Raw genomic sequence first — 57,671 nt, 5'->3', positions numbered from 1 at the left:
ACAAGGCTCCTGACCGAGCATAAAAATACTGAAATCTTTGAACAGACTTTGGCAACAAAGGCGTTGAATGTTCCTGATACCTATGCAGAGCCATGGGAACAATACAAGGAGCTTAAAAAGAGGATCGACGCATTGGTTGATCATGTTGATGGAGTAAAGAAAAAACTTCTTAAAGATTCTGAATTTAATGAATCTGCTGTTGACATGAACGAGAATTTTGCAGCTTTGAATAACAACGAGGCGGTTACTGATTATTTCTTCAGCGGTGGTGATGAAAATAAACCTTCACCACAGGCAAATGAACTGAAAGCTAAAATTGATGATGTTAGAAATTATATTAGCCAGACTTTTAGAAATAATGCCCAGCTTGCGGAACTTGTTGCAAGATCCGACAAAGCCTTGAAGACAGAATTTCCTGGCGGAAAAAAAGAAAACAATAAGAACTGGCTTCAGTATAAATTTTATCACCAGCCACTTATTGCAGCAAAATCTAATCTTGAAATTCTGCAGAATGACGCGAGAAATGTGCAGTCAGATGCTTTGGCAATGATGCTTCAGGAAAAAGTGGACGCGAGCATTAAGTTCAATATGTACGATGCAATTGTAAAAGCACCTACCGATGTAGTTATGGGTACTGATGCAGAAGCAACTGTATATTTGGCTTCTTATTCGAACAGTAATAAAATCAACATTCAGGGAGTTCAGAGACAGGAAAACGGTAAAGGTTTCATCAATCTGAATACCGGAAGTTTAGGACCTAAAACGTTTAGCGGTAATATTACCGTGTTAATGGCTGACGGAAAAAACCAAACAATTCCTTATACCCATACGTACAACGTAATTGCGGGTCCTCAGGAAGTGAAATGGGAAACGGGAGCCTTACTTTCTCCTGATAAAATGAATGTGGTCTACAGAGGTTTAGATAATCCTATTTCAGGGTCAATTCTAGGTGTTGATAATTCAAGACTTTCTCTTTCTGCTCCAGGAGCTAGTGTTAGTGGAAGCTCAGGGAAATGGATTGTAAAACCAACAACGGGGAATACCATTAAATTAACGATTTCGGGAACCGGTCCTAGAGGTGCAACCTCCAAGACGTTTGAATTCAGAATTAAAAATGTTCCGCCACCACAGGGGCAGATCAGAGGAAAAGCTGTCAATTCGATGCCGGCAACTTCAATCGCAAATCAAAATGTTTCGGCTGCCTTACCTGATTTTGATTTCCCAGTATCGTTTACCGTAAACAGTTTTATGTTTAAGGCACCGGGAAGAGCAGCAATGCTTGTTCAGGGAAGTTCTTTAAGCAGTGTTGAAGGGTTAACTAAAAATCTGAGATCCGGTGATGTTGTTTATATCTTTGATATTAAAACTACACCAATCGGTTTAGGAACTCAGCAAGTAAAGAATGTTTCGCCGGTTGTTATTAATGTTCAATAAGAAAAATAGATAAATTATAATATTTTCAATATGAAAAAATATATAAGCAGTTTGATCGTGTTGGTTTCAGGGATGGTATTTTCCCAGACCATTCTTAATGCCTCTTCTCCGGAAGAATTCAGACAGATGCGTGCAGAGAACAAACAGAAAATTGGTGATTCAATAGTAGATAATACAATTACGCCTTTGGAATACGGTTTTATTGAAGAGAAGGATATTCTTAAAAGTATGTTTGTATGGGAAGTGATTGATATGAACGATAAAATCAATCAGCCTTTTTATTATAACGATACAAGCGGATTGTCTTCTTCAGAAAACAAATCACTGTACCAACTGCTTTTGGATGCTGCCCTGAATGGTGAAATCGAAGAGGTGTATGATGATGAAAATTTTCAAACCAAAATCTCTCCTGCAGGAATCAAGGCAAGACTGGAAAGCACGAGACTTGATGATTCAGCGATTGATATTCTTAATTCGGGAAGACAGCTTACAGAGCAGGAGAAAATTGAGCTTACGGACATAATCAGAACCACTTCAGACAAAGTGAAAGTTCTCAAAATTATGGGAATGTGGTATGTAGACAAAAGAGACGGGATGATGAAGTACAGACCTTTAGGTATTGCTGCAATGGGTCCTGATCCGGCAGTACAAGGTAGAATTGTTGATGGTCAGTTAATGGCTGGAGCTGATGAACTGATTGATCTCTTCTGGGTGTATTATCCAAGTGCAAGAAAAATTTTGGCAAACAGTGCAGTGTTCAACAGAAAAAACACTTCATCAGATTTATCTTTTGATGACCTGATCAACGCCAGAAGATTCACTTCAATTATCTACAAATCTTCAGCAGGTTTAGGAGATGGTACCATTAAAGACTATATCCCGAGAAATGCAGATGAGCAGATTGAAGAAAGCGAAAAAATTAAAGGAGAAATCCTTCAAATGGAAAATGAAATGTGGAATTATTAAGATTTGCATTGTTTAGATAAAAAAACCTGAGTACATTTACTCAGGTTTTTTTATGATGAAAAATGTAGATTATATTATAGTTGGAGGCGGTTATGCGGCTCTTTTTTTCGCCCATCAGCTGGTGATGAACGGCAATTCTTTTCTTCTGTTTTCGGATGGCTGCAAAGGAGCTTCCCGGGTTTCTGCAGGAATTGTCAACCCTCTTGTACTCAAAAAATTTACAACATTCTGGCTGGCTCAGGAACAGATAGAGTTTTTCAGGAAGACCTTGACCGAAATTCAGACGTATACCGGAAATGATTATTTGATTGATGAGCAGATTCACCGCCTTTTTCATGACAAAAGCGAAAGAAACCTTTGGCTCAGCAAATCTGAGACTGAAGAACTCGGAAATTTCCTCGACCCGGAAATTAAATTTTTGGAAACCATTAAAAACCCTTTCGGTACAGGCCGGGTCAATTTATCTGCACGGCTGAATGTAGAAGCTTTTTTTACGGATTTTTTCGATTATTTTAAAAAGAATGATTCCTTGTCCGAAGAAAAATTTGAATATGAGCGTATTTCCGGCAGTAGTTACGGAGACATTAACTTCAGACACATTGTTTTCTGCGAAGGAATGGGTGTCAGGCAGAATCCTTTTTTCTCCCATATTCCTGTTATTCCCAATAAAGGCCATCACTTAAAAGTAAAACTTTCGGTAAAGCTTAATCACAAGCTTACTTTAAAAAAGAAGCATTTCCTTTTTCCTCTCGATGATGAATTATATTACTACGGTGGCACCTATGATCCAAATGAAAGACCGGATGCAATAGATGACTTTGCGGAAGTTCAACTCCGGAATGGGCTTTCTGAGTTTTATCCTCATGAATTTGAAGTTGCAGAAGTGAAATATGGCTTTCGACCGACCGTTAAAGACCGCCGGCCCATCTTAGGGAATCATCCTGGCCATGAAAATTTCTATGTTTTTAACGGACTTGGCGCACGTGGAGTTTTGAGCGGTTGCTATTTTTCAAAAGAACTTTTTGATCATATTGAAAATGGGAAACCCCTCATGCCTGAAGTTGATGTGAAGCGATTTTGAATGTAATTGTAGAAATCTCATAAATATCCTTGTTTCGGGCGATATCTTAAAATAATGTAAATATTTCAATTTCTTGTGTAATTGTGGATCTGAATATTTTTAATATTTGGCATTATCCTTAATGATATTTTTTTATATTTAAGATTTTTCTATTAATAATTTAATATAATATTGTTTATTCGATTTAAAGATTACCTTTGTTATGCTGAAATAATAAAATTTTAGCTTTAATCACCAAATCATGAATAAATTTTTACTTTTATTGGCTACGTTTGCCATTATCTGTTTTTCCCCGCTGACCTATGGTCAGATAAGTTTGGGAACAGCTGCTAACTTTGCACTTTTTACTACAACTGGGGCTGTTACCAATGTAGGAACTTCCCAAATTACAGGAGATGTAGGCTCAAACAATGGAGCGGTTACAAACTTCGGTAATGTGGATGGTGTTATGCATAATGCTGACGGAGCAACTGCGAGTGCTGCAGCCGATCTTACGATTGCTGCTAACCTTATCAACGCAACACCTAATACCGGGGCTCTTGCACCGCTTTTAGGAAACGGACAAACTATTACTCCCGGTGTTTATTCTATCGGGTCAGCTGCAACAATGACCGGAATATTGACTCTTGACGGTGCGGGAAATACAAACCCCCTTTTTATTATCAAAGTTCAGGGAGGTTTATCCGCGGCTGCGAACACACAAGTAAACCTGACTAATGGGGCGGTTGCCTGTAATATATTCTGGAAAGTTGAAGGTCTGGTTGACCTTGCAGCAAACACTATTATGAGAGGAAATGTAATTGCAAATAACGCGGCAATTGTTCTCCAAACAGGTGTTACCATTGAAGGTCGTGCTCTTTCTACTACAGGCGCAATTACGGTAACAAATGGTTCGGTTCGCAAACCTTTAGGTTGTGGAGTTCCACAGCTTACAGGTCCGGCTGCACCAACATTAAACACTGTTGCCTGTTATACCATATTTTCCGGAAATGGTGCGGTTACCAATACCGGTACTACTTTCGTTACAGGTGATGTTGGAACCAATGTTGGTCTTACTACAGGTTTCCAAGCAAGTAATGTTACAGGAACCATTCACCCGAGTCCTGATACTTCCACCGCTCAGGCGGCAGTAGATCTGGCAGGTGTTTATACCTATCTTAATGGGCTTCCTCATGATATCCAATTGCTTTTCCCTGCAACGTTTGGTAATGGACTTATCCTTACACCGCATACCTATCTTTTGAATGCTGCTACTGTACATACAGGAACCGTATTTTTGGATGCGCAGAATAATGCTAATGCAGTATTTGTAATCAAAATCGTAGGTGCATTGTCCACAGGTACTGCTGCTAATGTAGTTTTACTGAATAGCGCACAGGCTAAAAACGTTTTCTGGTTAGTTGATGGTGCTACCAACCTGGGTACCAATGCAATTCTAAAAGGAACCCTGATTGGAAATAATGGAGCTATCATTGTGAATACAGGAGCGTCAATTGAAGGTCGTGTTTTAAGTACAAGTGGTGGAATCTCTACTTTTGCAATTAATGCACAAATGACCCCCGGTTGTACAAATTTAGGGACAGAGTCAAGTGTTTTGATAACGAAATCAGCTCAACTTTATCCAAATCCTTTCTCCTCTGTATTAAATGTAAATATTGAAGGACTGGGAAGCGGTGCGAATCTTACGATTTACAGTGCTATCGGAACTAAAGTATTATCAAAAGTTCTTTCTACAAAAACAACTGAATTGCAGATGAACCTTCCTGTAGGTGTTTATTATTACCAGCTTACCGGTAAAAACGGCGTACAGCAGGGTGGCAAACTTATTTCTAAATAAGAATCTTCTTTATTATATTAAACCCCGTCTAATGGCGGGGTTTTTTGTTTGAAATTTTTTAGATTAATTCTCCTTTATTCTTAACTTTACTAAACACAATAACTGACATTGCCGCTATAAACTTCCCGAACTTATTTAAAAAAAACTGGAATGATCACAATCGATAATTACTTAGACAGTCATTACATCCACAGGAGTAATTGGCTAAGAGCTGCTGTTTTAGGGGCGAACGACGGAATTATATCCATTTCCAGTCTAGCTATAGGAGTAGCTGCGGCGAGTACAGCCCGCGAACCTATAATTTTGGCTACAGTTGCCGGACTTGTTGCCGGAGCATTGTCAATGGCTGCAGGTGAATATGTTTCAGTAAGTTCACAAACCGACACGGAAAAAGCCGACATCGAAAGGGAAACCCGGGAACTGAAAGAAATGCCCGAAGATGAACTGAAAATACTCGCGCAAATCTATGAACGGAGAGGATTGCAAAAGGAAACTGCAATGAAGGTTGCGGTGGAACTCACTGCAAAAGACGCTTTGGCTGCACATGTCAGAGATGAATTGGGAATCAACGAGATCAGTCAGGCAAAACCGATTCAGGCAGCACTGGCTTCAGGAACATCATTTACGATTGGTGGAGTTTTACCACTTCTGGCGATACTTTTTGCACCTTTAAAAGGCATAGAGTACTGGCTGTACGGTTTCACCATCATTTTTCTCATTGCTTTAGGAATCGTCGCAGCTAAAACCGGAGGCTCGAGTATTAAAAAAGCCATTATCCGAATAACAGTTTGGGGAACGCTGGCAATGGGCATATCGGCAGGGGTAGGATATATTTTCGGCATTAAACTGTAGCAATTGATGCTACTAATTTTTAACAAATCCTAATAAGAAAAAGGAACCATTAATATTTCAAACATACCTATAATGATGTATCGAATATCTTTATTTGTGATATCTACGTTTATTTTTTTATCCTGTAAGTCTTTTATTTTTTCAAAAAATAAGGAGGGTTATTCTGATGTTAAAATACTGAAACTAGATTCCATAGAAAATGTATATATCTATTACAGTTCAATATCTAATAATAAAAATATATATAGGATACTTATAAACAAGGAAAAAAGAAATTCTTGTAAAAATAATCTACGAATAAATGAACTATATAAATTGAGACTTATTGATTTATCTTCTCCCATTAATAGTCCTCATATTGGAGGGTTCTGGTTTAATAATGCCCGTATTCCTATAAAAAATATTCAAGGTGCTTCAAGTACAATGTACACTACAAAAGATATTAAAGGACTATGCTTAAATAACTAAAAACACCCGCCAATTGGCAGGAGTTTTTAGTTTTAGTGGTACATTTTGTTTGACAAAATCTTTTAATTTTTTCTGGTTGATAAAGATGTAAATCATTTTATAGACCATAGATTTTTCTTCGGATTCCAGTTCCTGAATAGGGCCAACTTATTCCAAGATGCATTTATCCTGTACAATTACTCCTTCAGGCGGAAGTTTTTTATCTTCAAAATTTACAATCTCATCAATGGAATACCGTAAAATTTGGTGAGTTTTTCCATCGTAGAAAGTGAAGGTTCTACCTTGCCGCTGTCGAATGTGGAACAAAGTTCAAAGCAACAAACCGAACAAAGCTAAGTGTCAGAAATCGAATTTGAAAAAAGTTCCCAAATAATGAGATTGTGCAAAGTGTGCGGACACAAACTCTAATTTGGATGAAACAAAGTCTTATATCGATGCTAAAGAATGACTTTTACGAAACTCAATCCAAAGTCGAGGTTTTAGAAAAAAATAGGCAGATCGGGGTCTATGTATTAATGTTACCCACCTCTATCAAAAAAGGAAAACTAATTAAATAAGGTAGGAGGCTATCTGAAATTTTGGTTTCATAATTATTTTTTCAAGAATATGTCTTTCTTAGGGAAAATAAGTTACCTTAAAAACTAATATAGACAGTATCAGACAATTAAATAAAAATTTTAAAGACGTGGGTAAACGTAAGTTGGGAAATAAAAAAAAACTCGCTGAAATACAGCGAGTTGTAGGTTGATGAAGTAGAGAGGATGGGATTCGAACCCACGATACAGTTGCCCGTATACTAGCTTTCCAGGCTAGCTCCTTCAACCACTCGGACACCTCTCTGATTTGAAGACTGCAAAAGTATAGTTTTTTGTCTAAAGTTCAAAGGGTTTTCTTTGGCATTTGAAACATTAAGGGTCGCTCACGTTTTGAGTAGGCTCTAATTTCAATTTTCAAGGTCAAAAGTCACCTCGCCACAGAGATTTTTATTGAAATTTTCCGCAAAGCTCCCTTCGTAATTAGGATTTTCAAGAAGATGCATTGCTTTAGAGATGGCACTTTCAGCCGTCATGTCATGTCCGCTGATCGCACCGATTTTTGTAAAGATATTGGAATTTGAATATTTCCCGAAACTGATGCCCCCCGAAACACATTGAGAGACCACCACTATTTCAGTTCCGCGTTCTCGGAGCAACTGAAGAGTTTGTTGTGTTTTCTCGGTGTTGAAAATAGTTCCGGAACCGAAAACCTGTAAAATAAGGACTTTCATATTTGGAATTTCTGAAAAATGTTCGAGATGCATACCCGGGAAAATCCGCCAGAACAGTACATCCTGAGAAATATGGCTGTCGACCGTAAATTTCTCATCAGTCTTTGGTCTCCATAGAAAATCTTTTTCCACGTTCAAATGCACTCCGGACTGGCCCAACAGGTGATAATTCGGAGTTTGGTAAGCATCAAAATATTCTGCAGAGTATTTCAGGGTACGGTTTCCTCGCAACAGTTTGTATTCAAAATAAACCGCTACTTCCTGTATCACCGCTTCATCATTCTCGTATAAACTCGTATAGTAAAGACTGGTCAGTAAATTTTCCTTTGCATCGGTGCGCAAATCTCCGATTGGAAGCTGGGATCCTGTTAAAATTACGGGTTTTCGAAGGTTTTTCAGCATGAAACTTAATGCAGATGCCGTGTACGACATGGTGTCGGTTCCGTGCAGAATCAGGAAACCGTCGTATTTTTCATAGTTTTTACCGATATAATTGGCGATGATTTTCCATTCCTTCGGTCCTACATCCGACGAATCCAACGGTTCAGAAAAAGGATGTACCGATACTTCGCATTCCAACAGATTCATCTCGGGGATTTTCCTGAAAATATTCCCAAAATCAAAGGCTTTCAGACTTCCCGTTTCATAGTCTTTTTCCATACCAATGGTTCCGCCGGTGTAAATAAGAAGTACTTTTCGTTTCATGGATTCAAAATTACATTTTTTTAGCACAAATTCAGAATACTTTTGGCGCCTTTTCCGTCTTCCACCTCCGCTTTTTTGATTTGGAAAAAGCGTTTCGTTCGAGCCGGGGCGCGGTTTTAATCTTTGAAAATAAGATCTGACAAAAAATCTATTTTCTGCACTAAACAAAACCTTTTAACACTTTTCGGCGCGAGCGAAGCGAGCGCCCCGCCTTCCCAAAATAATCATTATTTTTGAAAAATGAAAGACGAGCAGGCCTTTGAATACCTTAAACAGTTCCTGAGTGACGAAAGACTCCGGAAAATTGAGCACTATGCGCAGGAAAGTTCAGATTTTGTGCTGCCGGTGATGGAAGATATCTTTCAGTTCCGGAATGCTGCAGCGATCGTTCGTTCGGTGGAGGCGTGCGGATTTCATAAAATCGTGGCAATGGAAAGCGAAAATATCTTCAATCCGAACCTTCGCGTGACAAAAGGCGCAGAAACCTGGGTAGAAGTTGAAAAAATGCCACACACTCTGGATTCCCTACAGGAAATTAAAAACCGCGGATATAAAATTCTCGCTGTTTCACCTGAAAAAAATGCCGTAATGCTTCCGGATTACGACCTGAGAGAACCTGTCGCTTTGGTTTTTGGAACCGAAAAAGAAGGCGTTACCAAAGAAATTCTTGATTTTGCTGATGAAACTCTGGCCATTCCGATGTACGGTTTTACCAAAAGTTTCAATGTTTCGGTGGCGGCGGCAATCTGTTTTTATGACCTGAAACAGAAACTCATTAAATCTGGTCTTGATTATAAACTTTCAGAAGAAAAATTATGGCAGATGAAAGTTCGCTGGACGGTAAATTCCATACAAAGTGGGGAGCAGATTTTTAGAAAATATTTAGCAGATACCAAAAAATAATGCGGTAATGAGTAAACTTTTTGAAAATCCTTTGTTTGATATTACTTTTTTTACAGGCTTCCTGTTTTTTATAGCAGGAATTGTCATGTTTAAATTTCCGCCAAAGAAAATTAATTCCATTTATGGTTATAGAACGTTGAACTCGATGAAAAGCCAGGAAAGATGGGATTTTGCTCAGAAATATTCCGCAAAAGAACTGATGAAACTGGGCATTTTATTGCTCGCCCTTTGTTTATTGGCAGTATTTACCAAATTTAATTATTCAGTCAATTTGATTACCGGATTATTATTACTGATTTTAACGGTAGTCATATTATTAATACGGGTTGAGAGAGCGATTAATGCCAGATTCGGAAACTAACTGAAAATATAGTTAAATCATCTTGAAATAATTCCAGGCTGCTATAAAAATGCCTGCAGTTTCTGTTCTGAGTCTCTGGTTTCCGAGAGAAACAGCTTTAATGCCTTTTTCCGCTAAAATCAGAATCTCTTTATCTGAAAAATCACCTTCAGGGCCGATCAGAAAAGTGATGTTTTGCTGCGGTGCCAAGTCTTTAAGATCAATTCTTCCCAGATTTTCGTTACAGTGTGCGACAAAAGTGGTTTCCGGATCCAAAGTTTTTATAAATTCTGAAAATCTCGTAATGTCATTCACCTTCGGGAAATGAAACCGCAGACTCTGTTTGGACGCTGCCACACTCTGTTTCCTGAGTTTTTCGATATTGAGATTTTTTCTTTCGGTTTTTTCGGTCTGAAGCAAAGTGACTTCAGAGACGGCCATTTCTGTAGCTTTTTCAAGAAAAAATTCGATCCTGTCGATGTTTTTTGTCGGTGCAATGGCAATATGAAGGTGGGTGGGAAAATCCGGAAGGTTTTCTTTGATTTCCTGATTATTAAGCGACACTTTTTTTCCTTCAAAAATTAAATTTCCGGTTGCGAGGTTGCCTTTACCGTCTGTCACCGAAATTTCATCGCCTTCGCGCATCCGCAATACTTTTACGATGTGCTGCTGCTCCTCTTCATTGATTTCTGCCGTGCCGTTTTCGATTGTGCCGTAAAATAATTTCATGGTTTTTTAAAGCTTTCTTCGATGTCATATCTCGCGGTTGCAGAGACGGAAAGGTCCGAAAACTCTCCCCGTTGAAATTTAAGCTGCGCCACCATTGCAATCATCGCGGCATTGTCGGTGGTGTATTCAAATTTCGGAATGTAGATGTTCCACCCTAAGTTTTCTGCATTTTTCTGCATGGCTGCTCTCAATGCAGAATTGGCGGAAACGCCGCCGGCAATCGCCACTTCATTAATATTGAGGTTCTTGGAAGCTTTTTCTAATTTTTCCATCAGGATTTCAACAATGGAGCGCTGGACAGAGGCACATAAATCATCAATATTTTCTCTGATGAAATCCGGATTCTTCTTGATTTCCTTCTGAATGAAATACAGTACCGAAGTTTTGATCCCACTGAATGAATAATCGTAGTTTTCTAAACGTGGTTTGTTGAACTGAAATGAATTCTCGTTGCCGTTTTTTGACAGTTTATCAATGATGGGTCCTGCAGGATAATCAAGGCCGAATATTTTTCCGATTTTGTCGAAGGCTTCGCCGGCAGCATCGTCGGTCGTTCTTCCGATGATTTCCATATCAAAATAGTCTTTAACCAACACAATCATCGTGTGGCCGCCTGAAACGGTGAGGCACAAAAAAGGAAATTTCGGGGGCATTATATTTGCATCCTCGATGAAGTGTGCTAAAATGTGCGCCTGCAGATGATTGACTTCAATTAAAGGAACTCCAAGACTCATGGCCAAAGATTTCGCAAATGAAGTCCCAACCAGAAGTGAACCCAAAAGACCGGGTCCGCGAGTGAAACCCACAGCCGAAATGTCTTTTTGTTGTATATTTGCTTGACTGACGGATTTTTCAACAACGGGGATAATGTTTTGCTGATGTGCACGTGAAGCCAGTTCCGGAACCACACCGCCGTATTCGTTGTGGATCTCCTGATTGGCAGCAATATTGGAAAGGATTTTATTTCCCCGGATAACAGCAGCAGAAGTATCGTCACACGAAGATTCAATCCCTAAAATTATTGAGTTATTCATTACAATGGCAAATTTAAATAATAATAACGATAACGAAAATAAAAAATCTGTTGCTGAAAACATAGGCGAGCAGATACAGAATACCGCAGAAAATGTAGGCGATAAAGTTAAAGACGCGACACAGATGGCTGCAGATGCCATTACCCATCCTGTAGAAACTGCCAAAGAATTCGGACAACAGGCTGCTAAAGATGTTACAGATTATCATTGGTGGGCGAAGCTTCTTTTAATTCTATTCTGGAGCGTACTCGGTTTGGTGGCAGTGGTTCTTATTGCGGTAAATCTTAATGTAACAAAGAAATGGGCGGCACAGCAGGCTCTGCAGGTGCTGAACCAGGACTTTAAAGCTGAAATGTCTACTGAAAGCATTAGTGTCGATTATTTCGGTGATGTATTGATCAAGGGGCTGAAAATAAAGGATTATAAAGGCATGGAATTCATCAAAGCACGCGAATTCCGCGCAAATTCCGACTGGATTTCTCTCGCTTCAAACGCCATTTCCGGAAACAGCAATTCTTTAAGTTTCAATGCGCTGTCGTTAACGAATGCCGATATTAAGGTGGTGACCTATAAAGGCGACAGTATTTCAAATTTCATCCGTTACACGCAGCTTTTCAGCAGCGGTAAAAAAGCAGATCCCAACAAACCCCCGTTCCAGCTGGATTCAAGGGTGGACATTATCGACTCACGTGTTACGATCATCAATCAAAACAGTGAAGGTGATGCCGGAAAATGGCTGAACGCGACAAGATTCAATCTGCGCGCTCCTAAATTGAAGGTGAACGGTGGTAATGTTTTTGCCCAAATCAATAACATGAGTTTTTACACCGAAAGATGGGGAAAACAGCATTATGTTGATACATTTTCCACAGACCTTTCCATGACTGCCGATTATCTTTCTTTGAAAGATCTGACTTTTAACACCGATAATTCCCTGCTTCAGGGGGATATCAGATTTGCTTTAAACAACGGTTCATGGGCTGATTTTGCAGACCGCGTGCGTTGGGATATGAAAATGAAACAGGGAAGCCAGATCAGTGGCTATGACATCAGTTATTTTGTAACGAACTGGGATAATTACAAGCCCATCAATATTTCCGGAACAATGACCGGACCTCTGAACCGGTTTTATCTGGAAAATTTCCTGGTAAGAAATCCGCAGGTGAATATCAAAACCACGACGATGAAGGTTTCAAATCTCATGAAAGGCAACTTCCAGATTGAAACCAATTCGTTTTCCACCGACTTTACCTACAAAGACCTTAAGGCGATGATGCCTACTTTCATCTCTTCAAAAATGAAAAATTTTGCGGATGATTTTGGCAGGCTGAAATTCAACGGGGCAGTGCGTGTAAATCCAAAACAGGTATTTGTGCCGAATGCAAGGCTTATAACAGGAATCGGACAGGCAAAACTCTCTAATTTTTATCTGGATGACTACAGTTCTGCGATGCCGAAATACCGCGGTTATGCAGAACTAAATGATCTGAATACTTCGGTAATTGCCAAAAACAAACAGGTAGGGTTGATTTCCGGGAAATTCAATGTGGAAGGACAAAGTTTCGACGTGAACACGATGCGGCTTAAAACCGTTTCGCGGATTTCTAAAATTGAGATTTTGGATAAGGAAATCAACAATCTTTATCTGAACGGAATCCTTGATCACAAAACGTATAACGGAATCGTGACGGTAAATGATGAGCAGGCTAAGGCCGACATCAAAGGTCTTATTGATTTCCGCACTTCCCGAATTATAGCGGATATTGCAGCTGACGTCAGATACCTTAACATCAATTATTTTACCGGAGGAAAAGGAAACCAAATCGTAAGTGGGTTCGTAGATGGAGAAATTGCGATGACGAACCTCAATGACCTCAATCTGGACGCCGATTTAAGAAATGTGAATTTTGCCACCGCAACGCAGAAATTTGTGATTCCCAATGCTAAAGTAAAAGCGTTCTTTGAAAACGGAAACCGGGTAGTCTCTGTGGATGCGCCGGGAGCCGTAAACGGCAAAATTGCGGGCAAATTTAATCTGGGCGACCTCGCAGGAATGTTCCAGAACGGAATAGGCAAAGTTCTGGTAGGACCACCGCCCCGAAAACTGTATCGCGGGCAGCATTTCGATATGGAATTCGATGTGAAACAGGGACTTCTTAGTTATTTTGTGCCGAATCTTCAGATTCCGGCGGGAGCCAGCGTGAATGGTTCATATGATGGAGATTCCAATAACCTGGTGTTGAATGCAGATGTTGCGTCGATGAAATACATCATGACCAAAAAGCAGGAGATTACAGATGCCGATATGGCACTTGCAAAAGCAAATCCCGCTTATCAAATCAACGAAAGAGAAAAAATTACACGCGACAGCGCAATGGTGGATAATCTTGTCCTAAGGATCAATACCGCCAACCTGGATGAACAGATTTACGCAAAAATCGACCGGGCCGTTTACAATAAAAATGTAATCAGAGATTTTACCCTGAGCGGTAAAAACGAAAATAACGAACTTCTGCACATTGCCACTACCTTCAGACACGGATCTCCGGAAGATGAAATGGCGGACGAACTGAAAGAATATGCCATTAATATTAACCAGTCCACAGATGCGGCAGGAGATTATGTCTTCAGGTTTGAGCCTACAGAACTGAAATTAAACAATGTTGCATGGAGTATCGACACGTCGCCAACGCTGAATCATTCCATCACCTACCGTAAAAAAACCGCCGATTTCTTCATTCAGAATTTAAGGGTTTTCTCGGATGAAAGTGAAATTCTGGTCAACAGTGCGGTATTTAAATCTGCCGAGGATTTTGAAGCAGATGCTGAAGTTAAAAACCTCCAAATTGCCAAGCTGCTGATGATGCAGGGTGGCGGAAACGATATGGATATTCAGGGTGTTGCCAATGGTTCAATTAAAATAAAAATGAACAAGAACAACCTGGAACCGATTATTGATCTGTCCATCAACAATATTCTGATGAATAAGCAGGATTTGGGAAATATCGTGATTACCGCAAAAAACAGTTCTGTACCGAATGTATTCGATGTGGATGCCAAAGTAGTTTCAGCAGGAATAATCGGGAATAATAACCTGCATGTGAGCGGAACCATCAACAACAACACCAGTTCGCCGACGCTTGACATCAAAGCAGATATGAACGATTTCAACCTCGCTTTTGCGAACCAGTTCGTGAAAGGCGTTTTCAGCAATCTGCGTGGTAAAGCAACCGGAATTCTGAGCATTTCCGGAACCTTAAAAGATATTGATTACAGTGGAGACATTGCGCTTAAAGATCTCGGGCTTAAACTCAATTTCACCGGTGTCGACTATTCCTTTGAAGATACCGTTATTCCGCTCAGTAAAGGTTTGGCGGTTCTCAATAACATTGGGGTTACGGATGGAAGAGCCAACTCAAAAGGGACGATTTCCGGAGCGATTCAGTTCGAAACACTGGCTTCGATGGGAGTCAATCTCATTATGAGAGCCGATAATCTGCTTTTGCTGAATACCCAGCAGAAAGATTACGATCTTTTCTGGGGCAGAGTTTACGGTCAGGGAGATTTATTTGTTTCAGGTCCGGTTTCGAGTCTGGACATTTCTACTCCTAATATGAAGGCTCTTAACAATTCCGTGTTTACTTTCAATTCAAATTCCACATCAAACGTTGACGAATTTAAAATGCTGCGTTTTCTTAAAGAAGACAAAGCAGGCGTCATCAGTTTGGAGGAAAAGAAAAAAACAGGTGCAAACATGAACATCGATTTCAACCTTGATATTGATAAAGGAACTACCGTTAATGTTCTGGTAGGAGATGATGTCGGAGATATTTCAGTGCGTGGAAGTGTTGATGATCTAAGATTCAGAATGACGCGAAGCGGAAGTATTTCCATGAACGGAAGTTATTTTGTGGAAACCGGTACCTTTATTTCCAAAGCCATTCTGAACAGGACTTTTCAGATAGCCAAAGGAAGCAATATTCAGTGGGATGGCGATGCGATGTCTCCGGCGCTGAACATTTCCGCAAATTATGTTAGAGCAGTTTCCAACGCAGGCGAGTATCTGAATATGGGATCCATTCGGCCCATCAATGTAATGCTTCAGGCTAAAATTACTCAAACGTTGAATAATCCGAAAATCGAACTGGGCGTTTACGCCATGGATGCATCTTCTCAGTTAAAAGAAACCCTTACGGCCAAAATGAGTCAGGAAGATGAAAAAGTTATACAGTTTGGGTCTATTTTATTGTTGAACAGGTTTAATGTAACCAATTCCGGCGGTTTCAATCTTGATAATCTTGCAACCAATTCAGGATATAATTTATTGTTTAAACAATTAGGTTCAGTTCTGAATACCATCAGCAGTGAATTTCAGGTGGATTTGAATTATGTTGGCGGTGATGCAGGCTCCAATTCCGGAGACCGGGCAAACGCCGGCGTTACGGTTGCCCTTTCGCCCCGGATTAATGTGAAAACCGGACTGGGAATTCCGCTTTCCAAAACTGCGAATGCAGAATCCAATTATCTTTCAGGTGAAGGAACGGTGGAATATGATGTTTCCAAAAAGAATGACGGAACACTGGTTTTACGGGCCTATTCGAAACCGATGAATATCGGAATGTCAACCACTTCTTCCAATGGAGCTGCCAATCAAACATATGGAGCAGGTATTGCGTGGAGCAAAAGTTTCAACACAATCTTTAAAAGAAAGAAAAAAGATAGTAAAACCACAACGAAAAAACCCGTAGTAAAGAGTGATACCATTAAAAATTAAGGTTATAAAATATGAATTTCAGTATTAAAGGACGTTTCTAAGTTAAAATTCGTTAATATTTACGCAAATTTTTTACTTATAATATTTTGTTGTAAATTTGCACTTAATACAAACGATTTATAATAAAATAATGAATTATCAACTTGATGATATCGACAAGAAGATTCTGGACTTCCTAGTGGAAAACACCAGAATGCCTTTTACAGAAATAGCAAAACAAATGGATGTTTCCGCCGGAACGATTCACGTAAGAGTGAAGAAAATGGAAGACGCTGGAATTATCTTAGGTTCTTCCCTGAATATAGATTACGGTAAACTTGATTATCATTTTACCGCTTTTATCGGTATCCTGCTTACAAAATCCAACAGAACGCACGAAGTACTGAAAGAACTTTCAACCATTCCAAATGTGGTGGAAGCCAGTGTGATTTCCGGAAAGTACAATATCTTCTGTAAAGTGAGAGCGAAGAATACGGAGGATGCCAAAAGAATCATTTATCAGATCGACGACATTCAGGATGTAATGAGAACTGAAAGTATGATCTCTATGGAAGAATATCTTTCCGATAAGAACAGACTGATTGATGCGGTTTCAATCTAACCAGACCCATCCAATTTTAAATACAGAAACTTTTGAATTATCTTCAAAAGTTTCTTTAATTTTACACCATGAATAAAGACTTTGCCAACGAATCGCCGAAAAAAGATATACTCTTTTATCTTGCGCTCATTTTCCTGCTACTTTTTTCCCTAATGGGATTTGGGATCGATTGCGATGAGTTTATGCAGAAAACGGACATTAAAATTCCGGGAGGATATTTTTACATGGTTTTTTTGGTGGATTTTTTGATGGTTGTGGGTTTAACGCTGATCTATTTTTATAAAAAAGCCGGAATTTTTCTTTTTCCGCTGGCAGTCCTTACCCATTTTTTCATGCACAACTTTTTCTTATCGACTTTTCTGTACACTGATGTGACAAACCTTTTTGTTTTTACCACATTGGGTTTGCTGGCCTTTATTCCGAAGTGGCAGTTTTTTAAGTAAAATAAAAATCCGTTTCAAATCAATTGAAACGGATTTTTATTATGTGATTCAAAAAATTATCTTGTCATAATTCTTTTCACCGCTTCTTTTACTGCAGCAGCGTCGATTTTGTATTTTTTCATCAATTCAGCAGGGGTTGCGGACTCACCGAAAGTATCGTTTACCGCAACGTATTCCTGAACGGTCGGTCTTTTTCTGGAAAGCATTCCGGCAACAGATTCTCCCAAACCTCCGATATAATTGTGTTCTTCAGCGGTTACAATTCTTCCGGTTTTTTCCACGGATTTCAGAATAATTTCTTCATCCAAAGGTTTGATCGTGTGAATGTTGATGACTTCACAGGAAATTCCTTCTTTTTCCAGTTCATCGGCAGCCAGCAAAGATTCCCAGACCAAATGTCCCGTCGCAACGATGGTTACGTCTTTCCCTTCCTGCAGGAGAATTCCTTTTCCGATTTCGAAAGGCATATCTTCCGGAATGAAAACCGGAACGACTGGTCGGCCGAATCTTAAATAAACAGGTCCTTTGAAATCAGCGATCGCCAAAGTAGCGGCTTTTGTCTGGTTGTAATCACACGTGTTGATGACGGTCATTCCCGGAAGCATTTTCATCATTCCGATGTCTTCCAAAACCTGATGCGTTGCGCCGTCTTCACCTAAAGTCAAGCCTGCGTGGGAAGCACATATTTTTACATTTTTATTCGAATAAGCAATCGACTGACGGATCTGGTCATACACCCTTGAAGTCGAAAAGTTCGCAAAAGTTCCGGTGAAAGGGATTTTTCCGTTAATCGTTAAACCGGCAGCGATTCCCATCATATTGGCTTCTGCAATCCCGATCTGGAAAAAACGTTCCGGTGCCTTTTCAATGAATTTTTCCATTTTTAAAGAACCGATGAGGTCGGCGCAAAGTGCCACAACATTGGGGTTGGTGTCGGCGAGTTCGGCCAGTCCAGCTCCGAAACCGCTTCTTGTATCTTTATTGTCTAGAACTTGATATTTCATATTTTGGTTGTAAGCTAAAGTCAACAAACATTATGCTATTGCTGAAGCTTGAAATTTAAAGTTAATATTGTTTTGTAAAGTTGCATTTGACTTTCTAGTAATCTGCCGGAGCCTCAAGATACAGCTGTTTGAAAGCAGTGTCGAGTTGCGCATCATTTGGTGCTTTTCCGTGCCAGGAATGGGTTCCCATCATATAATCTACACCAAAGCCCATTTCGGTATGAAGGATGATGACCACCGGTTTTCCGTTTCCGGTTTCCAATTTTGCTCTTTCAAGTATTGAAACTACGGTTTCCAGATCGTTTCCGTTTTTCTCATTCAGCACTTTCCAGCCGAAAGCTTCCAGTTTTGCGTGGAGATCTCCTAAACTTAAGACATCGTCGGTATCGCCGTCGATCTGTCTTCCGTTGTAATCGATAGTTGCGATGATATTGTCCACTTTTTTTGCTGCTGCAAACATCAAAGCTTCCCAGATCTGACCTTCCTGAAGTTCGCCGTCTCCGTGAAGCGTATAAACCAGAGATTTGTCACCGTCGAGCTTTTTGCCTAACGCAGCGCCAATCGCTACCGAAAGACCCTGACCGAGTGAACCCGAAGCAATACGGATTCCAGGAAGTCCTTCATGTGTAGTAGGGTGACCCTGAAGTCTGGAGTTCAGTTTTCTGAACGTTTTGAGTTCTTCAACCGGAAAAAATCCGAATCTTGCAAGGGTGGAGTAGAACACGGGAGAAATGTGCCCGTTGGAAAGGAAGAAAAGATCTTCATTTTTGCCTTCCATGGTAAAGGGAAGTTTGTAGTTCATCACTTTCCCGTAGAGAGCGGTGAAGTATTCGGTACAGCCCAGACTTCCGCCGGGATGGCCGGAATTCACGGCGTGAACCATTCTTAAAATGTCTCTTCTGATCTGTGTTGTAAGAGATTTCAGCTCTTCAATACTTTTACTCATTATTTTGATTTATTTGCCTGCAAATTTACAATTTTCTGCCGGTTTGGGAAAATGAAAAATCCGGGCTTGCAACCCGGATTTTTCTTGTGCTTTTATAAATTTCATTTCTTCCTGATCAGCCACAGTCCAAAAAACGTTAGCAAACCGTTGATAATCAACAGCTCCAGACCGATTTTAAAGTCTCCGAACATGCTTTCCTGAAATTTATCGATGAAGTAAGAAATAAGGGGTGCCGCAATACACACATAAGGCACCAGTTTGTCTTTCACCCTGTATTTTGTGAAAATTCCGAAGGCGAAAAGTCCCAGAAGCGGACCATAGGTAAATCCGGCGAGTTTCAGGATCAGCCCGATCATCGAATTGTCGTTGATGAGTTTGAAGATGATTACCATGACCAAAAAGGCAAAGGCCACAATCAGGTGCACCCGTTTCCTGAATTTTTCCTGTTCTTTCTGGGAGATTTTTTGATCTTTCAGTCCGAAAATATCAATGCAGATCGATGAAGTTAAAGCCGTCATGGCACCGTCAGCACTTGGGAAAAGCGCCGAGATCAGCGCAACGATAAAAATAATGGAAATAAATGGCGGTAAATGGTTCAGCGCAATATCCGGGAAAAGCTGGTCTCCTGAACTTACTACATTTTCCGTAGCGCCGTAAAGATGAAGAAGCCCGCCCATAAAAAGAAAAAGAGAGATAACGCCCACCAAAACGAATCCCAAAGTCACCATGTTTTTCTGGGAATCCTTTAAACGCGTTACCGAAAGGGATTTCTGCATCATTTCCTGATCAATTCCCGTCATGGTAATCGTAATAAAAGCTCCGGCCAGAATCTGTTTAAAAAAGAAGGCTTTGCTGTCGACATCCGTATTGAAAACTTCCGTATAACCCAGTTTGTTCATGGCGGTAAGGCTTTCAAAAAAGCCGAGATTCAGGTGATTCAGCATATAGGCCGAACAGATGATGAGTCCCAAGAGCATACACGTAGTCTGCAAAGTATCGGTCCAGACAATGGTTTTCACTCCACCTTCATAAGTATACAAAATGATCATTGCAAGAATTACGAGCGTTGTCACGATAAACGGAACACCTAAGCTGTCGAGAATTGAAAACTGGAGAATGTTCACCACCAGATAAAGCCTTGCTGTCGCACCAACCAGACGTGAAACGATGAAAATCCACGCGCCGGATTTATAGGAAACCTGTCCCATCCTTTCCTGAAGATAACCGTAAATGGAGGTGAGTTTCAGCCGGTAATACAGCGGCAAAAGTACGTAGGCAATGATTATGTAACCGATCAGATACCCAATCGTGATCTGCAGATAATGAAATTTATCCGCGCCAACGGCACCGGGCACCGAGACAAAAGTTACGCCCGAAAGCGAAGTTCCGATCATCCCGAACGCCACAAGCATCCAGTTGCTCTTGCGGTTTCCGATAAAAAAACTCTCGTTGTTACTGCCTTTTCCGGTTCGGTAAGCGACCCAAAGCAAAATTGCAAAATAGGCGATAATAATACTCAGCAGCACATACGGGTTCATACAGTTCTTTTTTAAGTTGCACAAATATAGTTTTTTTGACCAATTTGTGCAGGAATTGAAGATTGAAGCATGATTGAATTTTTTGGCGCCATTTCCGGCTTTCACTACTCGCTTTTCATTCAGGGGATTCTGCGCGCGGCGAAGCCGCGCGCAGAATCCCCTGAATGAAAGAGCTCAGACATGCCGTTCAATCCGGGGCGCGGTTCCGTTTTCTAATCATTTTCATAAAAAAAGCCGCTCAGTAACTAATTGAACGGCTTTAATATTCTTAAATTTTTCTAGGCCAGAACATCCTGAAGTTCCGCATTTCTGGCAATGGTAACCTTCGCATACGGACAAAGCGGAATCACTTTTTTGCCGTTTTTCCGGGCGTAATCAACTCCCGCATACACCAGTTGTTTGGCCAGTCCTTGTCCGTTGTAGGCTTCATCTACCTCTGTATGATCAATAATGAATTTGTCGTCTCCGGCCCAGGTGTAAGTCATTTCTCCGGCTTTTTTTCCGTCAGAATAAATTTCAAATGCTCCTTTTTTGTCGCTGTTGATCTGTTTAATTTCAATCATCACTCTGATTTTTGTATTGGTTTTTATTTATTTTTTAAAATGGCTTTCGGAAGCGGAACATATTCCACATCGTCACCCGGAACTTTCGGAAACGCTTCCAGATTCTGGTCATGCCAGTTCTGTTTAGCCTTTTCAATAATTTCTTTATCTGAATTCACAAAATTCCAGAACATGAAACGCTCCTCATCAAACGGTTCGCCGCCGAAAAGATACACGGTAGCGTTTTCGCCGATTTCAAACTCACATAAATTGGCGTTTTTCGCGATCAGTAGCTGTTTTCCACCAAAAGTATGTCCGTCGGTCATAACATTTCCTTCCAGGACATACATGGCGACCTCACCAAACAGATCGTTTCCAATATTGAGTTTACGGGACGTCTGACTTTTAATTTCCAGAAAGAAAAGTTTCGAATGTACAGGAACGGGCGACTTTCTGCTAAACAGCTCTCCGGCGATGAGTTTATACTGAAGATCACCCTCATTCCACACCGGGATTTCCTCCGCTTCGGTATGGTGAAAAGAAGGTTCACTCTGTTCGAGATTTTTTGGAAGCCCGACCCAGATCTGGAATCCGTGAAGATGTTTTTCAGTGTGTCTCAGATATTCAGGGGTGCGTTCAGAGTGAACCACGCCTTTTCCTGCAGTCATCCAGTTTACTGCGCCGGGTTTGATTTCAATATCGCTTCCAAGGCTGTCTTTATGCTGAATCGACCCTTCAAAAAGGTAAGTAAGGGTCGAAAGTCCGATGTGCGGATGGGGCGGAACATCCAGATTCTGATAATCCTTCAGTGCTGCAGGTCCCATATGATCGATAAAAACAAAAGGCCCCACCGCTCTTTTTTCCCGGAAAGGGAGCAGTCTGCCAACCAGAAAGTTTCCGATATCGGCAGATTTCTCTTCAATAATAAGTCCGATGTTTGACATGTTGTTAAGTTTTAAAGACGTGCGTAAATGTACCTTGTGTCCAAACGAAATTAGTAAAAAAACCTGAATTTATAGGAAAAATCCAAATGTCAGACGTCCAGTTCCAATCGTCTTTTAACTTCCGGAATAACTTGGGTTGCAAAAAGTTCTATATATTTCATCGCGAGTTCATGCGGCACAAAACCCATGCTTGCCTGCGCAAAAAATCTTGTAAACCCGAAAAGTTCATATTCGTACAGAATTTTTTCAACAACTTCATCTACACTTCCTACCATCAGGGATCCTTCCGGAGCACGCATAAATTCGAACTGTTCGCGGGTCATGGGTTGCCAGCCGCGGCTTTTCCCAACGCGATCCATCATTTGTGCATAATGCGGGAAGAAGTCATCTGCAGCTTTTTCGCTGTTTTCCCCAACAAACATATGGTTGTTGATCCCAACCTGAAGGTCCTCAGGCTTAATGCCGTTTTCCAGCGCAGATTTTTTATAAAGACTGATGAAAGGAACAAACTGTCGCGGCATTCCGCCGATAATTGCCAGCATTAAAGGAAGATGAAGTTTTGCAGCCCTCACCGCCGAAGCGGGAGTTCCACCTGCCGCCAGCCAAACCGGGATTTTACCGTTCAACGCGCGTGGATAAACGCCCAGATCATGAATTGGAGCCCGCAGCTTTCCGTTCCAGGAGACTTTCTCAGATTCATTAATTTTAAGCAGAAGATCGAGTTTTTCTTCAAAAAGCTCGTCGTAATCACCAAGGTCAAATCCGAATAAAGGAAACGATTCAATAAAGGAACCGCGACCGGCCATAATCTCCGCTCTTCCGCCGGAAATGGCATCCACCGTAGCAAACTGCTGGTAGACGCGAACCGGATCTTCGGAACTCAACACCGTTACGGCACTTGTGAGTTTTATGTTTTCTGTAACCGCCGCTGCCGCCGCAAGAACCGTGGTTGGCGAGGAAACCGCGTAATCCGGCCGGTGATGTTCGCCGATTCCGAAAACATCAATGCCCAGTTTATCGGCCAATTTTATTTCTTCCAAAAGATCCTGAAGCCTTTTGTGGGCGTGGATTCCTTTTCCCGGAACGGTTTCAGGAGCCATGTCGGCAAAAGTCATCAGCCCGAATTCTATTTTTTTCATTACCTTATCTTTAGATTTTTGTCTTGAGAGTTTTTAAAATTAAAAGACTCCAAGAAACTTTCTTTTACACAAATTTACTCCGACCAATGCTGATAGTTGTTGATGTACGGTAAGAATTGACTTTATTCTTCCGACTTCATATTATCTCCATCTTTTGAATGCAGCCGCCTGAAAACAAAGCCTGAAAAAACAGTAAGAATTCCGACGGTGAAGAACGTATACCTGAATGCAAGATTTTGATTTTCCGGTGTTAAAAATGTATTGCTTTCATACAGTTTCAGTACAATCAGTCCGAATGCAATTCCGAAACCGATTGCCAGCTGCTGGTTCACGGCAATCAAAGAATTTCCGCTGCTGGTATGGGTATTCCTTAAATCTGCGATCGAAATTGTGTTCATAGAGGTAAACTGAATTGAATTGAAAAATCCCAATACCGCGATAATGGGCACAAACCAGAAAATGGAAGCATGAATACCGGGAATGCCGAGACAGCAGATGAGGATTCCGATAATAAAAGTGTTGGTCATAAGGGTACGGCGATAACCGAACCGGTTCAGGATTTTAATCACCGAAGATTTTCCGAACATTGCAGTGAGTGCCATTGGCGCCACCACCCATCCGGAAACAACTGCACTTTCTTTATAGGCAATCTGAATCATTAATGGCAACAGAAGAGGAATGGCGCTGATTCCCAAACGGGTTGCCAGATTCCCGAGGATTCCGACCCGGAAAGTTCTCACCTGAAATAAATTCAACGGGAAAATAGGATTTATTGTTTTGCTGGCGTGTCGGTAATAGTAAAAAATCATGAGAAATCCGAGGACGAAAATCAGCAAGACCGGAGTTGTGAGGGCTGAATTTCCGAACATTTCCAAAGAAACAGAAAGCAGTAAAGAGGCTGAAGCGAAAATGAGAAACCCCTTCAGATCAAATTCTACCGCGATAGATTTATAATTCGGCATGTATTTTAATCCAAGAATAATTCCCAGCAATCCAATCGGAATATTGATGAGAAAAATCCAGTGCCAGGAAAAATAATCAACCATATAACCGCCTACCAATGGTCCGAGAACCGGTCCGATTAAAGCCGGAACAATGGCATAATTCATGGCTTTCAGCAGTTCATTTTTAGGATAGGTTTTCATTAATGCCAGTTTGCCGACCGGCGTCATTAAACTCCCACCGATTCCCTGGATGACTCTTGAAATGATAAGATGCGTAAGATTTTGGGATAATGCACAAAAGAGAGAACCAATACTGAAAACCACCAATGAAAAAATAAATATTCTTCGGGTACCGAATTTATCTGCCAGAAACCCGCTTACCGGCATAAACAGTGCCAAGGTCAGAACGTAACTGATGATCGCGTTCTGCATATTGAGCGGTGACTCATTTAAATCTTTTGCGATGGAGGGCAGGGAAGTGTTGAGAATCGTGGAATCAAGCATCTGCATAAAAATGGCCGTCGCGAGAATCAACGGCAGGTATTTTTTTACAGTGGAATTTTCAGTTTGTTGAGTCACCATTCTAAAAAGTTTTTGAAAAGTAGATTTTGCGGTATTTCAAAAACCATACCGCCAAAAAAATCCTGCAAATGCAGGATTTAAAATTATCTTTTTTCGAGTTCTATCCAGTCTTTAGTGGGTCTTTTGAACCTTACAATCGTGAATTCCTTGAAATCTTTTGTTTTGTAAAGAATCTCTTCTCCTTCCTGAAACGGAGTGATGAAATAATAATCAGCATCTCTCTTGTTGGTTTTGTCTCCTTTTTTCACGTCAGGAGTGAATGTGGAAATCTGGTATTTTGGAAGTTGGGTATTTAAAGTTTCATAAAACTTTTTATCGGTTTTAGCAGGTATAACATCTACAATCTTATAATCCTCATCATCAACCCAAAGATAATATTTTTTCTCATCTTTAGTCCTTTTATTAACAGAGGTGAAGGTGTATAGCTCTTTCGGAACCAATTCGGCAATTCTCTCAGGATTTACACCGGTATAGTATTTTGAATTGCTTGGATCTACATAAGATTCCAGATTGTACATCAGATTCGGGTTCTGAAGATCTTTTTTAGCAAAATACTGATTCAGGGAATGTTCTGCATCTATTCGGAGATTCTTTTCTTCCTCGCTCAGTTTTTTAGTCGGTGTAGCAGGATAAATTTCACGGGTGAAGTGATAGAGAACAATCGGTTTGATATTTTTGAGGTGCGGATAGGTTTTCAGTTCCTCTGCTTTTACCAACCAATAATACTGCTGATAATAATCCTCCTTTTCTCTGTCCTTGATTTTCTTATACGTGAAGGCCAGTTTTTTTGAGTTCAGATAATCGTCAAATTTATTCTGCCCAAAAACAAAACTGAAAGCCAGAACGGCAAAAAACAACGTAATATTTCTTTTCATTTTTAAAGTTTAAAATTTATTTAAGTCCAAATATAATTATTTATTGGATAATATTATTCAAAATTAGTTAAAAAAGTATGAAGCAGGGAATACTGCAATGGAATTCATTATCTGTAACTTTGCTCACTTTACATTAAGCATTCCGCCCGATGAGTGCCATATAAAATCCGTCAAAGCCTTCGCTCGGCATAATTTTTTCCTCTTTTAACAAGGTGTAGTCTGCATTGTTTTTCAGAAAAATTTCTACCTGTTCATTGTTTTCGCTCGGTAAAATCGAACATGTTGCGTAAATCATTTTTCCTCCTTTTTTTATGATCTTAGAATAATCCTGCAGAATTTGCTGCTGTTCTTTTTTAATCCGGTCAATAAAATCCTGATCGATTTTCCATTTTGAATCTGGGTTTCTTTTCAAAACTCCAAGTCCGGAACATGGTGCATCAATAAGCAGGCGGTCTGCTTTTTCGTGTAGTCTTTTAATGACTTTATTGTCGTCAATAAAACGCGCTTCAATATTGTGTGCACCGGCTCTTTTTGCACGGCGTTTGAGTTCTGCAAGTTTCCATTCGTAAATGTCGAGGGCGATAATCTGTCCTTTATTTTTCATTAAAGCAGCCAAATGCAGGGTTTTCCCGCCCGCTCCGGCACAGGCATCCACTACGCGCATTCCTTCCTGAACATCCAGAAGTTCACCGATTCTTTGGGAAGAGGCATCCTGAACTTCGAAAAGTCCGTCTTTGAATGCGGAAGTCAGAAATACGTTTTTCTTTTCTTCGAGCTGAATCGCATCGGGATAATTCCGGACCTGGAAACTTAATACGTCTTCGTCCTTAAGATCTGAAACAAGTTCTTTGGCCGTAGTTTTCAGCGTATTTGCACGGAGAATCGTGGGCGCGAGTTCATTAAGGGCGATCATTTCCTTCTCCCAGTCTCTTCCGAGTTCTTTTTCCAGCGTTTCAGCCAGCCATTCCGGAATTGAATATTCAATTGCCTTCGTCGGAACGGTATTTTTCTTTAATTTTATGAGAATATCAGCGTTTTTAATGCCATCGAATTCCTCAAATTTTTTGTAGTGGGTTTTGGTCCACAGACAGTAGGCGAGAATGAGTTTATAGATATTATTTGGTTTCACGCCCTCTCCCATATAGTATTCGAGGCGTTTTTTCCAGCGGATGATGTCGTAAAAAATCTGTGAAACGACTTTGCGGTCTTCACTTCCCCATTTTCTGTTGGCTTTTAATAGCCTTTCGATGACTTTGTCGGCGTATTTTCGGTCCTGAAAAAAAGTTTCCTGTAATGCGTCGTGAATTCCTATGAGTAAGTTTCGGTGTATGAGTTCCATAATTTGTTGCGGTCTTTAGCGTCCTGCTTATTTTTGCAAAAATACGGAAATTTATGCTAAGATTTTTTTGTGGTAAAAACAGTACTTTTTATGCTGAAATTTATGAACTCCTATTTGGCTTGAAAGATTGTGGGCATTTCTTAAAATCTTACCTTTGTGCTAAACAAAATTCCATGAGCGATACAATCATATGCCCGAAATGTCAGTCAGAATTCACTTACGAACAGGATCATCTGATGGTCTGTTCCCAATGTTTCTATGAGTGGGATCCAGCAGAATCTCCGTCTGATGATAAAATCCTTGATATGAATGGTAACGAACTTCAGAACGGAGATTCGGTGATCGTGATGAAGGACTTACCGGTGAAGGGGGCTCCGAAGCCCGTAAAATCTGGAACAAAAGTGAAAAACATCAGGCTTCGCCCGGGATCCGATCATAATATTGACTGTAAAATTGACGGTTTCGGAGCGATGGCACTGAAATCGGAGTTCGTGAAAAAAGCTTAAAGTATTTTGATAAAATGGAATTCTAAAATTGCACAAAAAAAGGAAAGATTTGGACAGGGTTCCATTTCAAAGACTTGGTTGTCTGTTGAAGGCCAGACTAATTTCGTCTTAAGGGGCAGAAAGAGAATTAACCAAAAATTTCCTTAGGCCGGGTTTGAAAAATTTATTTCAAAACTTATGCCATATTTGGAACTGAAGGTCAATTAATTAGCTGTTTTAGAATAAAAAACAATCTATTTAGAATTCAATTTCTACGGTGTTCTCCAGTTTTTTATTGCTGTAAACAATAAGTCTTTTGTCATCAACTGAAATCCTGTTCCAGAAATGATTTCCGGCAAACCGGCTTTCCAGAACCTCTGCAAGTTTTGTGCTCTGAGATTTGAAATCGGAAATTTTAATTTCATTCGGATACCAGAATTTTTTTGCAAGGTTCCATGCGGCTCTTTCCTCATCAGAAAAAACATTCACTTCGCCGAAAAGTTTGGCGACATATTCATTATAAGGAGAGTTATAGGTTTCTTCAGGGTCATCATTCTGGATCAGTCTGCCGTCCTGGAGCACAATTATCTGGTCCAGCCACGGCATTACTTCCTGAATTTCGTGGGTTGAAATAATGAGGGAAATATTTTTTTCTTTCACAAAATTGAAAAGTTTTTCCCGGAGCTCTATTTTTCTTGAAAAATCGAGATTGCTGAATGGCTCATCCAGCAAAAGCAGCTTTGGCATTACCGAAAGCGCTCTTGCAATGGCAACCCGCTGCTGCTGTCCGCCGCTGAGATATTTTGGCAGTACATCGGCGTAATCTTCCAGCCCCACCACTTTCAGCAGTTCCTGTACTTTTTCCTTCTTATCTTCGAGATTGATATTTGAAAGGAACTTGCCGACATTTTCCGCGACAGTGGAGTACGGCATGAGGTCATAATTCTGTGCCACCAGTTTCATGTCGCTTTCGCCCGGAACAATGTTTTTTTTTGGTCCGTAAGTTGGTTTGCCATTAAAAATAATCTCTCCATTTTGCCAGTCCAGAAGTCCATAGATCAAATTCAACAGTGTCGACTTTCCGCAGCCGCTTTCTCCGGCAAGCGCAATGATCTTTCCTTCTTCCAGTTTCAGGTTCAGGTTATGAAAAAGTCGTCTTTCTTCGGAGTGGGAAAAATATAAATGGTTTATTTGTAAAAGCATCCTACAAAAATATAATATTTGCCATTAATAAGAATATTTTTATTATTTTAGCAGAACTAATCAGGATTTAATTTTCATGAAAAAAATATTCACTTCATCTGTTCTTTCATTATTTTTGGCTGGAACATTGGCCATTTCCTGCGGGAAAGACAAACCTTTGACCAGCGAAAGCAACGTTTCGTCCACTTCAAAAAGCGGAAAAGTGTTTGTTTTGGATACTGCAGACAGCAGAATTGAATGGAAAGGTTTTAAAGTTGTGAAAACCGACAATACAAGCCATTTCGGAACTATTAAATTCAAAAGCGGAGAACTTACCGTAAATGAAGGAAAGCTTGAAAGCGGTACATTTACTGCCGATATGAATTCTTTAACCTCAGTTGATTTGAAAGATGATGCTGAACAACTGGAAAAGCTCAATGGCCACCTGAAAAGCGGGGATTTTTTTGAAGTTGAAAAATTTCCTAATGCTACGTTTGAAATTACAAAAGTTACAGACAATACTACCGGCTCAGACTACAACACTTTGCTCGATGGTAATCTGACCATCAAAGGAATTACAAAACCCGTTCAGTTTAATGCAAATGTTTCTGTAAATGACGGAGAAGTGAGCATTGCGACCGAACCGAAAGATATTAAGAGAGAGGATTTTGGAGTGAAATTCCAAATGCCTGTCGAAAATGGCGTTATTAAAGATGAAGTGAACCTTCAGATCTCAATCAAGGCCCAGGAAAAGAAATAAAAGATTAATTTTTTTATTTAAGTGTAATAATGATATGCAGAGGCGCGATTTATCGCGCCTCTGTTGTGTGTGCTGCTTTATTTTTGTTTTTCCACTCTTTAGTCTGGTTCCTGAAGCTTCAAAAACATAGTTTTATTTAAAACAGAAAATCGTATTTTTGCACTTCAATATATTATAAAAGATGTTAGAAAAGATTGATGAATTATTGGTGGAGGTCGCTAATTTCAGTTCTGCAGGAAAAGAAGAAATTGAACAGTTCAGGATCAGATATAATGGTAAAAAAGGACTGTTGAACGATATCTTTTCCAAATTCAAAGATGTTCCCAACGAGCAGAAAAAAGAATTCGGACAGAAAATCAATACCCTGAAGCAGGCGGTAGCTCAGAAACTCGAGGATCTGAGCGGGGCAACTTCTTCCAACATTATTCTGGAAAAAGAAGATTTAACAAAACCCGGTTTTCCTCTGGAACTTGGAACACGTCACCCAATTAATGCGGTGAAAAACAAAATCATTGAAATCTTTAAATCCATCGGTTTTTCGGTCGCAGACGGACCGGAAATTGAGGATGACTGGCACAACTTCACCGCACTGAATCTTCCTGAATATCACCCTGCAAGAGATATGCAGGACACTTTTTTCCTGGAAACGAATCCTGATATTCTCCTCAGAACCCACACTTCTTCGGTACAAATCCGTTATATGGAAGAAAACCAACCGCCAATGCGCATCCTGTCGCCCGGAAGAGTTTTCAGGAACGAAGCCATTTCGTCGCGTTCACACTGTATTTTTCATCAGATCGAAGGACTTTATATTGATGAAAATGTAAGTTTTGCAGACTTAAAACAGACGATTCAGTACTTTACAACTGAGCTTTTCGGTAAATCGAAAATCAGGATGAGACCTTCTTATTTCCCTTTCACCGAACCGAGTGCTGAGGTGGATGTTTATTGGGGCCTGAATTCCGAAACCGATTACAGAATCACGAAAGGAACCGGTTGGCTCGAAATCATGGGCTGCGGAATGATTGACCCTGCGGTTTTACAGAATGTAAATATCGACGCCGATAAATTTTCAGGCTACGCCTTTGGAATGGGAATCGAAAGAATCGTCATGCTGCTGTACCAAATGAGTGATATCCGGATGTTCTTTGAGAATGACAAAAGAATGCTGGAACAGTTTAAAAGTTTGTAGAACTCGAAATTTAAAAGAAAAATAATTTAGAGATGAATAAAATTAAAATTTATAATTTTCTGAATTATTTTTTTGCTTTAGTATGGCTGGTTAACGGTCTTTTCTGTAAAGTTTTAAATTTAGAACCACGACATCAGGAGATTGTTGCCAGAATTTTAGGTGGCGAACATTCTAAGATATTAACATTTGCAATTGGGATCTCGGAAGTATTGATGAGTGTATGGATTTTGCTTAAAATTTTATCCAAATTAAATGCAGTGACCCAAATCATAATTATTGCCGCAATGAATATTATTGAATTTATTGTTGTCCCGGATTTATTACTTTGGGGAAAATTCAATATCATTTTTGTTCTTTTTTTCATAGCTTTGATTTATTACAAAGAATTTATTTTGAAAAAAGAAATCCCGAATGTTTCCATTCCTTAAGAACCATCCTTTTGCAGTTGATGCTTTTTTCGAAAGCTCCATTGTTTTAACCTTTGCAGTTCCAAAGGAAGAATTACAAAACTTAATTCCTGAAAGTTTAGAATTGGACACTTTCGAAAATTACGCCTTTGTTGCAGTAGCAATGGTGCAAACAAAAGACCTTCGACCACAAGGCTTTCCGAAAATTTTAGGCAATGATTTTTTCCTGATTGGGTACAGAATTTTTGTAAAATACCACACTTCGGGAGGGAAGAGATTACGCGGTTTGTACATTCTAAAATCGGAGACCAATAAAAAGAAAATGCAAATTTTCGGAAATATTTTCACTCATTATCAATATACAACTACTGATATTACCAAAACTTCTGCAGGTACTAAAACGCTGATTAAATCTGATATATCTGATTTTGAAATCTTGATTAATAATCAATCAGAAGAGATTCCGCTTCCCGAAAATTCGGTATTTAAAGATTGGAAAGAAGCAAGAAGATTTGCAGGACCCTTACCGTTTACATTTACTTATAATGCTCGGAAGAAGGAGGTTCTCATTATCGAAGGAGTCCGCCAAAACTGGAATCCGAAGCCTTTACAGATTGATCATCATCATTTCGGATTTTTAAAGCATTTCAATTTCAGCAAAACGATACTTTCCAATTCTTTTATGATCAATAATATTCCATATTCCTGGAAAAAAGGAAGAAAAGATTTATGGAAGCCTTAAGAAAGCCGTTTCAGGGAGTTAAAAATATCGTACGATTCAATTGGCATTTTTACATCATAGTAATTGTTGTCTTATTGGTGATTTGTGTTTCTTATTTTTTCGTTTCAGATTTTTTCAAAACAATTCTCATCATTTCAATTGCTGTTATTCTTCTGCCGGTCATTGTTTCTTTGGGAGTTTCCTATTACGTTTACGACGCTTCAGGTTTATATTCATTAAAATGGATTAATATTGAAATAAAATCAGACAGGATTAGGATTCTTAATATTAATGCTGGTTTTGATGAAACGAGTGAGCTGTTGACAAGGAAATTTCCTCATTCAGAAGTTAATATCGTCGATTTTTATGATGAGAAAAAACATACAGAAATTTCTATAAAAAGGGCAAGAAAGTTATATCCGAATTCTTCTGAAACCATTTCAGTTGCGACAAATGATCTTCCATTCGAAAACAGTTCTATCGATTTGATATTCCTGATTTTTTCAGCACATGAAATAAGAAATAACCACGAAAGAATGCTGTTCTTTAAAGAGTTAAACAGGGTTTTAAAGCAAGATGGATTCGTAATTATAACAGAACATATTCGGGATATTCATAATTTTTTCGCTTATAATATTGGCTTTTTTCATTTTATTCCTTTGAAAATTTGGCTGCAAACTTTTAATGATTCAAATTTTACTGTTGCCGAAACACTAAAAGTAAATCCTTTTGTAACAACATATTATCTCACAAAACATGGAACTTCATCTTAAAGTTATAGGCATTCTTTTCATGGTTTTGGCTTTAATTCATGTAGGTTTTCCCCAATATTTTAAGTGGAAACAGGATTTGAAACCATTGAGTTTAATTAACAGACAAATGATGGAGATCCATACATTTTTCATCGCGCTGACCGTTTTCCTCATGGGTTTACTCTGCTTAACATCCTACGAAGAATTGATGACTACTTCTTTAGGAAAAACAGTTTGTTTTGGACTCGGAATTTTTTGGGCCTTACGATTAATCTTCCAGTTAATTATTTATTCTCCAAAATTGTGGCGAGGAAAAGCGTTCGAAACCATTATGCACTTTGTTTTCACTGTTTTCTGGGTTTATTTGAGTGTTATTTTCTTCAGAATCAGCCTTTCTTAAACCATCTCTTTGCCTGATTGTAATCGATATAGTAGGTCAGTTTCAGAGAAATATTATTCACCATCGGTTCATTAAAAAGCCTTTCAAAATTTTTGTTGAATCCTATTTTTGATTCTTCCAGATAATTGCCAACTGCATTCCGGTACAGTAAGGTCAGTTGGCTTCCCGGTGCAAACCACCATGAATAGCGCAGGTCTACATTCCAGGAGTTGAAAGTTCCGTTTTTGTTGTCGGTAAACCGATCCGTGAATGTAACATTTCCGTCATCATTTAAAGTGGAGAAATCTTTGTAAGTGACTTCAGAAAAATAGTGCCTGAAAGAAAGATTCAGCGCCATTTTATTGTTAAAGGTATACTGTGAGGAAATTCCGTTTTCTACCGTGAACCGGTTCCGCCTTCCTATGAAGATATCAGTGTCATCCTTTCCCACAAAGCCTTTATCATTGTTCTCATAATTCAGGCTTGCATTGTAATAAAAACGCAGTTTATCTGAAAATTTATAACTCGGATTGAACTCATAAATCAGTTTGTACCTTCCTTTTTCGTTATAAGGATAATAATCAACATACGTATTCAGACGGAATTTTTTCCGGTTATCGGTTGTGATGTAAATCCACGGATTAATCATGGCGGGTATTTTAAGATATCTTCCTGCAGTGCGAGGTTCATAAATATCATTTTCGCCGATAGGCCAGATCATAAGACCGCCACCGTAACTGAAGAATTTTTTAGTCTGCATATCAATACTGTTATGAATGACAAACTGTGTAAACATATCCTGATCGAGTCTTCGGTTGTGTGAAACATTTAAGTTGTAAGACAAACTGTTGAGGTTGCCTCTCGGCTGAAGATAACGGAACGAATAATTCGCATTGATGCTGTGGTAGTTCGTGCGATCGTAATAACCGAGATCACCGATGTCGTAATCTTTGGTGCGCATGAAATAATTGGCGCCAAAACGGTGGGCTCCTGAAACTTTATTGAAACCGCCGGATGTCTCAATTCCCGATTTTGTGCCGTCCTCCATCACAAAACTGCCTTTAGTTCCGCCAAAATACTGGTAGGTATTTTTTTTATTTCTGATGTCGAAAAGCAAAGCCGTCACATTTGCGTCGCGGAAACTTCCGTCCCGGGTAACATTGGTATTGACAAGCGATACCGAAGAATTTCCCCGGAATCTCTGGTCCAGAACCAGCACGTTGTAATTGGCCCACGGTTCCGTAACCTCTTCCCGCAGTTCACCAGTGACGACATTCCGGATTTCGGCATTTGTTTTCTCGGTAACGCCATTGAAAAAGCCAATTCCAAGACCTTTGTTGGTTCGTCCTGAAACTTTTACGGCATTGAAAAGCTTTACTTTTTCGGGGTTTACAACAATTTCCTCATCATTATTCAGATCCGGATACCTTGAGGGATTGCCACCGATCCTTCTCGAGTAAAAAAGATTTCCTTTACTGAAAAGTTCTGTTCCTTCCGTAAAAAACGGACGCTGCTCCTGAAACTGCACTTCAAAAGGAGAGAGATTTAAAACCGATTTGTCGAATGAAGTCTGCCCGAAATCAGGAACCAAAGTCAGATCGAGCGTGAAAGCATCGTTGATCCCATATTTCAGATCCATTCCGCCGTTGAAGTTCGAAGTTGATTTTCCGTCGAAATCATTCACATACGTCGAAATATAAGGGAGGAAAGAAAGCCTTGTGGGCGGATTGATATGTTCAATACCTTCCAAAACCCCGTCGTAGAGCATATAACCTCCTTTTTTGTTGTCGACAAAATTCCAGTCATACATCGTGCTTGTGCGCTGCACCGATCGGAGCATGTTGATTCCCCATTCCTGCACATCTTTTTTCGGAAAACGGAGCTCGGAATAAGGGATTTTCATCTCTACCACCCATCCTTTATCGGTGATTTTTACTGCAGAGAACCAAACTGCATTCCAGCTCATATCTTCGCCGAAATCATTGGTGATTTTCGCATCTATCTGAACACCGCTCGGAACGATGAGGAATTCAAGACTCTGCTGATGGTCGTTGTAACCGTTTAAAGTCACTCCAAAAATATCATCATTTTCAATATTGTCTCTTTCGGTAAGTTCTTTTGCGATTTTTTCAGGACTTGAATCGTAAAGCATGGCACCGAAATAAATTCCCGTATCGTCATACAGAATCTTAACTTCAGTTTTTAATGAGTCAGGCTGTAAACGGCCATTGTTTGGGCGCCGCTCAACAAAATTTGAAGCGGCAGGAACATTGCGCCAAACTTCTTCATCTAAAATACCGTCGATTTTCGGAGCTTCCGAAATTTTAACGGCAGTTGTTTTTTTTCTGCTGATGCTGTCGTTTCCCGTTTTCTGCGATTGAATATAACCGAAAAGTAAAAGAAGGACAGTACTGAAAATTTGAGTTCTCATTAGTTTTTTTCTGACTAATAAGACACCTTTTCAGAATCATTTGTTACATCCCAAATGAAAAATTGCCAAAAAACTGATTTAAAATAAGTAAATTTTATGGATTAAACTTCAGCGGTGTTTTTACATTCTTGTAACTGTCAAGATCTGCCTTCAGTGAACCAACGAGCAAATCCGCTTTTATGGATAGTGGAACATGGTTTATATCATTGCTTACCCACATCGTCACACTTTCGTCATCTTTAAAAACCCTTCCGCTTTTTACCGACGGAATTATTTTGAGGGTATTGATCATCCCGAATTTCGTTTTCAGCAATTCGGTTCCGGTGACTTTCAACTGAAAAGGAAAAAGTTCATCATCAATCCAAATATTCATGTTAATGATGCTTCCAACTTTCAACTGACTCTGCGGAAGGGAGCGCAAATAGTAAAATGCAGAGAGCATGTCCTGAATGCCCTTCACCGATTTAATGACTTTGGAGCCATTCGCCGGAGTTTTTTTATCGGTTAAGATCAAGGTCTGATTGGAATGATTGAAAACCGTCTGGAAATGTTGGCTGTAGCCGCCTTCTTTCACGTTTCTGACATAGTAACTAGGAAGGCCGGTTTGGTAATTGATAAAACTTTCATACACATCTTCCACTTTAAAAAAAGCCCGAACAGCACCTGTTGTGCGGCCGATTCCTTTCACATAAAAATGAGGAACTCCCTGATAATTAGTCTTTAAAGTGGTAAGCGAAGCCGTTCCCGCATTAAAAACCCCGTAATGGATCCGGTAGTTCAGCACTTCACCAGACTGTATAATATCTAATTTTTGAGAAAATCCGAGTGCAAAAAAAAGGACACCCAAAATGCTTAATATCTTTTTCATAGACTTGTTTTTACAAAAAATCTGCCACAAATATAAAACATTGATTTTACAGCGGTTTCAAATGATTTTTGTCATTCCTATGCGATTCGCTGTTCTTTTATTTTTCTTAAATTTGCAGAACTAATTTTCTAAAATTCTCATTAATGATTACTACCGATATATTGATAATAGGAGCAGGACCTACCGGACTTTTTTCCGTTTTTGAAGCAGGTTTACTGAAGATGAAATGCCATCTGATCGATGCCCTTCCACAAGCTGGAGGTCAGTTGACCGAACTCTATCCTAAAAAACCTATTTTCGATATTCCCGGTTTTCCTTCCATTAATGCAGGAGAGTTGGTTGATAATTTAATGGAACAGATCAAACAGTTCCAGCCCGGATTTACATTGGGCGAAACCGCGCAGACTTTAACAAAGCTTGAAGACGGAACTTTTGAAGTCATCACGAATAAAGGAACGGTTCATCACGCGAAAGCAGTAGCGATTGCAGGTGGTTTGGGAACTTTTGAACCCAGAAAGCCCACCATTGAAAATATTGCCGACTATGAAGAAAAAGGAGTTGAATATTTCATCAAAGAACCTGAACATTTTCGCAACAAAAAAGTAGTGATTGCCGGAGGAGGCGATTCTGCGCTGGACTGGAGTATTTTTCTTTCCGATATTGCGAGCGAAGTGACTTTGATTCACCGCAGAAATGAATTCCGCGGGGCGCTGGATTCTGTTGAAAAAGTCCAGGCATTGAAGGACCAAGGAAAAATCCATTTGGTGACGCCTGCAGAAGTAACAGGAATTAAAGGCGACGGTAAAGTTTCTGCCATTACCATTGAAAAAGACGGCGTAACCTCCGACCTTGAAACCGATTATTTCATCCCACTTTTCGGTCTTACTCCCAAACTCGGAGATTTGGCCAACTGGGGCCTGAATATTGAAAAAAATGCGATCGTTGTAAACAATGCGCTGGATTATCAGACCAATATTCCTGGCGTTTATGCGATAGGCGATATCAATACGTACCCGGGAAAACTGAAACTGATTCTGTGCGGTTTTCATGAAGCGACTTTGATGTGTCAGAGTGTGTACAACATGCTGAATCCTGGGAAAAGATATGTGCTGAAATATACCACAGTGAGCGGCGTCGACGGTTTCGACGGCAGCAGGAAGGAAGCGGAAAAAGCGGTGGTAAAAAAAATCGATTAATACTTAGAAGCAGCAGCCAAGATCTAAAGTCAAGAATTTCATTAAAGTAGAGCGATAAAGCTAAGTAATGCAGGATATTAACTTAAAAATTACCGACAGAAACGGCGAAATCCATGAAGTGGTGGCGCCCACCGATATGTCGATGAATCTGATGGAAGTCATCCGTTCCTACGAGTTGGCCGACGAAGGTACGATCGGTGTATGTGGCGGAATGGCGATGTGTGCTTCCTGTCAGGTTTATGTGTTGGAAGGTTCGGAGAAACTCGTGGAAATGGGCGACGAAGAAGATGCAATGCTCGCGGAAGCATTCCATGTTCAGGATCATTCGCGACTGGGTTGCCAGATTCATATTACCGAGGAAATCGACGGGCTGGAAGTGGCGATAGCGCCGTATCCTTAGGTTAGACTCGAGAGTCAAGAACCAAGAGCCAAGGAAAAAAGACAAAAGTAAGGAGTCAGATCAAAATTAACTGCTCTATAACAACAAAAAGTCCCGGAAATATTTTCCGGGACTTTTTCAATAGGAGTGGACTTTAGCCCGCTTTACAGAAAGGAATAACCGCCAACGATATTCCTTTAATTTCTTTTGAAATTTTCCTGTCTTCTTTTATTAAAATAATTGATACAAATTGTAGCCACAACAAAAACATTTGCCACCATTATAAACCACATCATTAAATACTTCGACTGAAAAACAGTCTCGGTAAATAAATCGGACATGGCCAGCAGATTGAGCGTAATGCCAATAACTGAAAGTGTTGAAAAAATAATTACTGTTTTTTTTGACGGGTTGTGCACCCAATTTTCTAACTTTTTCATGAAGATTATTTTAAGGAATTTTTTGTGATTTTAATTGTTCCCAATCTGGCTCCTTATACTTTTGCCTTGGCTCTTTTGTTCTTTTGTTCTTTCTCATACTCTTAAAACACCCCGAAATCCTCTGCCTGCATAATAAGAATCGGCACCGTTGTGGTAAATAAACACCGTTCCGAACCGGAAATCGCCGAAAATCGCGCCGCCCAGTTTGCGGATGTGTTCCGGCGTTTTCAGCCAGCTCGAAGTTTTTGCATCGAAATTCCCGAGGGTTTGAAGATAACGGTATTCTTCCTCTGTTATGAGTTCAGTTCCCATCTCAGCTGCTGCGTCCACCGCGTTGTTTTTCGGTTTGTTTTCTTTCCTTTTGTCGAGGGCGGTTTTGTCGTAACAGAAACTGCGTCTTTCTTTCGGACTTTCAGCAGCACAGTCGTAAAACAGGTATTCGCCCGATTTTTTATCGAAACCTACAACATCCGGTTCACCGCCGGATTCTTCCATTTTCTGCAGTGATTCAAGTTTTTTTGGATGGGCTTCGAGTTTTTCCTTAATTTCAGACCATTTCAGATCTTTGTGGCGCTGCATGTTTTCTTCAAAACGTGTTTGGAGAGTTTCGAGAAGTGATTGATCGTTATTGTTTGTTGCCATACGTTTGAAATTTACATTTTGATTAAAATATTGAACTAAGCGAAAGCATTTATTTTGAATCTATTCTGTTTTCTGGCCCTTAAAACCGCCAGAAAAAATCCAAAACACTCACGCATTTTGGATTCTGTTTATTAATATTACTTCTTTGGGATCTCCTTTAAAATCTCTTTTAAAAATTTCCAGAATTTCTGAGCCGATGGAATATTCGCTCTTTCTTCCGGTGAATGTGCGCCGCGGATCGTTGGTCCGAAACTTACCATTTCCATTTGCGGATAATTGGCACCGATGATGCCGCATTCCAGACCGGCGTGGCAAGCAACGACCGCCGGTTTTGCGCCGAAATCTTTTTCGTAAATACGCTCCATCAGTTTCACGATTTCTGAACCTGGTTTTGGTTTCCAGCCAGGATAAGAACCACTAAATTCCACTTTCATTCCGGCCAGTTCAAATACCGATTTCAACTGTTCAGCAACCGCATATTTTGTGGATTCCACTGAAGAACGGGAGAGATTTAAAATTTTCAGTCCGCCTTCTTTCAGTTCCACACGCGCTACGTTGTTGGAGGTTTCCACGAGGTCAGCCACATCCGGGCTCATTCGGTAAACACCGTTGTGTGCTGATTTCAGCGCCAGAATTATTTTTCTGGAATCCTCTTCAGAAATTGCCTGATCGGCAGTGGAAAATGTTTCGATATTGATGTGAAGATCCTTTTCAACCGCTGCAAATTCTTCAAGAATGGCATTTTTCAGTTCAATGGCTTTTTCCATAAACTCCGCTTCATTCCTTACCGAAATCACAGCATTTGCTTCGCGCGGAATGGCATTTCTGAGTCCGCCCCCGTCAATGGAAATAAGCTGAAGATTCTGTCCGGAAATTCCGGTGTACAGCAGCCTGCCGAGAATGATATTTGAATTTCCGAAGCCTTTGTGAATATCCATTCCGGAGTGACCGCCCTGCAAACCTTTCACTTCAATTTTAACGGTCTGACCGTTTGCTGTTTGCAACGGATAGTTTTGGGAAGCAGTGACGTCGATTCCTCCTGCGCAACCGATATCGATCTCATCATCTTCTTCAGTGTCAAGATTCAGAAGAAGTTCTCCCTGCAGTTGTCCGGGTTTCAAACCCATAGCGCCGGTCATTCCTGTTTCTTCATCAATAGTAAAAAGTGCTTCCAAAGCAGGATGTGGAATATCATTACTTTCCAGAATGCTCATGATGGCGGCTACTCCAAGACCATTGTCGGCGCCAAGAGTCGTTCCTTTTGCTTTCACCCAGTCGCCATCAACTTCCATTTGGATTCCCTGTGTTGCGAAATCGAAATTTACATCGCTGTTTTTTTGATGAACCATATCTAAATGCGACTGCAGTATGATGGATTTACGGTCTTCCATGCCTGAAGTAGCGGGTTTTTTAATGATCACGTTTCCAACTTCATCAACAGTCGTTTCAAGACCGAGGTTTTCGCCGAAATTTTTAATGAATGCTATTACTTTTTCTTCTTTTTTTGAAGGTCTTGGTACAGCGTTGAGGGCTGCAAAGTTTTTCCAGATGAGCTGGGGCTCTAATTGGGTTAATTCCATTTCATTTTATTTAATTCAAATTTACAAATAAAAAATGCTCCCGAAAAACGAAAGCATTTTTTTAGTAAGAAGTATCAACTTTATTTATCCTCTTTCTTTTTCAAGAAGTACCATCATCAGGAAGCTTAAGACCACCAGCGATTCATCCTCATCATTAATGTCGATCAAACGGTCGAGCTGGAAGCGTCTTCCGAAAAGTGAAGGCATTTTTTTGAGCCGGAAGTATTCTTTCCCTGCAGTGTCTTTTACGGTGTAAGACGGATTGAGGAAATATCCGGTAAACATTCCCACAACAGGAATTTCACCTATGACTCCATCAAGAACCTTGATCCAGCCATTGTCTTCATTAATCTGAAATTTTGTCTTGCCATTTTCGTCAGCGATATCATACTGGGATTTCCATAAAGACCGCATACCGCGGCGCGACAGATTTCCGAAACTTTTGCCGCTTTCCTGATCCGTGATGGAGTAGGAGGCGTTGAAATCGATCCACTGGTTGGCTTTAATCCTGAAAAGTTCCTTTGATTTGCTTTCGTCGTTAAAAACAATGACGTCTTCTTTCAGTTTAAACATTTTCTGGCGAACATAGGCCACGTAATTTCCGTTTTTATCGGTGATGTTGAAGTCGCTGGAAAGCGTAGAGATCTTGAATTTAAAATAGAGCGGATAATTGAGGTTTTGCAGATTCATAAGGCTATTTTTCTCAAAGATAATAAAAGGGGCGAAACTTGCACTTTGAAATTTTAAATTTTATTTTTGTGAAATGGATTATCCGAGTAAGGTTTTGGCAAAAGCAGTGGAAGAAATTTCGGGACTTCCGGGCATTGGGAAAAAGTCTGCATTGAGGCTTGCTCTGCACCTCCTGAAACAGCCCGACAGTCAGGCAGTCGCGTTGGGTGATGCGCTGAAAAAGCTCGTTACCGAAATCAAATATTGCAGGGACTGCCACAACTTTTCTGACTCTGAAATCTGTGAGATATGCTCCAATCCGAAAAGGAATGAGGAAATTCTGTGCGTGGTGGAAGATGTTCGCGACGTGATGGCGATTGAAAATACCGGAAAGTTTCGCGGAAAATATCTGGTTTTGGGCGGTAAGATTTCTCCGATGGAAGGAATCGGACCGAACCAGCTGAATATTTCCTCCATCCAGAAAAAACTCGACGAAGGAACCACCAAAGAACTGATTTTCGCGCTAAGTGCCACGATGGAAGGCGACACGACTGCTTATTATATTTATAAGAAATTTAAAAATTCGGAGGTGAGTTTTTCAACGATTGCGCGCGGGATTTCGGTGGGCGATGAACTGGAATATGCGGATGAGATTTCGCTCGGCCGCTCCATCCAGAACCGGCTGCCGTATAACGAAAAGGATTAGCTTTACACTATCTGTATTTTAACCTTAATTTTTAAAGAATTTGTACCCATTGATCTCAGTAATTGTTCCTGTTTATAATGCTGAAAACAGTATTGAAAGAGCGTTGGATTCAATCAGTAGTCAAACCTGGGCGGGAGATTTTGAAATTATCGTCATCAATGACGGTTCCACCGACCGAAGCTCAGAAATCATTGAGCAATACCGTCAAGATAATCCGCAGATGAATATTGTATTTAAAGATCAGGACAACGGCGGGGTCTCAAAAGCAAGAAATGCAGGTTTAAGAATTGCAAAAGGTGAATACATTGCATTACTTGATGCCGATGATGAATGGTTGCCCCAAAAAACCCAAAAACAGATGGATTATCTGGAAAATATAGACTGTGATATAGACTTTTTGGCAACGGCCCGGAATAACAGAATTCTTTTCCCTTACACCATTAAAAATAATGTTGCAGAAATAACATTTCGAAAACTGCTGATCAGAAATGAAGCACAAACTCCCACAGTGATTTTTAAGAGAAAGATTCTGGAAAATACAGGGTTTTTTGATGAGCAGCAGAGATATGCGGAGGACCTGAATTACTGGTTGAGAATTTCGCTGAAGAACAAAATGTATATTTTACACGAAAATCTGGTCTTTGCCGGGCAGGGGAAGAGAACATTTGGCGTTTCCGGTTTGTCTGCAAACCTTCCTGAGATGGAAAGAGGATTTCAGAAGAATTTACGGGAGATGCTTTTGATGAAAAGGATAAATACCGCTGAGTTCGTTGGCTATTATCTTTTTTACAAATTTAAATTTATTGTGAGGCTGCTGCGGGACAGATTTTTAAAATTACAGGGCAGATAAATTATGCGGTATAAGTGCTATCAAATGAAGGAAAGATTTTCTGAAATCAATAATTTAAACGGAAAAAGAATACTGTTTCTGGCTCCCCATTTTTTCGGTTACGAAAAAGCCATCGCCAATCGGCTTCGCGAACTTGGAGCAGAAGTGGATTTCTATAACGAAAGACCTTCCGATTCGGTGTGGGCCAAAGGAATGGTACGGGTCAAAAGCAGCTTTTATCAAAATACAATTAAAAGATACTACGAGAAAATTCTGCGACAGATTTCCGGCAAAAAATATGATTATTTCCTTTTGATCAAAGGCGAAACGGTGCCGCACCTTTTTCTGGAAAAACTCAGTGAGCTCAGCCCTTTAACCGTCAGAATCTTCTGTTCTTATGATCCTGTTTTTGAATATCCCGGAGTTCCGGAACTCTATCCGTATTTCAATAAAGTTTTCACTTTTGAACCATCAGATGCCAGAAAATACGGGCTCCATTTCCGCCCGAATTTTTTTTTGAATGAGTATAAACGTTCAGAAATTCCCGAAAAGCCCAAATATGATATTGCTTTTATTGGCAGCGCTCATACGGATCGGTATTTGGTCGGAGAAAAAATCAGGAGCTTTGCTCAGAAACTGAATCTCAAGACTTTTTTTTACTATTATGCTCCTGGTAGAGCAGCCTTTGTCCTGAAGAAGATTTTCGATAAAAATTTAGAACAGTTCAACATGCAAAAACTCAGTTTTAAAAAGCTGACCCACCATCAAATCGCGGAAATTTACAGCAGTTCTTTCTCGGTTCTGGAAATCAATAAACCGTTTCAGCTCGGTCTTACGATGAGGCCTTTCGAAACACTTGCCGCAGGAAAAAAATTAATCACCACCAACGCCGATATTAAAAATTATCCGTTTTACAGCGCTGAAAATATTCTTATTCTTGATCGAAAGAATGTAGATATCGATGAAGAGTTTTTCAAAAGTGGATTTAAGGATATTGATTCCGATACATTGGAAATGATGACGCTGGATTCATGGATTCACTGTGTTTTTTTTCAGGATCAGGACGATTATTGGGGATTGAATTCACGAAATTTTGAAGAAATATTTAAATGACAATATTCTTTAAAATTCCTGAGTATTATCTAAATTATTGTATGATAAGTGATTAAGAAGGAAATTTAAAAAATTTTAAAAAAGCGATTCCCGAAATTTAAACACGCTTTTATTACGCAATTTTTATTTATATTCGCGTTTATGAAAAATTTCCTTAAAAATAATGTTAGTTTGGAGTCACTGACCACTATTTTCAGCCAGGCTCCAGTAGCGTTAGGAATGCTGATGGGAGAAGATTTTACAATAGAAGTGGCAAACCGGCAGATATTGGAATTATGGGGAAAAGGAGAAGATATTATCGGCCTGCCTTTACTGGAGGCACTGCCCGAAATACGTGATCAGGAATTCCCAAACATCCTAAGAGAAGTTTATCAAACCGGTACGCCTTTCAACGGGAGTAAAGTACTTGGGATGATCGAGAAAAACGGAACACTGCATAAATGTTATTTCAACTTCATTTATGCGCCGATATATGGCGACACCGGAATTACAGGCATCAGTGTTGTCGCAACGGATGTCACGCAACAGGTGGAGTACGAAAAAAAACTGCGCGAAAGTGAACTGCGATTTAAGGAACTTTTAGAAATTTCAGATTATGCGACCGCTATTTACAGGGGAGAAGAGTTGGTTATAGAGTTTGCCAATGAGCAAATGATTAAGACCTGGGGCAAAGACCAAAGTGTTATTGGTAAAAAACTGGACGAGGCACTTCCTGAACTTCAGGGTCAGCCTTTCATTGATATTTTAAAAAATATTTTTATAACGGGTATTCCTTACATCGCTCAAGAGGACCGCGTGGATCTGTTTATAGACGGCATTCTTCAGACCTATTATTACAGTTTTTCTTACAAGCCGCTTCGTGATGACGATGGAGAGATTTATGCCATCATGAATGTGGCCATGGATGTTACCGAATTGGTAAACTCCCGAAAAAAAGCCCAGAACAGCGAATCTGAATACAAACATCTTGCTGAGGCAATGCCTCAGATCGTCTGGACAACTACTGCCGATGGAAAGTTTGATTATTATAACAAAAATCTGATGAATCTGCTGAACTGCACAGAAGAGGAAGTGCGTGAGTTTAACTTTGAAAAAATTATTCATCCCGAAGATATCATCAATCTCCGAAAAATATGGACAGAAGCTGCGGAAACTCAAAAAACATTTACGATGGAATATCGTATTCTGGATTACCGTACTGATGAATACATCTGGTTTTTGACCCGTGCCACACCGGTGATTGAAGACGGAGTGATTATGAAATGGATTGGAACCAGCACCAACATCAATGAGTTTAAAAATTTGGTCAACCAAAAAGATACTTTTTTAGGAATAGCAAGTCATGAGCTTAAAACACCGCTAACGTCGCTTAAACTTTATGCTCAGGTACTGGAAAGAATGCTGAAGAAATCCGGTGATGACAAAAATGCTGAATTTGCAAAAAAAATGGATCAACAAGTTATAAAACTTACCTCCCTTATCGGTGATCTTTTGGATGTCACCAAAATTAACGCTGGAAAAATCCACCTGAATCAGAATCATTTTGAATTTTCGCAACTTGTAAAAGAGACAGTTGAAGAACAGCAGATGTCTACTGCCCACAGTATTGAACTGAATATCGAAAAAGGAGGTACGGTTTTTGCAGACAGAGACCGTATAAGCCAGGTGATCACCAATTTAATTTCCAATGCCATTAAATATTCTCCGGAAGCCGGCAAAATAATAGTGGAAACAAAAAGTACCGACAGTGAAGTTACTTTTATGGTGAAAGATTTCGGAATTGGAATGCCTGAAGAGAAGAAAGATAAAGTCTTCGAACAATATTACCGCGTGAGTGGAGACGAAGAAAGTACATTTCCCGGTTTAGGTTTAGGATTATATATCGCTTCACAGATCATTGACCGGTCTGAAGGAAAAATTTGGGTAGACAGTGTATTGGGCAAGGGTTCTACCTTCTGCTTTTCATTGCCCAGCGTTCAAATTTAATATCTAAAAAATGAATTCAAAAAATATAGTAATTGTTGATGACGATGTTGCCATTCTGGATTCCTTAGGAGTCATGCTTGATTTTGAAGGCTTCCAAGTTAATGCCTTTGAAAGAGGATCAGAGATTTTCACGTATGTGGAATCGGTTTCCAAACCTGACATCATCCTTCTGGATATGTGGCTTTCAGGAGAAGATGGACGAGAAATCTGTAAAAGACTAAAAGAAAATGAAGTTACAAGAAATATTCCGGTAATCATGATGTCCGCAAGCCGTGGTCTTGAAGATACTGCTATACAATCGGGGGCGAATGCGTTTATTTCAAAACCTTTTGAGATAGATGAGGTGGTAAATAAACTCAATCAGCTAACCGCTTAAAATAAAAAGACAAACTGAAAAGTTTGTCTTTTTATTTATATGCTATGTTAAACTAGATCCGAACAACTTCAAAATTAAATGATGTGGAGAAATTCAACTGAAAGTTGGAATTCAGGCGGTATTTCATTTTTTTTGAAATTTCGCTAAGTGTATTAAAAATAACAGTGTTTGGAAGACTGTCCGCAACCAGAATCTTATTGTTGATTTTAATCCCGCTGTCATCACAACGAATAAACTCCAGATCTTTACCGGAATGCAGAGCTTCTAAAAACTTAAGATCTTCTAACGAAAGTATATTTTCTGACATGATTTCTGTTTAATGAGTATGGGATTTGCAATTATTGTGCCTTTATGTTTTGGGTTTACAAAATATTTTCCCGTAATGTTGATAAGGAGAAGAATGTGCTTTATATAGTATTTATGAAGGAACTTTAACTTTTATAAAAATAATTTTAGGCGTCAGAAAATGAATAGGGCTCAACATTTGTCGAGCCCTATCTATTTTAATTTTGAAATTCAATTATTTTCCTGCAGGAGCTGCCGGAGTCTGAACCGGAGCACTTGTGGAAGGCGTAACCGGAGCAGATTGCTGAACCGGAACCGGCTGAATTGGTGCTGTAGGTTTAGCCGTAAGAATAACACTTAACAAAATAAGCACTACAATAGTTGCTCCCAAAGTCCATGTAGCTTTTTCCATGAAATCATTGGTCCGCTGAACGCCAAACTGTGCAGACGAAGTTCCGCCGAAGGTTCCCGAAAGACCTCCGCCTTTAGGATTCTGAGCCATAATGATGATGATCAGTAAAATACTAGCAATCATGATAAGGATCATGAAGAGGGTAAAAATTGTACTCATTGTAACTGTTTCAGTTTGAATGGGCAAATTTAGCACAATTTCTCCGAATTGCAAAACTCAAGATGAATTAAATGAAAATAAAAAAACGGCAACTTTCGCTGCCGTTGATCATTGATGTTAGGATCAGTCTATTTGAAATCTGAATCTGTCGCCTGGTTGATCTGATAAGATTTTACCGTGAAATCCACATCCATTCCGCCCATGTTCTGGGAGATTTTATATGGAAGCTGTACACCGGAAACATCTTTGTAATCAGAGAAACTTGTTGGAACAGCCATCTCGCCCTGCGGACCTTTCTGCATTTTAACTTCTCCAAGTTTCATTCCTGTTTTTACACTGTAGTAATAGGTGTTCTTTTCACCTTTCACCACATATGCATCTTCATTTGCGAATTTTTCAATTCCTGCAAGTTTATATTCAGGTGATTTTGCGAAATTCAATTCCGGGAACAGTTCTGTAGATTTAGCCAGTTCTTTCTTAGCGTCATCTGGTAACGGCATTTTCTGACCCTGTGCTTCCATAGATCCTTCTTTACCATCAAAAACGATTTTTTGGAAGGAGTTGCCCATCATTTTAATTTCCATTCTCATTTTTCCTCCTTTCGCCTGAATCATATTCATGTCCAGATCCATACCCTGAACTTTCGCTGAAGCGTCAGTTGTAATTGAGTTTACTTTCTGCACTGCAGCCAAACCTCCAATTGCCGCGATGTATTTATCAGCAACAGTAGCCAAAGTTACATTGGCGTCAATTTTTTGGGTAGAAGGTTTTGCAGCGGGATTTGCATCTTTATCATAGTACGTTACCGGGTAACCCAATTTTTCCAGTCCTTCAGAAATATCTGCAGCTTTTCCTGCCACAAAAATTCTGGTTTGGTTAGGCATAATGGTTGATTTTACCGCTTCCGAAACGTCTGCAGCAGTTACTTTATCGATTGATTTCAGGTAATTGGTGTAAAAATCTGCTGGTAAATTCTGTACTTTTTCGTTTACTGCAAATCTGGCAATGGTTTCAGGTCTTTCCAGGGAACGGATGAAATCGCCTTTCAGTTTTGCTTTCGCATTGGCAAGTTCGTCTGGTTTTACGGTTGAAATTCCTTTCACTTCATTCATGAATTCCTTCACCGCTTTGTCGGTTACTTCATTTCTCACACTTGCATTGGCAGAAAAACTAGGGGAGTATTTGCTTGCGCTCATGTTGGAATAGGCTCCGTAAGTAAATCCGTTTTTCTCGCGCAGATTCATGAAGAGTCTGGCTTCACCACCTCCGCCTAAAATATAGTTCGCAATCACGGAAGGGAAATACTGAGGATTGTTCATCTTCAGATTGTTGATATTTCCTACAGATACTACTGACTGTACTGCTGTTGGAACATCCACAACATTGATTTCAGTTTTGGCAACATTTGAAGCCGGTTCCAGGGGTGCAAACTGTGTATTCGATTTTTTCCATCCGGAAAAAGCCTTTTCAATCAGCTTTTTTGCATCATTGAATTTTACATCTCCCACTACCACCAAATAAGCATTGTCTGGTGCGTAATATTTGTTGTAGATATTCTGCACATCTGCCAACTGGATATTTTTAATTGTAGCTTCGGTTTCAAATTCGCCTCTGGAGGTGTTTTTTCCGTAAGTCAATGCATTGGAAACACGGTCTGCAATTGAACTTGCATTTTTTTCATCCGCTTTCAGTCCTTCAATCATTCTGTCTTTGGAATTCTGAACTTCAGTCGCTGAAAATTTAGGATTAACGATTGCATCTGCCATCAGTCCCAAAACCTGTGGAAAATATTTAGATAGAGTGTTTGCACTGGCTCCGGCTGAGGAGAAACCAAGATTTGCGCCCAAGAAATCAATTTTTTGGTTAAACTGTTCCTTGGTCATTGTAGTGGTACCGTTCCCAAGCTGGTCGGCCATAATCTGGCTTACTCCAACTATTTTTCCTTCATAATAAGGAGGTCGGTCCATGGATAGACTTACATTTACTCTTGGCAATTTATTGTTTTCCACCACCATTACGGTAAGCCCGTTCTTCATGGTGAAAGTTTTTGGTTTTGCGATATTGATCGTAGGAGTTGGGCCGGGTTTCGGCATTTCGTCCTTATTGATCTTCTGCGCAGAAAGCATTCCTGAAACTAAAAATGCTGCCGCGATATATTTAAAATTGTATTTCATGGTCTATTTCTTTTCAGGTATATAATTGATAATAACTCTTTGATTAGGGTTCAGGTATTTTTTTGCGGCATTCATAATATCCTGTCTTGAAACAGAACGGTAAATGTCGATTTCTTTATTGATGAGGTTCGTATCACCCATCAAAACATGGTTGGTAGCCAAAGAACCTGCAATTCCCTGAATAGAGGAGTTCGAATTTACAAACTGGTTTTCGTACTGGTTCTGAAGTTTTTGGTAATCTTCTTCAGAAATTAAAGTAGTCTGGAGCTTTTTGATTTCAGCATCAATATCGTTCTGAAGTGTCGCTTTCGTAGTCGCTCCCATCGGAATCGCGAAAAACGCAAATATTCCTGCATCTTCCAGACCTTGGTTGAAAGCTTGAACCTGAAGCGCTTTTTTCTCTTCATCTACTAATTTTTTATAAAGCACAGAAGATTTACCGTTGCTGAGGTAAGAAGAGAGCATATCGAGTGTGTAGGCATCTTTTTCTTTTTCTGCAGGAGTTCTGTAAGCAAATACATAAGCGGGAAGCTGGATGTTTTTGTCGGTTACCGTCACTTCTTTCATTGTGGTGATCGGCTCGTCTTTCGGGAAGTTTTTCGGATAAACTGTTCCTTTAGGAATGTCACCGTAATATTCGCTGATCCATTTTTTCGTCTGCTCCGGCTTAATGTCTCCGGCTACAACCAGTGTAGCATTGTTCGGAACATAGAATTTTTTATAAAAATCCTGGAATTCTGAAAGTTTTGCCTCGTTCAGGTCTTCCATTGAACCAATTGTTGGCCAGTGGTAAGGGTGTTTTGTAAACAGATTGTTCTGCACTGCTGTGAAGAGATTTCCGTAAGGCTGGTTGTCCATTCTCAGACGTTTTTCCTCTTTTACTACCTCTCTTTGAGTGTCAACACCGATTTGGTTGATGGTACCGCTTTTCATTCTTTCACTTTCCATCCACAAACCAAGCTGTTCGTTATTGGAAGGGAAAGTTTCGTAATAATACGTTCTATCGTTAGTGGTATTGGCATTGTTGGTACCTCCGTTTGAAGAAACAATTTTAAACCACTCGCCACGTTTGATGTTTTTGGTGCCTTCAAAAAGCAAATGTTCAAAGAAATGGGCAAAACCCGTTCTTCCGATCACTTCGTCTTTTGCACCCACATGATACATAACGCCTGTTGTAACTACTGGAGCAGTATTATCCTGATGAAGAATTACGTGCAGCCCATTCGGCAGGTCGTATTCTTCAAATTTGATTTGCTGTGCATCCATCATCAATCCTAGAAAAGCGACGGCAACAGCAGAAAGAAATCTTTTTTTCATATAAAATTAAATTTAAATCATTGGTGTCAAAAATAAGATAATTGTTACAATTTTCCGATTTTTTAGTCAGTTTTTTTAGGGAATAGCGGATTTTCTTTTGTTGATGTATGAATACGATGTCAGTTCAAAAATCACTAAATAACTAAAGATGCTGAAATTAATATGCTCTAAAGTCAATAATTTTAAGTGATGATGATTTTCATGGGAATATTGTTGTATATTTGCAGTATAATTTATAAAGGGCATATGCCTTTGCTTTTTCTGTAATAGTTTAGAATACTCCATTTTTCTCTTACTCAGTTTTCGCGTTCCGCATCCACTTTTTATATTTTATACATGGAATTAAAATGTGGTTATAGCTTCCCTCAGCGGTCTCTTTCCCCATTTTATCGATGTAATAAAAAGCTTCATAGCATCAACTTAGAACAAACTAAATACGATAATAATATATGGCAGATTCTTTCTCAAAAAAAGAAAATTTCAAGAAAAAAATTCAGAAAGCAAAAGAAAAAACGCTAAAGCGCGAAGAACGCAAAACCAACAATAACAAAGGGAAAGGGTTGGATGAGATGTTTCTTTACGTAGATGCAAACGGTCAATTGACCGAAACACGTCCGGAAGATCAGGACAGGCCTGAAATCAACATGGACGACATTCAATTAGGTGCAGCTCCAATTGAAGCAGAAGAACTGGTGAAAACAGGTATTGTTACTTTTTTAAGTGAAAAAGGCTATGGCTTTATCACGGAGAACAGTTCTAAAGACAATATTTTCTTTCACGAAAACAACTGCGCGCATGCTGTGAAGAAAGGCAATAAAGTTTCCTTTGAAAAAGAAAGGTCACCAAAAGGTTTTTCAGCAGTTAATATTCAGATAATCAAATAATACTATAATTTTAATACCAATACAATGCAAGAAGGCACCGTAAAATTTTTCAACGAAACTAAAGGTTTCGGATTTATTACACCATTAAATGGTGGAGAAGACATCTTTGTACACACTTCAGGTTTAACTACTAAAATCCGTGAAAACGATAAAGTAGTTTACGAAGTTCAACAAGGAAACAAAGGACTAAACGCTGTAAACGTAAAATTAGCATAAGCTAACACATTTATATCAACCTTATAAAGCTCCGTCAGGAGCTTTATTTTTGTTTATAACCGGAAGACCTGAAACGAAGACCGCCTTTGACTTCCGCATATATTTCACTAAATTTGTTTCCCAAAATTTTTGCTCTGATGGATTATTTGAAAGGATTAAATGAAGCACAGTATGAAGCCGTTACCACGCTGGAAGGACCTTTAATGGTGCTCGCCGGAGCCGGTTCCGGAAAAACGCGTGTGCTCACCATGCGTATTGCGCATTTAATCACCAATCTCGTTGATCCTTTCAACATTCTGGCGCTTACTTTCACCAATAAAGCTGCGAAAGAGATGAAAGAAAGGATTGCAAAAGTGGTGGGCGTAAGTGAAGCCCGATCGCTTTGGATGGGAACCTTTCACTCGGTTTTTGCAAGAATTCTGCGCAGCGAAGCGCATTATATCGGCTTTCCGAGCAACTTTACGATTTATGATTCCCAGGATTCCCTGAATGTCATTAAAAAAGTCCTGAAAGAACTGAATATAGATGCCGATCTCTATAAACCCAAAAAGGTACAGGCACGGATTTCCAATTACAAAAACAACCTGATTACCGTTAAAGCCTATTTCGGAAACCCGGAGCTCATCGAAAATGATGAACGCGCGAACATGAAACATATGGGTTTGATTTACCAGAAATATGTGGATGTGTGCTACCGAAATGGTGCGATGGATTTCGATGACCTGCTTTTAAGGACCAATGAACTGCTCACACGGTTTCCGGAAGTTCTGGCGAAATATCAGGACCGCTTCCGCTATATTTTGGTGGATGAGTATCAGGATACGAACCATTCGCAGTATTTAATCGTAAAAGCTTTGGCTTCAAAATTCGAGAATATCTGCGTGGTGGGCGACGATGCACAATCGATTTACTCATTCCGTGGCGCGAATATTTACAATATTTTAAATTTTAAGAAAGATTATCCCGACGCAGTGACGGTTTCGCTGGAGCAGAATTACCGTTCTACGCAGAATATCGTGAACGCAGCCAATGTGGTGATCTCCAAAAACGTTCAGCAGTTCAAGAAAAATGTCTTCAGCGACAATGAAGAAGGCGAAAAGATCAAAGTGTACCGCTCACTTTCCGATGCCGATGAAGCGAATTTTGTGGCTTCCAATATCTGGGAACTTCATAATTCTGCTCAGAGAAAATTTACCGATTTTGCAATTCTGTACCGTACCAACTCGCAGACCAGGGCTTTTGAAGATGCCTTAAGACGGAAAAATATTCCGTATCGTGTGTTTGGCGGACTTTCATTTTACCAGCGGAAGGAAGTGAAGGACCTGATCGCCTATCTGCGCCTGCTCATCAATGAAAACGACAGCGAAGCGCTTTCCAGAATCATCAATTATCCGGTCCGCGGAATCGGAGAAACCACGCAGAATAAACTGATCGTTTTTGCTGATAAACAGAATATTTCCATCACCACTGTTTTGGGCAATCTGGGGATGTATGCACCGCAACTCGGGCTGAATAACGGCATTCTGACGAAACTTTCCGATTTCTGGGCCATGATCAAAGCTTTTCAGGTGATGCTGAAAACTGAAAATGCCTACAACGTAGCCATGGAAGTCGCCAAACGCAGCGGCATCATCAAGTTTCTGAAAGACGATCAGACCCCGGAAGGAATTTCACGTGTCGAAAACATACAGGAACTCATGAATTCCATGCAGGGATTTATCGAAGAACAGCAGCAGCTCGAAGACGGCGACCCTTCGCTTTCCAGTTTTCTCGAGAATATTGCACTTTCTGCAGATACACAGAACGACAAAAAAGACAACGGCGACCAGGTTTCGCTCATGACGATTCACTTATCCAAAGGACTTGAATTTCCGGTGGTGCATTTGGTGGGTCTTGAAGAAAACCTTTTCCCGAGCTTTATGAGTTCTTCAACCCGTGAGGAACTTGAAGAAGAACGCCGGCTTTTTTATGTGGCTTTAACCAGAGCCGAAAAACAGGCGTTTCTGACGTATGCCGTCTCCAGATTTCAGTGGGGAAAAATAACGGATGCAGAACCGTCGCGCTTTTTAAGTGAAATGGATGCAGCGCATCTGGAATTCATCAATCCGGCCATCGAAAGCCGTTTTGTGAACCATTCCGGACTGAAATCGAGTATTTTTGATGATGAACCAGCAGAACCGCGGTTTTTCAAAAAGAAAGAAGATAAAAAAAGCATCCAGCGGAATGAACCGTTACCAATTCCGCAGAATCTAAAACCTGTTGCCACCGCAAAAATAACCAATCCGAGCGGCGTTTCCTCTGAAAATATTGAAGTGGGCGATAAAGTGCGTCACGACCGTTTTGGCGTGGGCGAAGTCCTCTTCCTGGACGGAACCGATCCGCAGAATATTAAAGCAAAAGTGAAATTCCAGCACGAAGGGGAAAAAAATCTGATTCTGAAGTTTGCGAAGCTGACGAAAATTTAAATCTACTCACGTGCGGAAAGAATGAAATTTAAAGATAAATCAACAAAAAAGGATTCCAATTTAGGAATCCTTTTTCATTTAATAAATTAACTTTATTTTACAATAATCCTTTTCACAATTCCTTCATCCGTTTTTACCAGATAAACGCCGCTGACAAATGTAGAGGTATCAATGGTTTTTGCTTTTTTCGCGCTGTGGATCAATTTGCCGCTCATGTCAAAAACCTCAATGGTAGCTGCCCGATTGAAATAAACGGTTCCTTTAGGTGCAGGATTTGGAAAAACAGTGAGTGTTTCCGGCACTTTTATAGTGGATTCCAGCGAAAGGGTGGCGTCATTTATTTCATAAATGGTTAAGGTACCGCTTATTTCGTTGGCTATAATAATGTAACCCTTTCCGGTTGCGCTTTCCGTTTTCGGAATATAAGTGATTCCTTCGGCTCCATTGTCCCCGCCGTAAGAGGAAGTTGTTCTGGTATTTTTGTAGTCGGCGAATACGGGAGAGTTCGGATTGGTAACATTATAAACCATTACGCCACCGATTCTTTCCAGTGAGATAAATGCAAAAGTTTCACCTGCAATCGTGGCCAGTGTTACGCCTTCCGGTTCCGGACCTTTCGAGCGGCTGCGGGTTTTCGGAGCGTTGCTCTCGTGATCTGAATTGAAAATGGAGGCAAAGTTCTGTGCAGTATATCTTTCAAAGGCATCACCACTGTCGAAAACAAGCTGTTTGGTGTCTGCATTAAAAATGGAGAAGGACCGGGCTCCTACTGAGTTTATTTCTTCAAATTCAGCATCTGCATCAGAATTTCCGTTGAGGTTGGTCACTCTGAATCTTCCCAGATTGTGTGATTCTTTCAATACTGCACTTTGGGGGAAAATAGCCGGATCCAGAACATAGCTACCAGCGCCCACTGTTGTTCTTTCATTCAGATTGGTAAATTCTTTTTCATCCCCTTCGTTTGCGGTAACAATATAATTTGTTCCGCCAACTTTGCACGTGGCAATCCCATCAGGAATATAAAACGATTTCACCGGCCAGTTGGCAATGAGGATTTCACCGTTATTGTCAGAACTGTCGAAGCCGTTTCCGGGAATACTCATGTCTTTTTTTCCCAAAGCCCAAAGTGCTGTAATGGTATTGGTGTTCAGATTTATTTCTGCAACAGCGTTATTTTCCTGGATGGTCACAAATGCTTTCTGGCTGTCGGCACTCAATGCAATATATTCGGGTTCAAGATCCTGCGACAGGGTGCTTGATGCTTTAAGTTTCCTGATTCCTGAAGAAACTAATGAAGTTTCCTGTGCATTGAACGGGGTAAACAGCAGGGTACTTACATTTGACTGAGTAAGAGATGCAATACCGCCGGAAATATCAATAATACTTACAGAGCCTTCAGGATCAACAGAATAATCGGCGTTCGGCTCCCCTTCATTGGCAGTAAGAACCTTAGTTCCGTCGGGTGTAAAAGTGATCATATCTGGTAAAGCACCTACGGTAACCTGCTTCAGAAATACACCGTTGGTATTGAAAAATACCACAGAACCGTTATTTTGAGGAACAGCATTCGGCGATGCTACAGCTACGATGCCGTTTTTCACTGCAACACTGGTTACGCCGCCATACGTATTCATATTGATGGTGTTAAGCACTGAAGGAGCCGAAGGATTGGTGAAATCGATGATATCTAAAACCCCGGCGATTGCACTGGTAGTGAATAATTTTTTCGAGATAGGGTCGTGAACTACAATTTCTGTCGTGCTCGTGCTGGTTCCGGAAGGATCGAAACTCCCAATATAATTTAGAGAAATCTGGTGAGACGGAATTGGGGCGGTTGTTTCGTTGTCAACAATATATACAGTTGAAAGTGGGTTTCCTGACACCGTTGCTCCCACTGCATTTTCCAGACTCAAGACAAAATATTCTGCCTGCTGTTCTGCTAGATTATCATCAGTGATCGGAATCGTAATATTGTAAGTTGATGGGCTAGACGGGGTGATATTGATCGTTTGCGTAGCCAAAGTAAAATCGGCTGTACCTGTTGTACTGAAAGGTGCTGGCTTAACCACTAAATCTACAGATCCTGCTGATGGTGAACTGATGTTTAAAACAAGATTAACAGTCCCGGCATTTTCGTTTACTTTAATGATGTTAGTCGAAAAAGAAACAGAAGTAGCAGCTGTTGTAAAGATACTCGAAGTATTTGCTGTAACTGCGTTGTCACTCAAATCTTCAACCGTATCCGGTTTTAGCGCCACGAAGTACGTTTGGTTCACGTTCAGATTTGAAGCCGGTATAAGTGTTATTTCATTATTTGAAAAGGCAGTTGTAAAAGCCACCGGAGTTCCTGTGGAATTCCCCAAGCGCAGTTCCACAACATTTTGCGCATTGGCATTGGTAATGGCAGAATTATCGATTAACCGTACGTTTTCGTTGAAAGAAATTTTGGGATTGATGTTGGTCGCAATGGCAGTAGCATTATTCGCCGGATTGTAGGTCACATTTGGAGGAGTAACATCGGGTCCTCCGGATGGAGTACCATCCAAAGTAAAATTATCGAAACGGTTATTTCCAACAGTTCCGCCCGGACCGGCTGAAAATTCAACTTTAAGTTTAAAATTAGCATTGTTGGAAACATTGGCGATAGCTGAAAAATCCAAAGTCTGTAAGGTTGGATTTCCGTCCACGGGATTGATGGTGGTAAACATCGTAAATGAGGTTCCGTCTGTAGAGTAGAACCAGGTTTGAGTTCCCGCTCCAGAACCTGATCTTCTGGTTGAGAATTTCACCACGACATTTTGGTATCCGGTTGTGGGAAGGTGATAAAGCAATGCTCCGCCAATTGGATTATTGAACCGTAAATGGGTTCCCGAAACATCACCGTTTCTGGCATTCAGATTATCGACATTAAAATTCTGTCCCGTGCCGCCTGCATTATCTATTAAACTGGTTCCGCCCGGCAGCGCTTCCAACGCGGCTCCGGTTACCAATGCGACATTTGGAGTGGTAATGGCAGCAACACTGGAACTGTTATTAAAATTCCAGTAATGGACAAGGGTCTGTGCAAAAGCAGACGGATGAAAACCAATCACAAACAAAAGTGCAAAGATTTTCAGCGTGTAAAGTTTTTTCATGATGATACTTTTTAATTAGATCGTTGCAAAAATCTAATTAAAAAGCCGAAGAAAGATGAACAGAACTTTAAAAAATTATGAATAAAAACTTCAGTGAAATTCTGAACGAAGGCGAAAAAGATCCGGTTTACAAGTTTGCAAAACTGACGAAGATTTAACGATCCAACTTCCTTTTGAAATCACCAAACGTGAGGAAATGGTCTGGCAACGCGCAGAAATGATCCGGCAACTTGTAGAAATGGTCC

50 protein-coding genes and 1 tRNA gene (1 of these 51 running past the window's edge) are annotated in these 57,671 nt (G+C 40.0%); 26 read left to right on the top strand and 25 right to left on the bottom strand.

What is annotated here, in order from left to right; translation table 11 throughout:
* The 5 genes from gldM to FUA25_RS12510 all read left to right on the top strand — a co-directional run.
* On the top strand, nt 1-1,434 hold the 3' portion of the coding sequence (gene gldM, locus FUA25_RS12530; RefSeq protein ID WP_147757257.1) for a gliding motility protein GldM. Its footprint begins 135 nt before the window's first position; 1,434 of the gene's 1,569 nt are visible here — the last part of the coding sequence; its start codon lies beyond the left edge, outside the window; it ends in the stop codon at nt 1,432-1,434.
* Between the two features lie 30 nt (nt 1,435-1,464).
* Complete coding sequence (gldN, locus tag FUA25_RS12525; protein WP_147757256.1) at nt 1,465-2,400, top strand: gliding motility protein GldN; 936 nt, start codon at nt 1,465-1,467, stop codon at nt 2,398-2,400.
* A gap of 52 nt (nt 2,401-2,452) precedes the next feature.
* Nucleotides 2,453-3,481, top strand: a complete 1,029-nt coding sequence (locus FUA25_RS12520; RefSeq protein WP_317130284.1) for an FAD-dependent oxidoreductase — start codon at nt 2,453-2,455, stop codon at nt 3,479-3,481.
* A 262-nt stretch (nt 3,482-3,743) separates the two neighbouring features.
* On the top strand, nt 3,744-5,318 hold the full coding sequence (locus FUA25_RS12515) for an ice-binding family protein (protein WP_185146710.1): 1,575 nt from the start codon (nt 3,744-3,746) through the stop codon (nt 5,316-5,318).
* A gap of 150 nt (nt 5,319-5,468) precedes the next feature.
* Nucleotides 5,469-6,170: a VIT family protein gene (locus FUA25_RS12510; protein ID WP_147757254.1), complete on the top strand. Its 702-nt coding sequence runs from the start codon at nt 5,469-5,471 to the stop codon at nt 6,168-6,170.
* Between the two features lie 1,221 nt (nt 6,171-7,391).
* Here the strand turns inward: FUA25_RS12510 and FUA25_RS12505 are convergent.
* Nucleotides 7,392-7,478, bottom strand: a tRNA-Ser gene (locus tag FUA25_RS12505).
* A 103-nt stretch (nt 7,479-7,581) separates the two neighbouring features.
* A complete protein-coding gene (locus FUA25_RS12500) occupies nt 7,582-8,610 on the bottom strand; it encodes an asparaginase (RefSeq protein ID WP_147757253.1) in 1,029 nt (342 codons plus the stop codon).
* A 240-nt stretch (nt 8,611-8,850) separates the two neighbouring features.
* On the opposite strand from FUA25_RS12500, the gene FUA25_RS12495 reads away from it, so the two are divergent.
* Nucleotides 8,851-9,513 (top strand): TrmH family RNA methyltransferase, encoded by a 663-nt coding sequence (locus tag FUA25_RS12495; RefSeq protein ID WP_147757252.1) that lies wholly within the window; start codon nt 8,851-8,853, stop codon nt 9,511-9,513.
* A 7-nt stretch (nt 9,514-9,520) separates the two neighbouring features.
* On the top strand, nt 9,521-9,874 hold the full coding sequence (locus tag FUA25_RS12490) for an SdpI family protein (RefSeq protein ID WP_147757251.1): 354 nt from the start codon (nt 9,521-9,523) through the stop codon (nt 9,872-9,874).
* 12 nt (nt 9,875-9,886) lie between these two features.
* On the opposite strand, the gene FUA25_RS12485 is transcribed toward FUA25_RS12490, so the two are convergent.
* Together FUA25_RS12485 and tsaD are read right to left on the bottom strand one after the other, a co-directional pair.
* Nucleotides 9,887-10,582, bottom strand: a complete 696-nt coding sequence (locus tag FUA25_RS12485) for an RsmE family RNA methyltransferase (protein WP_147757250.1) — start codon at nt 10,580-10,582, stop codon at nt 9,887-9,889.
* Complete coding sequence (tsaD, locus tag FUA25_RS12480) at nt 10,579-11,616, bottom strand: tRNA (adenosine(37)-N6)-threonylcarbamoyltransferase complex transferase subunit TsaD (protein WP_147757249.1); 1,038 nt, start codon at nt 11,614-11,616, stop codon at nt 10,579-10,581. The genes FUA25_RS12485 and tsaD overlap by 4 nt, the downstream gene beginning before the upstream one ends.
* A gap of 4 nt (nt 11,617-11,620) precedes the next feature.
* On the opposite strand from tsaD, the gene FUA25_RS12475 reads away from it, so the two are divergent.
* From FUA25_RS12475 to FUA25_RS12465, 3 genes are all read left to right on the top strand, one after another.
* Entirely contained in the window at nt 11,621-16,390 is a 4,770-nt protein-coding gene (locus FUA25_RS12475; RefSeq protein WP_147757248.1) for a translocation/assembly module TamB, read from the top strand.
* A 130-nt stretch (nt 16,391-16,520) separates the two neighbouring features.
* On the top strand, nt 16,521-16,991 hold the full coding sequence (locus FUA25_RS12470) for an Lrp/AsnC family transcriptional regulator (RefSeq protein WP_147757247.1): 471 nt from the start codon (nt 16,521-16,523) through the stop codon (nt 16,989-16,991).
* Between the two features lie 68 nt (nt 16,992-17,059).
* Complete coding sequence (locus FUA25_RS12465; protein ID WP_147757246.1) at nt 17,060-17,434, top strand: hypothetical protein; 375 nt, start codon at nt 17,060-17,062, stop codon at nt 17,432-17,434.
* 56 nt (nt 17,435-17,490) lie between these two features.
* On the opposite strand, the gene FUA25_RS12460 is transcribed toward FUA25_RS12465, so the two are convergent.
* From FUA25_RS12460 to FUA25_RS12420, 9 genes are all read right to left on the bottom strand, one after another.
* A complete protein-coding gene (locus FUA25_RS12460) occupies nt 17,491-18,438 on the bottom strand; it encodes a transketolase family protein (RefSeq protein WP_147757245.1) in 948 nt (315 codons plus the stop codon).
* Nucleotides 18,439-18,532: 94 nt separating this feature from the next.
* Nucleotides 18,533-19,384 carry a transketolase gene (locus FUA25_RS12455; RefSeq protein WP_147757244.1) on the bottom strand — a complete coding sequence of 284 codons (852 nt, stop codon included), beginning with the start codon at nt 19,382-19,384 and terminating at the stop codon, nt 18,533-18,535.
* Nucleotides 19,385-19,485: 101 nt separating this feature from the next.
* Nucleotides 19,486-20,922: a sodium:solute symporter gene (locus FUA25_RS12450; RefSeq protein WP_147757243.1), complete on the bottom strand. Its 1,437-nt coding sequence runs from the start codon at nt 20,920-20,922 to the stop codon at nt 19,486-19,488.
* A gap of 278 nt (nt 20,923-21,200) precedes the next feature.
* Nucleotides 21,201-21,485 carry a GNAT family N-acetyltransferase gene (locus FUA25_RS12445; protein WP_228411704.1) on the bottom strand — a complete coding sequence of 95 codons (285 nt, stop codon included), beginning with the start codon at nt 21,483-21,485 and terminating at the stop codon, nt 21,201-21,203.
* Nucleotides 21,486-21,508: 23 nt separating this feature from the next.
* Nucleotides 21,509-22,408 (bottom strand): pirin family protein, encoded by a 900-nt coding sequence (locus tag FUA25_RS12440; protein WP_147757242.1) that lies wholly within the window; start codon nt 22,406-22,408, stop codon nt 21,509-21,511.
* Nucleotides 22,409-22,497: 89 nt separating this feature from the next.
* Nucleotides 22,498-23,547 (bottom strand): LLM class flavin-dependent oxidoreductase, encoded by a 1,050-nt coding sequence (locus tag FUA25_RS12435; RefSeq protein ID WP_147757241.1) that lies wholly within the window; start codon nt 23,545-23,547, stop codon nt 22,498-22,500.
* Between the two features lie 122 nt (nt 23,548-23,669).
* Nucleotides 23,670-25,073, bottom strand: coding sequence for an MFS transporter (locus FUA25_RS12430; RefSeq protein WP_147757240.1), 1,404 nt, complete (start codon nt 25,071-25,073; stop codon nt 23,670-23,672).
* Nucleotides 25,074-25,156: 83 nt separating this feature from the next.
* Complete coding sequence (locus FUA25_RS12425) at nt 25,157-25,948, bottom strand: hypothetical protein (protein ID WP_147757239.1); 792 nt, start codon at nt 25,946-25,948, stop codon at nt 25,157-25,159.
* 133 nt (nt 25,949-26,081) lie between these two features.
* The gene (locus FUA25_RS12420) at nt 26,082-27,287 is read right to left on the bottom strand and encodes an RsmB/NOP family class I SAM-dependent RNA methyltransferase (RefSeq protein ID WP_147757238.1); all 1,206 of its coding nucleotides are present in this window, start codon (nt 27,285-27,287) and stop codon (nt 26,082-26,084) included.
* 173 nt (nt 27,288-27,460) lie between these two features.
* On the opposite strand from FUA25_RS12420, the gene FUA25_RS12415 reads away from it, so the two are divergent.
* Nucleotides 27,461-27,793, top strand: coding sequence for a zinc ribbon domain-containing protein YjdM (locus FUA25_RS12415; protein WP_147757237.1), 333 nt, complete (start codon nt 27,461-27,463; stop codon nt 27,791-27,793).
* A 237-nt stretch (nt 27,794-28,030) separates the two neighbouring features.
* Here FUA25_RS12415 and FUA25_RS12410 read toward each other — a convergent pair whose 3' ends face one another.
* Nucleotides 28,031-28,975: a sulfate/molybdate ABC transporter ATP-binding protein gene (locus tag FUA25_RS12410; RefSeq protein WP_147757236.1), complete on the bottom strand. Its 945-nt coding sequence runs from the start codon at nt 28,973-28,975 to the stop codon at nt 28,031-28,033.
* A gap of 76 nt (nt 28,976-29,051) precedes the next feature.
* Between FUA25_RS12410 and FUA25_RS12405 the strand changes: the two genes are divergently transcribed.
* The 5 genes from FUA25_RS12405 to FUA25_RS12385 all read left to right on the top strand — a co-directional run bounded on the left by FUA25_RS12405 (nt 29,052) and on the right by FUA25_RS12385 (nt 32,807).
* The gene (locus FUA25_RS12405) at nt 29,052-29,714 is read left to right on the top strand and encodes a YceI family protein (protein ID WP_147757235.1); all 663 of its coding nucleotides are present in this window, start codon (nt 29,052-29,054) and stop codon (nt 29,712-29,714) included.
* Nucleotides 29,715-29,895: 181 nt separating this feature from the next.
* Complete coding sequence (gene pheS / locus FUA25_RS12400; protein ID WP_147757234.1) at nt 29,896-30,906, top strand: phenylalanine--tRNA ligase subunit alpha; 1,011 nt, start codon at nt 29,896-29,898, stop codon at nt 30,904-30,906.
* Nucleotides 30,907-30,938: 32 nt separating this feature from the next.
* The gene (locus tag FUA25_RS12395; RefSeq protein WP_147757233.1) at nt 30,939-31,334 is read left to right on the top strand and encodes a DoxX-like family protein; all 396 of its coding nucleotides are present in this window, start codon (nt 30,939-30,941) and stop codon (nt 31,332-31,334) included.
* Entirely contained in the window at nt 31,318-32,055 is a 738-nt protein-coding gene (locus FUA25_RS12390) for a DUF2071 domain-containing protein (protein ID WP_147757232.1), read from the top strand. Before FUA25_RS12395 ends, FUA25_RS12390 begins: the two co-directional genes overlap by 17 nt.
* Complete coding sequence (locus FUA25_RS12385; RefSeq protein ID WP_147757231.1) at nt 32,043-32,807, top strand: methyltransferase domain-containing protein; 765 nt, start codon at nt 32,043-32,045, stop codon at nt 32,805-32,807. Before FUA25_RS12390 ends, FUA25_RS12385 begins: the two co-directional genes overlap by 13 nt.
* Before the next feature lie 365 nt (nt 32,808-33,172).
* Here FUA25_RS12385 and FUA25_RS12375 read toward each other — a convergent pair whose 3' ends face one another.
* Complete coding sequence (locus FUA25_RS12375; RefSeq protein ID WP_147757229.1) at nt 33,173-35,596, bottom strand: DUF5916 domain-containing protein; 2,424 nt, start codon at nt 35,594-35,596, stop codon at nt 33,173-33,175.
* Nucleotides 35,597-35,690: 94 nt separating this feature from the next.
* Nucleotides 35,691-36,464 carry a DUF3108 domain-containing protein gene (locus FUA25_RS12370; RefSeq protein WP_147757228.1) on the bottom strand — a complete coding sequence of 258 codons (774 nt, stop codon included), beginning with the start codon at nt 36,462-36,464 and terminating at the stop codon, nt 35,691-35,693.
* 143 nt (nt 36,465-36,607) lie between these two features.
* Between FUA25_RS12370 and FUA25_RS12365 the strand changes: the two genes are divergently transcribed.
* The gene (locus FUA25_RS12365) at nt 36,608-37,660 is read left to right on the top strand and encodes an NAD(P)/FAD-dependent oxidoreductase (protein WP_147757227.1); all 1,053 of its coding nucleotides are present in this window, start codon (nt 36,608-36,610) and stop codon (nt 37,658-37,660) included.
* A gap of 67 nt (nt 37,661-37,727) precedes the next feature.
* Nucleotides 37,728-38,060: a 2Fe-2S iron-sulfur cluster-binding protein gene (locus tag FUA25_RS12360; RefSeq protein ID WP_147757226.1), complete on the top strand. Its 333-nt coding sequence runs from the start codon at nt 37,728-37,730 to the stop codon at nt 38,058-38,060.
* Between the two features lie 176 nt (nt 38,061-38,236).
* Here FUA25_RS12360 and FUA25_RS12355 read toward each other — a convergent pair whose 3' ends face one another.
* The 4 genes from FUA25_RS12355 to FUA25_RS12340 all read right to left on the bottom strand — a co-directional run bounded on the left by FUA25_RS12355 (nt 38,237) and on the right by FUA25_RS12340 (nt 41,391).
* Nucleotides 38,237-38,479: a hypothetical protein gene (locus FUA25_RS12355; protein ID WP_147757225.1), complete on the bottom strand. Its 243-nt coding sequence runs from the start codon at nt 38,477-38,479 to the stop codon at nt 38,237-38,239.
* Between the two features lie 93 nt (nt 38,480-38,572).
* Nucleotides 38,573-39,121: a DUF4256 domain-containing protein gene (locus FUA25_RS12350; RefSeq protein ID WP_147757224.1), complete on the bottom strand. Its 549-nt coding sequence runs from the start codon at nt 39,119-39,121 to the stop codon at nt 38,573-38,575.
* 137 nt (nt 39,122-39,258) lie between these two features.
* Nucleotides 39,259-40,701 carry an aminoacyl-histidine dipeptidase gene (locus tag FUA25_RS12345; RefSeq protein ID WP_147757223.1) on the bottom strand — a complete coding sequence of 481 codons (1,443 nt, stop codon included), beginning with the start codon at nt 40,699-40,701 and terminating at the stop codon, nt 39,259-39,261.
* 84 nt (nt 40,702-40,785) lie between these two features.
* Nucleotides 40,786-41,391 (bottom strand): hypothetical protein, encoded by a 606-nt coding sequence (locus FUA25_RS12340; RefSeq protein ID WP_147757222.1) that lies wholly within the window; start codon nt 41,389-41,391, stop codon nt 40,786-40,788.
* A 73-nt stretch (nt 41,392-41,464) separates the two neighbouring features.
* On the opposite strand from FUA25_RS12340, the gene recR reads away from it, so the two are divergent.
* From recR to FUA25_RS12315, 5 genes are all read left to right on the top strand, one after another.
* Nucleotides 41,465-42,076: a recombination mediator RecR gene (gene recR / locus FUA25_RS12335; protein ID WP_147757221.1), complete on the top strand. Its 612-nt coding sequence runs from the start codon at nt 41,465-41,467 to the stop codon at nt 42,074-42,076.
* A 49-nt stretch (nt 42,077-42,125) separates the two neighbouring features.
* Nucleotides 42,126-42,926, top strand: a complete 801-nt coding sequence (locus FUA25_RS12330) for a glycosyltransferase family 2 protein (RefSeq protein ID WP_185146709.1) — start codon at nt 42,126-42,128, stop codon at nt 42,924-42,926.
* A 24-nt stretch (nt 42,927-42,950) separates the two neighbouring features.
* Nucleotides 42,951-44,018, top strand: a complete 1,068-nt coding sequence (locus tag FUA25_RS12325) for a hypothetical protein (RefSeq protein WP_147757219.1) — start codon at nt 42,951-42,953, stop codon at nt 44,016-44,018.
* 141 nt (nt 44,019-44,159) lie between these two features.
* A complete protein-coding gene (locus FUA25_RS12320; protein WP_147757218.1) occupies nt 44,160-46,004 on the top strand; it encodes a PAS domain-containing sensor histidine kinase in 1,845 nt (614 codons plus the stop codon).
* Between the two features lie 10 nt (nt 46,005-46,014).
* The gene (locus FUA25_RS12315; RefSeq protein WP_147757217.1) at nt 46,015-46,380 is read left to right on the top strand and encodes a PleD family two-component system response regulator; all 366 of its coding nucleotides are present in this window, start codon (nt 46,015-46,017) and stop codon (nt 46,378-46,380) included.
* Between the two features lie 52 nt (nt 46,381-46,432).
* On the opposite strand, the gene FUA25_RS12310 is transcribed toward FUA25_RS12315, so the two are convergent.
* From FUA25_RS12310 to FUA25_RS12295, 4 genes are all read right to left on the bottom strand, one after another.
* On the bottom strand, nt 46,433-46,687 hold the full coding sequence (locus tag FUA25_RS12310) for a hypothetical protein (RefSeq protein ID WP_147757216.1): 255 nt from the start codon (nt 46,685-46,687) through the stop codon (nt 46,433-46,435).
* A 213-nt stretch (nt 46,688-46,900) separates the two neighbouring features.
* Nucleotides 46,901-47,236 (bottom strand): preprotein translocase subunit SecG, encoded by a 336-nt coding sequence (secG, locus tag FUA25_RS12305; RefSeq protein WP_147757215.1) that lies wholly within the window; start codon nt 47,234-47,236, stop codon nt 46,901-46,903.
* A 128-nt stretch (nt 47,237-47,364) separates the two neighbouring features.
* Nucleotides 47,365-49,410 (bottom strand): M16 family metallopeptidase, encoded by a 2,046-nt coding sequence (locus tag FUA25_RS12300; protein ID WP_147757214.1) that lies wholly within the window; start codon nt 49,408-49,410, stop codon nt 47,365-47,367.
* Nucleotides 49,411-49,413: 3 nt separating this feature from the next.
* Nucleotides 49,414-50,727 carry a M16 family metallopeptidase gene (locus tag FUA25_RS12295; protein WP_147757213.1) on the bottom strand — a complete coding sequence of 438 codons (1,314 nt, stop codon included), beginning with the start codon at nt 50,725-50,727 and terminating at the stop codon, nt 49,414-49,416.
* A gap of 449 nt (nt 50,728-51,176) precedes the next feature.
* On the opposite strand from FUA25_RS12295, the gene FUA25_RS12290 reads away from it, so the two are divergent.
* From FUA25_RS12290 to FUA25_RS12280, 3 genes are all read left to right on the top strand, one after another.
* On the top strand, nt 51,177-51,611 hold the full coding sequence (locus FUA25_RS12290; protein WP_147757212.1) for a cold shock domain-containing protein: 435 nt from the start codon (nt 51,177-51,179) through the stop codon (nt 51,609-51,611).
* A 24-nt stretch (nt 51,612-51,635) separates the two neighbouring features.
* Nucleotides 51,636-51,827, top strand: coding sequence for a cold-shock protein (locus FUA25_RS12285; protein ID WP_147757211.1), 192 nt, complete (start codon nt 51,636-51,638; stop codon nt 51,825-51,827).
* Between the two features lie 137 nt (nt 51,828-51,964).
* A complete protein-coding gene (locus FUA25_RS12280; protein ID WP_147757210.1) occupies nt 51,965-54,292 on the top strand; it encodes an ATP-dependent helicase in 2,328 nt (775 codons plus the stop codon).
* Between the two features lie 92 nt (nt 54,293-54,384).
* On the opposite strand, the gene FUA25_RS12275 is transcribed toward FUA25_RS12280, so the two are convergent.
* Complete coding sequence (locus FUA25_RS12275) at nt 54,385-57,426, bottom strand: choice-of-anchor I family protein (protein ID WP_147757209.1); 3,042 nt, start codon at nt 57,424-57,426, stop codon at nt 54,385-54,387.
* Nucleotides 57,427-57,671: the final 245 nt, after the last annotated feature.

Source organism: Chryseobacterium sp. (assembly GCF_008014695.1).
Taxonomy (GTDB): domain Bacteria; phylum Bacteroidota; class Bacteroidia; order Flavobacteriales; family Weeksellaceae; genus Kaistella.
Note: the sequence above shows the minus strand (reverse complement) of the source record. Positions and strands in the feature narration are given on the sequence as shown.

What these genes read in the sequence shown, in the direction of transcription:
- FUA25_RS12325 (WP_147757219.1), top strand. Translation starts at nt 42,951, where the DNA reads ATGAAGGAAAGATTTTCTGAAATCAATAATTTAAACGGAAAAAGAATA.
- FUA25_RS12470 (WP_147757247.1), top strand. Translation starts at nt 16,521, where the DNA reads ATGAATTATCAACTTGATGATATCGACAAGAAGATTCTGGACTTCCTA.
- FUA25_RS12355 (WP_147757225.1), bottom strand. Translation starts at nt 38,479, where the DNA reads ATGAAAAAGTTAGAAAATTGGGTGCACAACCCGTCAAAAAAAACAGTA.
- FUA25_RS12430 (WP_147757240.1), bottom strand. Translation starts at nt 25,073, where the DNA reads ATGGTGACTCAACAAACTGAAAATTCCACTGTAAAAAAATACCTGCCG.
- FUA25_RS12350 (WP_147757224.1), bottom strand. Translation starts at nt 39,121, where the DNA reads ATGGCAACAAACAATAACGATCAATCACTTCTCGAAACTCTCCAAACA.
- FUA25_RS12495 (WP_147757252.1), top strand. Translation starts at nt 8,851, where the DNA reads ATGAAAGACGAGCAGGCCTTTGAATACCTTAAACAGTTCCTGAGTGAC.
- FUA25_RS12300 (WP_147757214.1), bottom strand. Translation starts at nt 49,410, where the DNA reads ATGAAATACAATTTTAAATATATCGCGGCAGCATTTTTAGTTTCAGGA.
- FUA25_RS12310 (WP_147757216.1), bottom strand. Translation starts at nt 46,687, where the DNA reads ATGTCAGAAAATATACTTTCGTTAGAAGATCTTAAGTTTTTAGAAGCT.
- tsaD (WP_147757249.1), bottom strand. Translation starts at nt 11,616, where the DNA reads ATGAATAACTCAATAATTTTAGGGATTGAATCTTCGTGTGACGATACT.
- FUA25_RS12435 (WP_147757241.1), bottom strand. Translation starts at nt 23,547, where the DNA reads ATGAAAAAAATAGAATTCGGGCTGATGACTTTTGCCGACATGGCTCCT.
- FUA25_RS12490 (WP_147757251.1), top strand. Translation starts at nt 9,521, where the DNA reads ATGAGTAAACTTTTTGAAAATCCTTTGTTTGATATTACTTTTTTTACA.
- FUA25_RS12295 (WP_147757213.1), bottom strand. Translation starts at nt 50,727, where the DNA reads ATGAAAAAAAGATTTCTTTCTGCTGTTGCCGTCGCTTTTCTAGGATTG.
- pheS (WP_147757234.1), top strand. Translation starts at nt 29,896, where the DNA reads ATGTTAGAAAAGATTGATGAATTATTGGTGGAGGTCGCTAATTTCAGT.
- FUA25_RS12360 (WP_147757226.1), top strand. Translation starts at nt 37,728, where the DNA reads ATGCAGGATATTAACTTAAAAATTACCGACAGAAACGGCGAAATCCAT.
- FUA25_RS12410 (WP_147757236.1), bottom strand. Translation starts at nt 28,975, where the DNA reads ATGCTTTTACAAATAAACCATTTATATTTTTCCCACTCCGAAGAAAGA.
- FUA25_RS12405 (WP_147757235.1), top strand. Translation starts at nt 29,052, where the DNA reads ATGAAAAAAATATTCACTTCATCTGTTCTTTCATTATTTTTGGCTGGA.
- FUA25_RS12415 (WP_147757237.1), top strand. Translation starts at nt 27,461, where the DNA reads ATGAGCGATACAATCATATGCCCGAAATGTCAGTCAGAATTCACTTAC.
- FUA25_RS12275 (WP_147757209.1), bottom strand. Translation starts at nt 57,426, where the DNA reads ATGAAAAAACTTTACACGCTGAAAATCTTTGCACTTTTGTTTGTGATT.
- FUA25_RS12320 (WP_147757218.1), top strand. Translation starts at nt 44,160, where the DNA reads ATGAAAAATTTCCTTAAAAATAATGTTAGTTTGGAGTCACTGACCACT.
- FUA25_RS12290 (WP_147757212.1), top strand. Translation starts at nt 51,177, where the DNA reads ATGGCAGATTCTTTCTCAAAAAAAGAAAATTTCAAGAAAAAAATTCAG.
- FUA25_RS12340 (WP_147757222.1), bottom strand. Translation starts at nt 41,391, where the DNA reads ATGAATCTGCAAAACCTCAATTATCCGCTCTATTTTAAATTCAAGATC.
- FUA25_RS12425 (WP_147757239.1), bottom strand. Translation starts at nt 25,948, where the DNA reads ATGAAAAGAAATATTACGTTGTTTTTTGCCGTTCTGGCTTTCAGTTTT.
- FUA25_RS12395 (WP_147757233.1), top strand. Translation starts at nt 30,939, where the DNA reads ATGAATAAAATTAAAATTTATAATTTTCTGAATTATTTTTTTGCTTTA.
- FUA25_RS12280 (WP_147757210.1), top strand. Translation starts at nt 51,965, where the DNA reads ATGGATTATTTGAAAGGATTAAATGAAGCACAGTATGAAGCCGTTACC.
- FUA25_RS12500 (WP_147757253.1), bottom strand. Translation starts at nt 8,610, where the DNA reads ATGAAACGAAAAGTACTTCTTATTTACACCGGCGGAACCATTGGTATG.
- FUA25_RS12345 (WP_147757223.1), bottom strand. Translation starts at nt 40,701, where the DNA reads ATGGAATTAACCCAATTAGAGCCCCAGCTCATCTGGAAAAACTTTGCA.
- FUA25_RS12465 (WP_147757246.1), top strand. Translation starts at nt 17,060, where the DNA reads ATGAATAAAGACTTTGCCAACGAATCGCCGAAAAAAGATATACTCTTT.
- FUA25_RS12475 (WP_147757248.1), top strand. Translation starts at nt 11,621, where the DNA reads ATGGCAAATTTAAATAATAATAACGATAACGAAAATAAAAAATCTGTT.
- FUA25_RS12510 (WP_147757254.1), top strand. Translation starts at nt 5,469, where the DNA reads ATGATCACAATCGATAATTACTTAGACAGTCATTACATCCACAGGAGT.
- FUA25_RS12460 (WP_147757245.1), bottom strand. Translation starts at nt 18,438, where the DNA reads ATGAAATATCAAGTTCTAGACAATAAAGATACAAGAAGCGGTTTCGGA.
- secG (WP_147757215.1), bottom strand. Translation starts at nt 47,236, where the DNA reads ATGAGTACAATTTTTACCCTCTTCATGATCCTTATCATGATTGCTAGT.
- FUA25_RS12440 (WP_147757242.1), bottom strand. Translation starts at nt 22,408, where the DNA reads ATGTCAAACATCGGACTTATTATTGAAGAGAAATCTGCCGATATCGGA.
- FUA25_RS12520 (WP_317130284.1), top strand. Translation starts at nt 2,453, where the DNA reads ATGATGAAAAATGTAGATTATATTATAGTTGGAGGCGGTTATGCGGCT.
- FUA25_RS12485 (WP_147757250.1), bottom strand. Translation starts at nt 10,582, where the DNA reads ATGAAATTATTTTACGGCACAATCGAAAACGGCACGGCAGAAATCAAT.
- FUA25_RS12375 (WP_147757229.1), bottom strand. Translation starts at nt 35,596, where the DNA reads ATGAGAACTCAAATTTTCAGTACTGTCCTTCTTTTACTTTTCGGTTAT.
- FUA25_RS12285 (WP_147757211.1), top strand. Translation starts at nt 51,636, where the DNA reads ATGCAAGAAGGCACCGTAAAATTTTTCAACGAAACTAAAGGTTTCGGA.
- FUA25_RS12365 (WP_147757227.1), top strand. Translation starts at nt 36,608, where the DNA reads ATGATTACTACCGATATATTGATAATAGGAGCAGGACCTACCGGACTT.
- FUA25_RS12445 (WP_228411704.1), bottom strand. Translation starts at nt 21,485, where the DNA reads ATGATTGAAATTAAACAGATCAACAGCGACAAAAAAGGAGCATTTGAA.
- recR (WP_147757221.1), top strand. Translation starts at nt 41,465, where the DNA reads ATGGATTATCCGAGTAAGGTTTTGGCAAAAGCAGTGGAAGAAATTTCG.
- FUA25_RS12390 (WP_147757232.1), top strand. Translation starts at nt 31,318, where the DNA reads ATGTTTCCATTCCTTAAGAACCATCCTTTTGCAGTTGATGCTTTTTTC.
- FUA25_RS12370 (WP_147757228.1), bottom strand. Translation starts at nt 36,464, where the DNA reads ATGAAAAAGATATTAAGCATTTTGGGTGTCCTTTTTTTTGCACTCGGA.
- FUA25_RS12420 (WP_147757238.1), bottom strand. Translation starts at nt 27,287, where the DNA reads ATGGAACTCATACACCGAAACTTACTCATAGGAATTCACGACGCATTA.
- FUA25_RS12450 (WP_147757243.1), bottom strand. Translation starts at nt 20,922, where the DNA reads ATGAACCCGTATGTGCTGCTGAGTATTATTATCGCCTATTTTGCAATT.
- gldN (WP_147757256.1), top strand. Translation starts at nt 1,465, where the DNA reads ATGAAAAAATATATAAGCAGTTTGATCGTGTTGGTTTCAGGGATGGTA.
- FUA25_RS12385 (WP_147757231.1), top strand. Translation starts at nt 32,043, where the DNA reads ATGGAAGCCTTAAGAAAGCCGTTTCAGGGAGTTAAAAATATCGTACGA.
- FUA25_RS12315 (WP_147757217.1), top strand. Translation starts at nt 46,015, where the DNA reads ATGAATTCAAAAAATATAGTAATTGTTGATGACGATGTTGCCATTCTG.
- FUA25_RS12455 (WP_147757244.1), bottom strand. Translation starts at nt 19,384, where the DNA reads ATGAGTAAAAGTATTGAAGAGCTGAAATCTCTTACAACACAGATCAGA.